The organism is Tardiphaga sp. (genome assembly GCF_025356345.1).
In the GTDB taxonomy this organism is placed as follows: Bacteria; Pseudomonadota; Alphaproteobacteria; order Rhizobiales; family Xanthobacteraceae; genus Tardiphaga.
Window position 1 is genome coordinate 1 of sequence record NZ_JANXTC010000033.1, and the last position, 52,681, is coordinate 52,681.

The window sequence follows — 52,681 nt, forward strand, 5'->3', positions numbered from 1 at the left end:
TCACGTTTGGCCCCCTCACCCGGCTGCTTCGCAGCCGACCTCTCCCCAACGGGGAGAGGTGTAACAGCGATCTTCCTTCACCTCTCCCCGGTGGGGAGAGGTCGATCGGCTGAGCGTAGCGAAGCCGGTCGGGTGAGGGGCCTTCAGTCCGGCCGTAATGTACCCAGAATCATTTCCAACACCCCTTCAAGGTTTTCATACACATCGCTGTTCGAAACGCGGACGATATGGAAGCCGCATCGCGCCAGCACCTCCGAGCGAGCCTCGTCGCGGGCGCGTTCGGCCTCAGTGTGGTGCGTGATGCCGTCGACCTCGACGATCAGCTTCCCGTCGAGCGTCACAAAATCGACGATGTATCGGTCAATTGGATGCTGGCGGCGAAATTTCCAGCGGGCCAATTGGCGCGCACGCAACGCCTGCCATAGCTTCGCCTCGGCGCTGGTTTGCGCGGCACGGAGTTGCCTGGCTCTGGCTTTGAACCTGTTCATCCCCCCAACTCTCCCTGAGCGAGAGTGTAGCATAGCGGTTGCCGCATCATGACCACCCGAATCGATACCCGCTTCGCCGAACTGAAGACCGAGGGCCGCGCGGCCTTCGTCACCTTTGTGATGGCCGGCGATCCGGATCTCGTCACCTCGCTTGCTATCATCAAGGCGCTGCCGAAGGCCGGCGCGGATATTATCGAGATCGGCATGCCGTTTACCGATCCGATGGCCGATGGTCCCGTGATCCAGGCGGCCGGGCTGCGCGCGCTGAAGGCCGGCACCACGCTGCGAAAGACGCTGGCGCTGGTCAGTGACTTCCGCAAGGACGAGGCGAGGACGCCGATCGTGCTGATGGGCTACTACAATCCGATCTACGTCTACGGCGTCGACAAATTCCTCGTCGATGCCAAGGCCGCGGGTGTCGATGGCCTGATCATCGTCGATCTGCCGCCGGAGGAAGATGCGGAACTCTGCCTGCCGGCGATGAAGGCGGGTCTGAACTTCATTCGCCTGGCGACGCCGACCACCGACGACAAGCGACTGCCGGCGGTGCTCGCGAATACTTCCGGTTTTGTTTACTACGTTTCGATCACCGGCATTACCGGTAGCGGCAGCGCCGATTCCTCCGCGGTGGGTGCCGCGGTGGCGCGGATCAAACGCCATACCGACCTGCCGGTCTGCGTCGGCTTCGGTATCCGTACCCCGGAAGCGGCGCATGATATCGCGCGGCATGCCAATGGCGCGGTGGTCGGCTCGGCGCTGATCGATGCGCTGAAGGCGTCGCTTGACGCCGACGACAGGGCTACCGCTACCACGGTTAGCGCGGTCGCCGATCTCGTCGCCTCGCTGGCGCAGGGCGTCCACGGCGCGAAGCAGGCCGCGGAATAAGCCACAATCTGGCGATAAAGCCACCAGGCGGTTGTCGGGCCCAGCCCTCGCCGCCATGTCAAGATCAGAGCGACGCCACCAGGTTGCGACGCGGAGAACAAGATGAACTGGCTTACCAACGTCGTCCGGCCGAAAATCCGCAGCATCCTGCGCCGCGAGACCCCGGAGAATCTGTGGATCAAATGCCCCGATACCGGGCAGCTGGTGTTCTACAAGGACGTCGAGCAGAACCAGTTCGTCATTCCGGGCTCGAACTACCATATGCGGATGAGCGCCACCGCGCGCTTGAAATCGATCTTCGACAACGAGACCTGGTTCGACGTGGCGCTGCCCGACGTCATCGCCGATCCGCTGAAGTTTCGCGACGAGCGCAAATATGCCGACCGGATCCGCGACGCGCGCGCCAAGACCGGCATGAATGACTCCGTCAAGGTCGGCTACGGCAAGCTGGAAGGCGCCGGCGTCGTGGTCGCGGTGCAGGATTTCGATTTCATGGGTGGGTCGCTCGGCATGGCCGCCGGCGAAGCGCTGGTGCGCGCGTTCGAACTCGCTCTGGAAAAGAAATCGCCCTGCATCGTGTTCGCGGCCTCCGGCGGCGCGCGCATGCAGGAGGGCATCCTGTCCCTGATGCAGTTGCCGCGCTCGACCGTCGGTGTGCAGATGCTGCGCGACGCCAAGCTTCCCTACATCGTGGTGCTGACCAATCCGACCACCGGCGGTGTCACGGCGTCCTATGCGATGCTGGGTGACGTGCAGATTGCCGAGCCCGGCGCGCTGATCGGCTTCGCTGGCGCCCGCGTCATCGAGCAGACGATCCGCGAAAAACTCCCTGAGGGTTTTCAGCGCGCGGAATATCTGAAAGAGCACGGCATGATCGACATGGTCGTGCACCGCCACGATCTGAAGCCGACCCTCGGTCGGCTGTGCCGGCTGCTGACGAAATCGCCGGCCGCGGAAGTCACGGCGAAGCCGGTCGCGACAGCCATCGAACTCCCCGCCAGCCCGGAGCCGGTGCCGGCCGCGCACGCGTGAGCACGGCACCATCGCCGGGCGCCCTCGGCGACATTCTGGCGCGGCTGTCGTCGCTGCATCCGGACACGATCGACCTCTCACTCGATCGGATGCAGCGGCTGCTGGCGCGGCTGGGTCATCCCGAGAACCGGTTGCCGCCGGTGATCCATGTCGCCGGCACCAATGGCAAGGGATCGACGGTCGCCTATCTGCGCGCGATCCTCGAGGCCGCGGGGCTGCGCGTCCACGTTTTCACCTCGCCGCATCTGGTCCGGATCAACGAAAGCATTCGCCTCGCCGGCGTGCTGGTCAGCGATGACGCGTTGCTGGCAGCCCTGGCGCATTGCGAGCTGGTCAATGCCGGCGCGCCAATCACGCTGTTCGAGATCGAGACGGCCGCGGCCTTCGCATTGTTCGCCAGCCATCCGGCGGATGTGGTGTTGCTCGAGGTGGGCCTGGGTGGCCGGCTCGATGCGACCAATGTCATCGAGAAACCGGTAGCCTGCGTCCTGACGCCGATCAGCATTGATCACACCGATTTCCTCGGCACGACGCTGCCGCGGATCGCCGCCGAGAAGGCTGGCATCATCAAGCGCCGGGTGCCGGTGATCACCGCCGAACAGCTGCCGGAAGTGACGACGGTGATCGAACAGCAGGCGCGCAGGTTGCATGCGCCCAGCCATTGGGCCGGACAGCAATGGCATGTCAGCGTCGAGCGCGGCCGGCTGGTGTATCAGGATGAGCGCGGGCTGATGGACCTTGCCGCGCCCAGATTGTTCGGGCGGCATCAGTTCGGCAATGCCGGCCTGGCGATTGCGACGCTGCGGGCGCTCGAACTCTTCAGGATCGATACCGCCGCCTATGAGGCCGGCGTCGCGCGCGCCGAATGGCCGGCGCGGATGCAGCGGCTCTCCAGCGGAGCACTGGTCGAGGTCGCGCCAAAAGATTCCGAGATCTGGCTCGATGGCGGCCACAATGCCGAAGGCGGTCGCGTCATTGCCGCGGCCCTTGCTGATCTGGAAGAGCGGGTGTCACGGCCGCTGGTGGTTATCGTGGGCATGATGGCCAACAAGGATGCCGTCGGCTTCCTGGCCAATTTCGCCGGCCTGACGCGGCATATCATCGCCGTCCGGATTCCCGATCGCGCCGGCGCCATGAGCACGGACGCGCTGGCTGACGCCACGCGGCAGGTCGGCATGCGCGCCGAGACCTCCGCCGGTGTCGCCGTCGCTTTGGAGTCTCTGACCCGGCTTGCCTACGAAGTGCCACCGCGTATTCTGATCACTGGCTCGCTGTACCTCGCCGGCCACGTGCTGGCTGAAAACGGCACCCCGCCGACGTAAATCCAGGAGCTTCGATGCGTTTTGCCGCGATCGCCGATGTGCATGGCAATTATCTGGCGCTGGAAGCCGTGCTCGCCGATATCCGATCACAGGGCGTGACCGAGATCGTCAATCTCGGCGACATGGCCAGCGGCCCGCTGGATGCAAAGCGCACGCTGGATATCATGATGGGCATGCAGGCCACCTGCGTCCGCGGCAATCATGATCGCTATCTCACCGACGACAGGCTGGAGGACATGTGGCCGTCCGACCGCTATTCGCATGGCCAGCTGGAGGCGAAGCATCTCGACTGGCTGCGCGCGCTGCCGTTCAGCGCCGTCTATCGCGACGCCGTCTATCTCTGTCACGCCACGCCGGCCGACGATAATACCTATTGGCTGGAGGCGGTGACGCCGGATGGCGTGGTGCACATGGCCGCGATCGAGACCATCGAGCAGCGGGCCATGGGCATTGAACAGTCGCTGATCCTGTGCGCGCACTCGCACATCCCGCGCGCGATCAAACTTCGCGATGGCCGGATGATCGTCAACCCCGGCAGCGTCGGCTGCCCCGGCTATCGCGACGTCGCGCCGTTTCCGCACGCGGTGGAAACCGGCACGCCGGATGCCTGCTACGCCATCCTCGAGCAATCCGGCGAGGCGTGGCAGGTGACCTACCGACGGGTGCCGTACAACAACGCCGCGATGGCCGATCTGGCGCGGGCGAATGGCCGGGCCGAATGGGCCAGCGCGCTGGCGACGGGCTGGATCGGGTAACGCCGCGCCCTCTGTTCAATCTGCCGGCGCTGCGTTCACCTCTCCCCAACGGGGAGAGGTGACAAAGCAAACGGCCGGCGACAAGGTCACCGGCCGTTGAAATCATTCATCGCAACGCGATCACACCGCGGCGGTGATCCACTGCTGCAGCTTCTGCTTCGGCGCGGCGCCGACCTGGCGCGAGGCCATCTCGCCGCCCTTGAAAATCATCAGGGTGGGGATCGACATCACGCCATATTTGGACGCGGTCTTCGGGTTTTCATCGACATTGAGCTTGAGGATGGTGACCTTGTCGCCCATCGAGGCGGAAATCTCGTCCAGCGCCGGTCCGATCATGCGGCAGGGGCCGCACCATTCCGCCCAGAAATCGACGACCACGGGACCGGTTGCCTTGAGCACTTCCGCTTCGAAATCGGCGTCTGAAACCTTGCCAACGGCCATATTGTCCTCGTTCTGCTGGTGGGAGAGCGCGTCACAAGAATCGCGCTTGGATGATAATCAACCTATGAACGCACCCTTGCCGGGTCAAGGCATGCTCACGCGGAGATGACGGAGGCCAGCGCTGCGTCCAGCGCAGTCGCCGAAAGCTCCATGATTTCAGGCGTTTCGGTCCAGAGCAGCGCGGCGCGCACGGCGATGCCGGGATATAATTTCGCCAGCACGGCCCGGTACAATGCCAATTGCCGGACATAGGCCTCAGGCGCCTCGGCCAGCGCGCGCGGTGGCGCGTGGTTGGTCTTGTAATCGACGATCCAGACTTCCTTTGGTGTCACGACGAGGCGGTCGATCTGCCCGGACACCAGCAAGGGCTGGCCGCGACGCCGCAGCCGGCCGACGATCGAGACCTCGGCACGGCTGCCCGGTGAAAACAGCTCGGCAAAGCGGGGATCCTCGACCAGAGCCAGCACCTGTACGGCCAATGCGGAGCGGTCGTCCCCGCTCCATTTGTCGGCATGGCGGGCGAGATAGCGCGTCGCCGCGTCCTGTCGCCGTTCGGCGGTGACATCGGGCAACGATTGCAGCAGCCGGTGCACCAGCGTGCCGCGTTGCCTGGCGCGGGTGCGATCGGCATCGGTTTCGCCAGGTCTCAGGCCGTGGTCGTCGTCGGCGGGATCGGAGGGCCGCAGAAAATTTTCGCGACGCGGCTCGGCGGCCATGGTCGTGCGAAGCCAGGACGGCAGCTCGGTCGCTGGCACGGCTTCCGGAACCGCCGCGACCCCGGTTTCCGACGCGACATCTTCCAGCCGCGAATAGCGCTTCACCACGCCGTCCGGCGGCGGCACGTTCTGCATCCGCAGGCCGGAGCCTTCGAGGCCCCTGAGAATCAGATCGTACCACGACAATGGCCGCACCTCGTTGCGGTTGCCTGGCATGCAGCCGCCGACGATCAGCCGGTCGGCGGCGCGGGTCATCGCCACATAGAGCAGCCGGCGATATTCGTCCTCGGTCTCCTGGATCTTGGCGGCACGTGCTTCGGCGACCGCCGGCGGATCGTCGCCCTTCTTGCCGGCCCACACCACCACGCCCGGCGCATAGGGCGCGGCATTGCCTTGCGGCAGGTGAATCAGGTTGAGCCGCTGGGTATCCGCGGGCGACGAAGTGGTGTCGACCAGGAACACCACCGGTGCTTCCAGCCCCTTCGAGCCGTGCACGGTCATGACACGGACTTCGTCGCGGGTGATCTCCATGTCGCGCTTCACTTCGGTGTCGGCGGCGCGCAGCCAGTTCACGAACCCCTGCAGCGAGGCGGGGGCCTTCTGCTCGTAGCCGAGTGCCAGTTCGAGGAACTCATCGAGCGCGTCATTGGCCTCGTGGCCGAGCCGGCGCAGGAATCTCGCGCGACCGCCGTCGCCGCCGAGCAGCCAGGCATAGAAGGCGAACGGCGTTTCGTGAGCGACGCGGCGCTCGCATTCATGCAGGCGTTTTCGCGCCGCATCGATTTTTTCGTTCAGCTCCGCATGTTCGTCGAGCGCGGCGCGCAGCGTATTTTCGCGCTGCCACGCCAGCTTGAACAGGTCGTCGTCGTCGAGACCGAACAGCGGGCTCTTCAGCGCCACCGCCAAAGCAAGGTCGTCCTGCGGCAGCAGCAGCGCGTCGGCCAGATGCATCAGGTCGATGATCGCGATGTGCTCGGTGAGTTTCAGGCGATCGGCGCCGGCGACCGGAATGCTGGCGTGTTTCAGCGCCTGGATGATGGCGTTGAACGCCTTGCCGCGGCGGCGCACCAGCACCAGCACGTCGCCATAGCGCAGCGCCCGTCGGCGGCCGATCGCGCCGGTCTGGGTGCCTTCCGAAATCAGCGTTTTGATCTCGGCCTGCACCCGCCGCGCCAGCTGCACTTCGGGGCTGGTCTCGGAGACGTTGTCGAACGGCGCCTGCCAGCCCTCGATCGGCTCGCGCTCGGCCTGGATCTGCAAATCCCACAGGTCGATCAGGCTGGGGCCGGCGTCGCCCAGCGATTCATGGATCGGGTAGCCGTTCTCGATGGCATGGATGCTGCGATAGATCGCCTGGTCGCGAAACACATGGTCGACCGACTGCAGGATCGCCGCGCCGGACCGGAACGAATAGGTGAAGGCGACCGGATCGAATGTGTGACCGGCGTCCTGGAAGCGACTCTGCAGCGACTTGCGGCGCAAATCGAATTCGCGCGGCGCGGCGCCCTGGAACGAGAAGATCGACTGCTTCTCGTCGCCGACCGCGAAGATGGTGCGCTTGACGCCGTCGCGGGCGCCTTCGCCGGAGGTGAATTCCGAGATCAGATGGGTGACGATATCCCATTGCCGCGGGCTGGTGTCCTGCGCCTCGTCGATCAGCACATGGTCGACGCCGCGATCGAGCTTGTAATGCACCCAGGCGGAGGAGACATTGTCCAGCATCGCCAGCGTCTTGTCGATCAGATCGTCATAGTCCAGCAGGCCGCGCTCCTGCTTCTCGCGGGCGTAATTCGCGGCGACGCCGCTGGCGATCACCAATAGCGCCTGCGTGCGGTCGCGCATCATCACGGCGCGGCGGCGCGCCAGCAGCACCGACAGACGCTCGCCTTCGTTTGTCAGCGTCGCGGCAAGATTGGGATGGCCGTCATTGGTCTTCTTGGTAGCGAATGACTTGCGCGGCTCCATGGTGCCGGTGAAGAACACTTGGAGATATTTGTCGACCTGCGCGCTGCCGTCGAGATCCAGCGCCGCCCGCAGGCGATCGGCTTGATCATTGTCGGTCTTGGTACTAGCCGCGAAGATTTCGGCCGCCGCCTCCCAGCGTCGCCGCGGCAGGTGCGGGCCATCGACCATCTCGCTCTCCACGGCTTCCGTGGAATCCTCGGGCGTCACGCCGAGCGTCTGCGACAGTTGCGTCATCGCCGCCTCGACGCTGCCGGCGCCCTCCGTCCAGGCCAGGAACTTGTCGCGGCTGAGCGAGGCTTCGCGCACCACGTCGCGAAAGGTCACGTCGGCGGCCGAGGTCATCGCGGTCGCCAGCGCGCGACCCTCGGCGCTGTCAGCATCCGCGGCGGCGCGCAGCAGCACGTCGAGCGAGGCGCGCTCCATCATCTCGTTCTGGTCGCGGTCGTCGAGCACGCTGAACCGCGCCGGCACATTGGCCTCGAACGGAAACTGTTGCAGCAGCCGCGTGCACAGCGCGTGAATGGTCTGCACCTTCAGCCCGCCCGGTGTCTCCAGCGCGCAGGCGAACAGTTCGCGCGCGCGCAGCCGCGTCGAGCGGTCCGGCGTGGCGATGCCGGCATTGCGGATCGCCTGATCCAGCGCGCTGTCGTCGAGCGACACCCAGTGCCCGAGCGTGGAGAACACGCGCTCGGCCATGTTGGCGGCCGCGGCCTTGGTGAAGGTCACGCAAAGGATCTTCTCCGGAGGCACCCCACTGAGCAGCAGCCGGATCACGCGGTTGACCAGCACGTAGGTCTTGCCGGAGCCGGCATTGGCGGAGACGAACACCGAGGCGGCGGGATCGGAGGCGCGTCCCTGCTTGGAGCGCGCATCGGCGGGGATCTCACGCAGCGCGCTCATGACTCGTCTCCGGTGCCGCCAGCGGCGGACCATTCCTTGATCCGCGCCAGATCGTCATAGCGGCCATAACGGTTCGACCACATCGACAGGCTCAATGAGGTGTAGGGGGTGGTCTCATCCTCGAATTTCAGGATCAGGGCTTCCAGCTTGTTGCGCGCCTCGTCGGCGGCCTCGTCGGGATATTGCGGCTCCTCCTTCTCCACTTTGAGGATGAGTTCGTGCGCCTTGCCTGGCGGATTGTTGCCGCTGAGCCGGATATACAGCAGCTCGCTGACCGAGGCACCGGCCGGGATGCCCTCGAAGCCCCCCTCGCGCAGGATCGCTGCTTCCAGCGTCAGCTGCGGCGACAGGCCCATGCGGACCTGCTTGCCGCTCGGCGGCTGTCCCGTCTTGTAGTCGAGAATGGCGAAGGTGCGGTTGGGGCGGCGCTCGATGCGGTCGGCGCGAGCCGACAAATAGAAGGTGCGGCCGCTGATCAGTGGAATCGAAATCTCGCCGCGCTGCTCGGCAATGATGCTGCTGACATTGTGCCGGCGCTCGACCTCCCAGTTCGCAAACCACGAAGCGATGCGCAGGAAGCGTGGCCACCACAGCGCGCGCGCTTCCGGCCGCGTCATCAGCGGCGCGAAATGCTTTTCGCCGATGCCGCGCAGCACCCGCGCCGGATCCGCGGGCAGCGATGTGTCGTGCAGCTTGGTGAAGTCGCCGAGCGAATCGTGGATCGCTGAGCCGCGGTCGGCGGCCGATAGCGGCATGTCGACCGGATCGAGCGGCGCCAGCTTCAGGATGTGTTTGGCGTAGATCGTATAAGGATCGCGCAGCCAGTCCTCGATCGCGGTGACCGAGAGCCGCAGCGGCCGGGCCTCGCGCGGCGGCCGCGGCATTGGTTGCGCGATTGGCGTGACGTGGTGCGGGCGATCGAGTTCTGCCGCATACAGAATATACTTCTCGCCGGCCGCGACCGCGGCATCCCAGCGTGATTGTCCGGCGACGGCTTCGAGCCGGTGCAGGAAACGCGAGGCGACGGCGGGGGCGCCGCCGACCTTGGCCGAGTGGCTGAGAATGACATCGTCGGCGCCCAGCAATTGTGCGAAATCATGCGCCGACAGGCCGATGCGGCGCTCCGGCAGATCGAGGCCGAGCTGGTGCCGCATCGGGCGGCTCAGCCACGGGTCGATCCGCGGCGCCGGCGGCCAGATGCCCTCGACCAGGCCGCCGATGATCACGCGCTCGCAGGGCGTCAGCCGCGCTTCCAGCGGGCCGTAGATCCGAAGCCGTGCCTGCGCGGCTTCGGGCCGGCGCACGGTCTTGTCGCCGAACGCGGTCTGAAACACATCTGCGTAGTCGCCGAGCGGCACCATCAGCCCGCTCGGTGAGATCTGGTCATCGGCGCGGTCGCCCAGCAATTCGTCGAAGGCGGATGTCAGCGCCTGGCCCTGATGGCCGTCGAACGCCACAGATCGTTCCAGGTCGTCGCGCGACAGCGCCTTGATAACGTCCTGATGTCGCTTGCCCAACTCGACAAAATCATGCGGCTTGAACCGGCCAACGCTTTCCAGCGGCAGCATCGCGTCATGCAGCTTGGCGATCAACGCCTCAGCCCCGAGCAGCCGGTGCTCGGGCAATCGGGTGCGCGGTTCGGCCGCATGCAGCGTCGAATCTTCCTGGCGATTCAGCTTCGCCAGTTCGTCGCGAAACAAGGCAAAATCCTGCGTCAGGCCGGTGCTGCCCGCGGTTGGCCGGGTGCCGCGCAGCAGTGCCAGTTCCAGCGTCTCGATGGCGCTCTTCCATCCACCCGCGGCGCGGCCGAGCCGCAGCAGCGGGTGCTTCAGCAGCGCCAGCAGCGTGGCGGGCTCCAGCCCTTCGGCGATGGCCTCCGCCGTCAGCCGCGCGAAAATGCCGGGCGGCGTATCCATCAGGGCGTCGCCGCCGGAATCGTCGAACTCGAGATTCCAGCGGCCGAGCGCGGCCATCACCCGTCGCGCCAGCGCGCGGTCCGGCGTCACCAACGCCGCCGAGATATTCTGTTCGCGCGCCTCGCGCATCGCCACCGCGATCGCCAGCGCTTCCATTTCCGGATTGGCGGCGGCGATTACGGCGAGTTTCCGCATGCCGTCAGCGATGCGTTGCGCGATGGCGGGCTGCGCCAGCCGTGTGTGCCACTGCGCGGTGGCGTTCGACGGCCGCATGGTTTCCGAGGCCAGTATCTCGCGGCCGAGCGGCGCCGGCGCGCCGAGCCGTTCGACATCCCCGCGCTTGATACCGAAACGCCGCAGCAGCCCGAACATGGCGAATTGCGGATGGTTGGAGGAAGGCGGTGCGATTATCCGACCCTGCGCATCCACCGATCCGCCGATCAGTTGCCAGGCTTCATCGTCGAGATCGGTGTCGAGCCCCGGCAGCACCACGGCGCCATTCGGCAGGCCGGCGATCGCGCGGAGAAATTTCGCGGTCGCCGGCATCGAACCGGTCGAGCCGGCGGCGATCACCGGGCCGTCCAGATGCCGTGTCAGCCGTATTGCCTCGGCCTCGATCAGGATGTCGCGTCGCGCGGCGGGCTCGATCCGGCCATAGGCCTTGAGGATGTCCGGCCAGACCTCCCTGGCGATGTTGAGAAACTGCAGCGTCAGCTGCCAGTATTTGTCGAGCGCATCGGGCACCAGGCCGTCCAGCGAGGCCCAGTCGACCTTGCGCGTCACCATGTCGTCCATCAGCCGCGCCAGATCATCGGCCAGCTTCAGGGTCGAGGCCGGGCCGCCGACCACCAGCGGCGCCTGCGCGGGATCACCGGGCGTGATGCGTTTGGCCCAGGCCGCGATCAGCTGCGCCAGCAGCAGCCGGCGCTGCAGGCCGTCGAACGCCGGCAGCGTGTCGAGGTCGGCGAAGCTGGCCTGCGAGGATTCCTGTGCGAAGTCGATCTCGTCTTCATCGATATCGTTGAAGGTGACGATTCGCGGCAGCACCACGGCGTCGGTGCCGAGCACGTCGAGAAAGATCTCCCGCGCCATGCGGCCAGCACGGCGGGTCGGCAGGTATAGCGTCGCGGTCGCCAGTCGCTCCGGCTGCGCGCGCGCGGAAAAACCATCGACGAGGTGGCCGTCGACCAGCGCGGTGATGAGCGTGCGCAGAAACGGCGCCGAGGCGGGAACACTGAATACGCGCATGGCCATCCTGATTCGCGAACAGGATGTATCATGGCATGGGCGGGAAGACGGCGGGAGTCAGGCCTCACGCCACGCTGGCGAGATAGGCGTCTTCCGCGGCACGCACCGCGTCGGGCGTCCCGACATGCATCCAGACGCCGTCCATACGCAGCCCGAACAATCTTTCCTGGGCGTTGGCACGGTCGAACAATTGGGTCAGCGGGAATTCGCCGGCGGGGGCATCCGCGAACAGCGCCGGCGACAGAATGGCGACGCCGGCATAGACGAACGGCACCACCTGGTTTTCCTTGCGACGGCGCAGCGCGCCGTCCGGCAGCATGGCGTAGTCGCCGGCGCCGGCGTAGCCGATGCTGTTGGCGGTCGGCGCCATCAACAGCAGGACGTCCATCTTCGCGGCGTCGAAAGCCTCGGCGAGCCGCGCCAGGTTCGGCCGTACGCCGTCGATCCACATCGTGTCGGCATTGAGATGGTAGAACGGCTCGCCGCCGAGCAGCGGCAGCGCCTTGACCACGGCGCCGCCGGTGCCGAGCACCTGATCGCGCTCGTCGGAAATGATGATTTTCGGCCGCGACCGCGCCGCGACATGGTCGATGATCTGGTCGGGCAGATAATGCACATTGACCACGGTCTCATCGACGCCGGCCTCGGCCAGCTTGTCGAGCACGTGGTCGAGCAACGCGGCGCCGGCCACCCGTACCAGCGGTTTAGGCAAGGTGTCGGTGATCGGACGCATTCGCAGGCCGAGACCGGCGGCGAGAACCATGGCTTTGGTGGGGGGGACGGGCATCGGGATAGGTCTCGAAAATGGCGCAGAATCGAAACCTAGCACGACCTCGACGCCTTCGCATGAATCGATCAAGCCATAAAGGGTCGCTATGACGAAGATGCGACGGGGAAGAGGCTATCCCGCGTTCAGGCGTCCGCGTCTTCGGGCCGCCGGGCCTGCTTCTTTTTCTTGTCGTTCTGCTTCAGGAAGTTGACCCCGATCTGGTCGCCATTGACCCAGCCCAGTTCGCAGCGGCGATAGGCGAGGCCGGTGGACGACAGCAGCAGGAAAAATTCTTTCAGGTTCAGGCCCTCGACCGTGCCCTCGACGGTCAGCCTGGCGCTAATTTCGGAAATATCTTCCATGATACAGGCGCGGCGCCAGGTGCCATCAATGCCCATCATGTGCGCGGGAAAGCCTCGCTCGAAAACGACCCGCTCGCCCTTCCGCCGCTCCGCAGCTATCGCCATGCCTGTTTCCAGTACCGCCGTCCCGGCCAACAGGGCGGGGATGGCGGCAAGGTAAGGCCATCCACGCTAACAGGCGGTAAAAGTCAGGTGGCCGGCGGGGGCACATGCGCCGCGTACCAGTCCCGGATCGGTGCCAGTGTCGGATGCGCCAGCGAGCGGTTCAGATAGCTCCAGATACGCGGCTGATGCCTCAGATAATGCGGCTTGCCGTCGCGGCGGTTGAGCCGGGCGAAGGTGCCGAGCAGCCGTGTATTCCGCTGTACCGACATGATCGCGTACATTTCGGCAAAGCCGCCGGCATCGAAACCGGGATCGGCCGCGCGCCGTGCCTTGGCATAGCGGGCCAGCATCGCCAGTTCGAGCGGTTCGGGCACATCGATTCGCGCGTCCTGCAGCAATGACACAAGGTCGTAGGCGGCGGGGCCGAGCACGGTGTCCTGAAAATCGATCACGCCGACCTTCCGGATTCCGTCGCGGTCGTCGAGCCAGATCAGGTTCGGGGAATGGAAATCGCGCAGCACCCAGGTCCGTGGCGCGGCTTCGGATTTTGCGAGAAGCTCGCGCCACAGGGCCAGGAACTCGGTATGCGCCTCGTGCGTCAGCGGGGTGCCGCGATCGGGCAGATACCATTCCGGCATCAGCCCGATCTCGATCAGCAGCGCCACGGTGTCGAAAGTCGGGATTTTGTAATCGGCCTGCGGCAGCAAGGGCAGGGTTTCAGGCAGCGTTTCACCATGCAGCGCGGCCAGCATGCCGGTCGCGGCCTGGTAGCGCTCGGCGATCGGCATCGCCGGATCGCCCGCGATGAAGGCGGCGGTGCCAAAATCCTCGGTGATCAGGAAGCCGGCGCCCAGATCGGCATGATGGATCGCCGGCGCCGAGATGCCATGAGCGCGCAGGCCGTTGGCGATCGCGACAAACGGCTTGACGTCTTCCGCCAGATGCACCGCCGCGCTGTAGGATTGGCCATCATAGATCGCGGCGCCATCCGGTCGGCGCGGCGCGTTCATCAGGATGACGACGCCGTCGTCTCGGATCAGCCTGGCGTAAGAGCGCGTCGAGGCGTCCCCGGCCATGCGGCGGCGGCCGGCGTCGAGATAGTTTGCTGCTTCGAGAAAGTCGCGCAGCGCTTTCAAGCGCCGTACGGTCGCCGCGGCGGTGCCGTGACCGGTGATCTCGGCGGCGCGCGCCATCGTACCCAGCGCCGGCCGATGGCTCAGCGCGATGTCGATGCGGTCTTCGGGCATCGAGGCGGCGGCGCGCTCCGGCCATTCGATCAGCACCACCACGCCTTCCGGCAATGGCGACAGACCGATCTCCTCGAGTTCGTTCGCATCGTTGATGCGGTAGAGGTCGGCATGCACCAGCGGGAACGATGGTAGTTCGTAGCTCTGCGCCAGCGTGAAGGTCGGGCTCGGCACTTCCAGTTCGTCATCGCCGGCGAGATAACGGATCATGGCGCGGGCCGCCGCGGTCTTGCCGGCGCCGAGTTCGCCCGACAGCGTGATGACATCGCCGGGGCTTATCAGCAGCGCCAGATCAGCCATCAGTTGCGCGGTGGCGGTCTCGTTCGCCAGCACCAGCGAGAATGTGGCGATGGCGCTCATTCCGCGGCGTTGCGATGCGCGGTCTGGTCGGCCGGGAAATCGCAGGTCACCGTGGTGCCCTTGCCGACCACGGAATCGACGCGGACCTTGCCGCCATGCAGTTCGACGAAGGAGCGCACCAGCGACAGGCCGAGCCCGGCGCCGCGATGCCGCGAGCCATTGGCGTGGCTCTCGAACCAGTCGAACACCTTGTCCTTGACCTCGGGCGGAATGCCCGGGCCATGGTCGGTGACCGTGAAGGTGACATTGTGTTCGCCGCGCCGCGCCGTTAGCGACACGGAGGAGTCCTGCGGCGAAAAGCCGACCGCGTTGGCGAGAAGATTGTACAGCACCTGCACGACCCGGCGTTCGTCGCCGGTGAAGTTGCCGATGCTCGGATCGACGTCGATCTTCAATGCGATACGATCGCGGGCGAGACGATCCTGGATGCCCTCGGCGGCGTCGTCAATGGTCTTGCGGATGTCGATGGGACCAAGATTCAGCGTCATCGCGCCGGCATCGATGGTGGCGAGATCGAGGATGTTGTTGATGATGGCAAGCAGCGCGCCGGTCGAGCTCGTAATGTAGTCGAGATACTCGGCCTGCTTCGGCATCAGCGGGCCGGTGACGGGATCGCTGAGCAGATGCGCGAAGCCGATGATGGTGGTCAGTGGCGAGCGCAGTTCGTAGGAGACATGGTGAACAAAGTCGACCTTCATCTGGTCGGCGGCTTCCAGCGCCTCGTTGCGCTCGCGCAGCGCGCGTTCGACATTCTCGGCGTCGGAGATATCCTGGAAGGTCAGCATGGTGGCGCCGTCGGGTAGCGGCATCGTCATGCAGTCGAGCACGCTGCCGTCCTTGCGCTCCAGTTTCAGCGGCACCGCGACGCGGTTCTCGATTCCGGTAATGGCGCCGCGCAGCGTCTGCCAGGTGATCGCGTCATCGAACAGCGGTCGGCACCAGGATTCCACCATTTCGATATGCGGATGCTGCTGCATCGCTTCGTCGGACAGTTTCCACATCTTGGCGAAGGCGGGATTGAACAACTGCGCGCGGCCGTTGCTGCCGAACACCGCGACCGCCTCGGCGAGGTTGTCGAGCGTCTCCCGCTGCACCCGGATCAGGCCGTCGAAGCGGCGCGTCAGTTCGAGGCTTTCGGTGATGTCGTCGAACAGATAGGTGACGCCGCCCTCGGGATTGGGCGTCGTCACGATGCTGAGCGCGCGACCGTCGGGCAGATACCAGACGTCCTTCGCCGGATCCACGGCGCGGTAGGCCTCGTGCAGCTTCAATTTCCATTCGCGAAAGTTCGGCTGCTCCGGCAGTTTTCGCGCAGCGCGCAGGCGGTCCAGGACGCTTGAATCGTCCGGATTGCTATCGAGGAAGGCCCGGTCGAGGTCCCACAGACGGCGGTAGGAATCGTTGTAGAAGGCGAGCCGGCGCTGGGCATCGAATACTGCGACGCCCGACGACAGCTGATCCAGCGTGCGGCGATGCGCTTCCGCCATCCGCACCAGCGCGGCCGACAGCGCGGAAGCTTCGGAAGCGTCGATGGCCATGCCGGCGCTACCGCCGGAAACGTTCAGCGCGTGGACGTCGTAGATGCGGCGTTCACCGGCGATCACGATCGGCACTCGCGCGGTGAATGGCTGGTTGTCATTCAGCGCGCGCGTCAGATTGTTGCGCGCGTCGCTGTCGAGCAGTTCGAGGTTGCGCTCGATCGCATCGGCGCCGCTGCTGGCTTCGGTCGCGCGGACATAGGCGGCATTCACGAAGGTCAGCCCGCCGCCGCTGTGCCGGGTCCAGATCGGCCAGGGAGCGGCCGCCGCGAAGCCGCGCAGCGTCTCGGTCTCTTCCGATAATTCCTTGTGGCGCAGCGTCATTTCGGCGAGCTCGCGGCGCAATCCGCTGAGTTCGCGAATCCGTACGATCGCCTGCCCGCCAATGGCGCGCCCCATCGCCTCGATGGCGCGGCCGCTGGAGGTCGTGAGGTTGAGCAGAAATCCCTCGCCGGCATCGAGCAGCGCGTCGACGGCGTGGTCGATCTGCAGCGCCGGCTCCGGCGGCAGCCAGGTACCAAACGCGAGAATGCGCTGTGGCTGATGGTTTTGCGGCTCCTGCGACATCACCAGCGAGGTGTCGCCCGATATTTCGGGCCGGGTGTCGCCGGCGGCCCAGGCGATCAGCACCTGCGGTTCGGCGAACAGCAGCGCCCGGAAGCGATCGGCTTCGACGTGCAGGCCATGCAGATCGCTGCGCAGTTTCGCCTCGGTCCTGGCGGCGCGAATCCGGTGCAGCATCAGCAGGATGGTGGCGACGACGGAAAAACCGACCACGGCCAGCGCCATGGTCAGCGCCGCCAGTTCCTGACGGTTGAGATCCGAAAAAATATCGACGAACTTCGCGGCTATGGTTTCGTCGGCGGCCTCGGCCGGGGACATTGTCCAGATGGCGGATACGCCAATGACCACGAGCCCGTCGCGCACCAGTGAGGTGCATGACAGCAAAGTCCGACGCATCGCCGCGATCACGCCTGACATTATTCGCCCCAAACCACGTCTTCCCGAACGGCCGCTCACCGCTCGCGAATCGTCCGACAATATCCTCTTCGGGAGTCGCGGGGTAAGAGTCCAGACCGTGAACGCAAAAACGCTTCAGCAAAAAAGCCGGACACGAAATCGTTGCGGACGGTTTTGGACGCGTGAGGGGCCTATCGGCCGGTGGAACCGAAGCCGCCGACGCCGCGATCGGTTTCGCTCAGCACCGTCGCGGCGATGAGTTCCGCGCGCGCGATCGGCGCGATCACCATCTGTGCGATGCGTTCGCCGCGCTGGATGGTGAAGGCCGCGGCGCCGTGATTGATCAGCAATACGCCAATCTCGCCGCGATAATCGGCGTCGATGGTGCCCGGCGAATTCAGCACCGTGATGCCGTGCCTCGCGGCGAGTCCGGAGCGCGGCCGCACCTGTGCTTCGTAGCCAGGTGGCAGCGCGATGGTCAGCGCGGTCGGCACCAGCGTGTATTGGCCAGCCTGGAGAATCATCGGCGCATCCGTCGGCACTGCGGCGAGCAGGTCCATCCCGGCCGCATGCGCGGTCTGATAGGCCGGCAGCGCGAGGCCGGCGCCATGCGCGAGCTGCCGGACGTCGATGGAGATAACGGCGCTCATGGCATTTCTTTCTCGAGATATTGAGCGATGCGCGCGACCAGCGTAGCTGCGACTTCGCCTTTGCTCATCGCGGCCCAGGCCTCGACGGCGATGTCGTTGCCCTGGCGTGTCAGCAAATGCACCGTGTTGCTATCCCCGCCCATGACACCGCTGGATGGCGAGACGTCATTGGCGACGATCCAGTCGCAGCCTTTTCGCGCGATTTTTATTTTTGCATTGGCGAGCAGGTTTTCGGTCTCGGCGGCGAAGCCGATCACCAGTGGCGGGCGGTTGTCGGCGCGTCTGGCGATCGTCGCCAGGATGTCGGGGTTTTCCGTGAGCTGCAGCGGCGGCAGCGCGGCGCCGGTCTTCTTCAGTTTCTGCGCGCCCGCGCTGACCACGCGCCAGTCGGCCACGGCCGCGGCGAAGATCGCGATATCGACCGGCGGCGCCGCTTCCACCGCGGCGAGCATGTCGCGCGCGGATTCGACATGCTGCACCGTCACGCCATCGGGATCGTCGAGATCGACCGGTCCGGAGATCAGAATCACTTCGGCGCCGGCGGCCTGTGCCGCGGCTGCGATCGCAAAACCCTGCTTGCCCGAGGAGCGGTTGGCGATGTAGCGCACCGGATCGATCGGCTCATGGGTCGGGCCGGCGGTGATCAGCACGCGCTTGCCGGCCAGCGTTTGCGCCTGCGACGGCCGCAGCAACGCTTCAGCGGCGTCCGCGATCTGCATCGGCTCGGCCATGCGGCCGACACCGGCTTCGTTCGCTTCGGCCATCTCACCGGCATTCGGGCCAATCATGACCACGCCATCGCGCGTCAACTGCGCGGTATTGCGACGCGTGGCGGCGTTATTCCACATCAGCGGATTCATCGCCGGCGCCAGCAGGATCGTTTTGTTCGAGGCGAGAAGAATCGCGGAGGCGAGATCGTCGGCATGGCCATTGGCCATCTTCGCCATCAGGTCGGCGGTGGCAGGTGCCACGACAATCAGATCGCATTCGCGCGCGAGCCGGATATGGCCGGCGTCGAACTCGCTCTGCGGGTCGAACAGATCGGTGTAGCAGCGCTCGTTGGACAGCGCGCTGGCGGCGAGCGGCGTCACGAATTGCGTCGCCGCGCGGGTCAGCACGACGCGAACTTGCAGCTGTCGCTGCTTCAGACGCCGGATCAGGTCGAGCGCCTTGTAGGCCGCGATTCCGCCCCCGATGATCAGGGTAACCCGTTGACTCGGAGAGCTTTTCGGATTTTGCCTTGTTTTTGTCGCAAGACCCGCATTTTGGTGCGGGAAAGGGCTGGAAAGCGCCCGCTCCGGCCGCGCCGCCTCGCGCAGGATGACGCGGACCTCATCCTCGACCGATCGGCCATTTCGCGCCGCGCGCAGCCGAAGCTCGTCGCGAATCGCATCGTCGAGTTTACGGATCGTCAGGCTGGCCATCTCGGTCCTCGCATCAACTGACAGCAATGCTAGCACGATGCGCTAGCATTGCAATCGACTAATGCATGGACCACAGGATGCCGAGGAAGGTGATCGCGATCACCCAGATGCCGGCGATGCGCCAGCGCGCCTGGCTGGCCTGGCTGCGGCTGATCGCCGCGATGGTCTCGGGATCGAGCCGCAGTCCGTCGCGGCTCATGGTCTCGAGCTGCTCCAGCACGGTGACGGCGCGCGAGGCGATCGCCGGCAGGCCGGAGAACACGTGGCCGAGCTCGCCGGCGCCGGACAAGGCCCCTTGGATTTTTCCAAGCGGCCCGAGATTGCATTCGATCCATTCCCGCACCACGGGATCGGCGACCTTCCAGATGTCGAGTTTCGGATCGAAGCTTCGTGCGACGCCTTCGACGACCACCATGGTCTTCTGCAGCAGGATCAATTCCGGCCGGGTTCGCATGTCGAACAGGCCGGTGACCTCGAGCAGCAGCGTCAGCAACTTGGCCATCGAGATTTCCTCGGCGGTGCGGTTGTGGATCGGCTCGCCGATCGCCCGGATCGCCTGCGCGAAATTCTCCACCGAGTGATGCGCCGGCACGTAGCCGGCCTCGAAATGCACTTCGGCGACACGGCGATAGTTTCGGGTGATGAAGCCGAGCAGGATCTCGGCGAGGAAGCGGCGTTCCTTCAGCCCGAGCCGGCCCATGATGCCGAAATCCACCGCGACGAGGCGGCCTGAATCATCCAGAAACAGATTTCCCGGATGCATGTCGGCATGGAAGAAGCCGTCGCGCAGCGCGTGGCGCAAAAAGCTCTGGATCACCTTGCGGCCGAGATCGGGCAGGTCGACCTGGGATTCGGCCAGCCGCGCATGATCGTTCAGTGCGATGCCGTCGATCCATTCCATCGTTAGCACATTGTGCGAGGTGCGGTCCCAGTCGACCGTCGGCACGCGGAAATCCGGATCGTCGGCGGTATTCTCGGCCATCTCCGACAGAGCGGCGGCCTCCAGCCGCAGATCCATTTCCATCGTCACCGAGCGCGACATGATGTCGATGATCTCGATCAGCCGCAGCCGGCGGGCTTCGGCGGAATATTGCTCGGCCTGAATCGCGACGAACATGAAGTCGCCGAGGTCGCGGCGGAACTGGGCGGAGACGTTGGGCCGCAACACCTTCACGGCGACGGCGGTGCGCACGCCGTCCTTTTCGATCTCGGCGCGATGCACCTGCGCGATCGAGGCGGCGGCGACCGGCGGGCTGAAGCTGGCATAGAGCTGCGCCACCGGGCGCTCCAGCGAGGCCGCGACCACGCCTTCCGCCTCGGTCATCGAGAATGGCGGCAGCCGGTCCTGCAGGCTTTCGAGATCGCGCGCCATCGTCACGCCGACGACGTCGGGCCGGGTAGCGAGAAACTGGCCGAGCTTGAGATAGGCCGGCCCGAGCCGCGTCAGCGCCGCCGATAATCTCGCGCCGGACTTGACGCCGGGGCGTTCGATCAGCCGCGCGACCCGCATCGCCAGCTGGCCGCCCGGCGGCACCAGCGCGGGATCGACGACGCCGAACACGCCCTCGCGCGCGAACACGAAACCGGCGCGGGCCAGCCGCGCGATATGCACCAGGGCAGAAATCACAAACGCCAGCCCGAATGCAGCGCGACGATGCCGCCCGACAGCGACTCATATTTCACACGGGAAAATCCGGCGTCGCGGATCATCTCGGCGAAGGCGGCGGGTTTCGGAAACTGCCGGATCGATTCCACCAGATACTGGTAGGATTCCGCGTCGCCGGTGACCGCCTTGCCAAGCGGCGGGATCACCTTGAACGAGAACAAATCGTAGATCGTATCGAGGCCGGGGACATCCACGGTGGAGAATTCCAGGCACAGGAACCGGCTGCCCGGTCTCAGCACGCGATAGGCCTCGGCGAGCGCGCGGTCGATGCGCGGCACGTTGCGGATGCCGAACGCGATCGTGTAGGCGTCAAAACTCTTGTTGGCGAAGTCGAGCGCCTCGGCATTGCCCTCGACGAAATCGACGCGGTGTTCGAGGTGTTTTGTCACCGCGCGTTCGCGGCCAACCTCGAGCATGCCGGTGTTGATGTCGCAGACGGTGGCGTGGAAGCCGTCGCCGGCCTGGCCGGCCGCGCGGAACGAAATATCCCCGGTGCCGCCGGCGACGTCGAGCAGCGCGAATGGCGCGTCGGAGCGCGGCGGGTTCAGGGCCTGGATCATCACGTCCTTCCAGACGCGGTGCATGCCGATCGACATCAGGTCGTTCATCAGGTCGTAGCGCTGCGCCACGCTGTGGAACACGTCGTTGACCAGATTCTGCTTGTCGTCCACCGGGACGTCGCGGAAGCCGAAATGCGTGGTTTCGCCGGCCTGATCCATCGTTGTCATCCAAAAAGCCTCGTCGCGGCGCACCATAGCGCGGCCGTCGTAATGGCGCTATCACGTCCGGGCCTCAAGGTGAATGACGTCGATCATGCCCGAACTGCCCGAAGTCGAGACCGTCCGCCGCGGCCTGCAACCGGCCATGGAGGGCGCCACCATCCTGCGCGCCGAAGCGCGCCGTCCGGACCTGCGTTTTCCGCTGCAGCCGGACTTTCTGGCCCGGCTCGACGGGCAGACCGTCACCAGCCTGTCGCGACGGGCCAAATATTTGCTGGCCGATCTCGGCTCCGGTGACGTTTTGTTGATGCATCTCGGCATGTCCGGTTCGTTCCGCGTGGTGTCCGACGGCGCCGCGACCGCGCCCGGCGCGTTCCATTATCCGCGCAGCGATGACCGTACCCATGACCATGTGGTGTTCCACATGTCGTCGGGTACCTCCGTGATCTACAACGATCCGCGCCGCTTCGGCTTCATGAAGATCTTTGCCCGCGCCGATATCGAGCGCGAGCCGTTCCTGAAGGACATCGGCCCGGAGCCGCTCGGCAACGCTTTCGATGCCGCGATGCTGGCCGCGGCCACCGCCGGCAAGAAGACCAGCCTGAAGGCCGCATTGCTCGACCAGCGCGTGGTCGCGGGGCTCGGCAATATTTATGTCTGCGAGGCGCTGTTCCGCTCGCAACTATCGCCGCGGCGCCTCGCCGCGACGCTGGCCACTCAAAGAGGCGAGCCGACCGATCGCGCGGTGCGCCTGGTCGGCGCCATCCACGACGTACTCAACCTCGCCATCAAGGCCGGCGGCTCGTCGCTGCGCGACCACCGCCAGACCTCCGGCGAACTCGGCTACTTCCAGCATTCGTTCCAGGTCTATGATCGCGAGGACGAGACCTGCAAGACCGATGGCTGCGAGGGCATCGTGAAGCGCTTCGTGCAGAACGGACGCTCGACGTTCTGGTGTCCGAAGTGCCAGAAGTGAATTTGTGTCCGTAGTCCCTCGGCCGCCATGGCAAGGAGCCGTTGCGACGAGGCAATCGAGTCTTGCCTTGCCCGCGGCGTTCTGGATTGCCGCGCCGCTTCGCTCAGGGAAAGCGAATTGGCTTTCCCTGAGCGCGCAATGACGGGGGTGGGTGGGGGACACCGACTCATCTTTAGGTCATCAGGCTCTACGGCGCACAAGTCGCTCGTGCTATCTCTTCTCTACCCGCGCCGACGGCGTGGGTTTTCTCCATCATCGATCCATCCGCTCGCTTCAAGGATGGCGTCTCAAGGATGACGTCGGCCGTGAGCGGATGATGGGGCGGCGGAGCCGTCTCGCCGCTGCTCTTCTTCTCGACTGGGTGGCGCGCGTGGTGGTGCCGGGCGGCGCGGTGTCGTGTTGTCCGTAACTCTACCGGCCATGATCTTTTCGGTTTTGCAAGCGCGGGCCGATGAAGTGTCGACTTCACGGACATCCAGCCGGAAATCTTGATGACAATCCGAACGAAGCTTTTCGCCATCACCGGCGTCCTAAGTGCGATTGTCCTCGTGCTGGTAGGACTGTATGCGAAGCTGGCTCTCGACGAGCGCTCGGGCTTGCAAACCGCCTCGCAGATCAACGCCGTCTCCGATCAATATCTCGCCGCGGCCGCGGCCTGGGCGATCGAGCGCGGCACCGCCAACACCGTCATCAATAATCCCGCGACGGCCACGGAGGCGCAGCGGCAGGCGATCGCCAGCCAGCGCGAACTCGGCGACGGGGCATTCGCCGAGGCCGGCCGGTTGCTCGCGCTGCTCGACACCGCATCAGAGGCGGCTCGGCAGTCGCACCAGCAGGCCGAAAAAGACCGCGCGGAGCTGGCGGCGCTGCGCGCCAAGGTCGATCAGGCCAGATCCGTCGAGCCCGGTCTGACCGGCATCTGGTTCGCGGCCGCGACCCAGCTGATCGCAGATGCCCAGAGCGCGCGAATGGCGGTCGAGCGGGCGTTGCCAGGCAGTCTGCCGGGCGGCGTGCGCGGGCTGTTCGAGCTGAAAGGGCTGCTGGCGGTGATGAGCGAAGCCGCGGGCCGCGAGCGCGGCGGCCTGGCCGGTGCGATCGCGGGCGGTAAGCCGCTGTCGGGATCGCAATATCTCGTTCAGGGCGGCAACCGCGGTCAGATCGATATTTCCTGGGCACGCCTGAAGGCGATGTCCGGCGGTGTGGACGCGGAAATCGGCACGGCGATGGAAAGCCTCGGGCGCGGCTATTTCGACGAGTTCGAGAAGGTCCGCGCGTCGGTCTATGCCGCGTCGCTGAATGGCGCGCTCTATCCGATGTCGGCCTCCGAATGGTTTGCGAGCGCCAGCAAGGCGATCGGCGAAATCGTCGCCACCCAGCGGTTGGCGACCGACGTCGCCAGCCGCCAGATCGCGCAGGAGAACGAAGGCGCCCGGCTGCGGCTGATCGTGGCGTCGCTGATCGCGGCGGCGGTGACCGGCGTGGCCGTGCTGTCGATGTGGCTGATCCGCGGCCAGGTGGTCCAGCCGATCATCGTGATGTCCCGATCGATGCGTGAAATCGCCGCCGGCAACCTTGAACTGGATATTGCCGGTGTGCATCGCCGCGACGAGATCGGCGATATGGCGAGCGCGGTGATGATCTTCAAGGAGATCGGCATCGAGAAACAGCATCTGGCACGGGCGCATCTGCGGTTGCAGGCAGACGCGCATGGTGAGCGCGTCGAGGCGTTGAAGGACATGGCCGACAATGTCGAGCGAGAAACCACGACCGCGGTGAACGACGTGCAGCGAGGCACCGCGCATATGGCTGACACCGCGATACATATGAACGACAGCGCCGTCATGCTGCAGAAGAACAGCACGAGCGTCGCGGCGGCCGCGGAGGAAGCGCTGGCGAATTCGGAGACAGTAGCCACCGCGTCGAGCGAATTGAGCAAGTCGATTGCCGAGATCGCCTCTCAGGTCACCGTGTCACGCGCCCTGACGGTCGATGCGGTGGCGGCATCGGGCAGGGCGCAACAGACCATCGCCAAACTGGCGGGGGCGGCCACCAAGGTCGGCGCGGTCACCGATATCATCAGCGAAATCGCAAGCCAGACCAATCTGCTGGCGCTCAACGCGACCATCGAGGCGGCGCGCGCCGGCCCTGCCGGCCGCGGCTTTGCCGTGGTCGCCGCCGAGGTCAAATCGCTGGCGGAGCAGACCGCCAGGGCCACCAGCGAGATCGCCCAGCAGATCGCCGAGATCCAGCAGGCGACCGAGGAGTCGGTGCAATCGATCAACGCCATCGGCGTGGTCATTCGCAATGTCGAGTCGGTATCGTCGATCATCTCCGCCGCGGTGGAGCAGCAGAGCGCCGTGACGGAGGAAATTGCCCGGTCGGTCGAACAGACCTCGCTCGCGGCACGGGAAGTCGCCGCCCAGATCGTCGTGGTATCGAACGAAGCGATCGAAACCGAGCGCCGCGCGGCCGAAATGCGGAACGGAGCAGCGCTCATCGCGCGACAGGTCGATGGCCTGCATACCAGCCTGGTGCGGGTGATCCGCACCTCAACGGACGACGTGAACCGCCGGATATTCGCCAGCAAGTAAGTCAATCGGCCAGGCCGCCGACGTCCGCGCGGATGCGCCATGCGGCTGAGCGGCTTTGCCGGCCATATCGACAGCAACGGCGCGATGCTGCGTCTCGCGCCGCGGAGGGAGGCATCCGCCGATCATGGGCCCTGGCGCGGACGCGCGTGGCGACGGGAAAGATGCTATCGGTAGAGACGGTCGGCCGGCCGGCGCAAGCCATGGTGAGCAGTGACATGAACGACGCATCCATTCGCTTCAATGACGGCGCCGCCTATGAGCGGATGATGGGGGCGTGGAGTCGTCTCGCCGGTGATATCTTTCTCGACTGGCTGGCGCCGCCCGCCGGGTTGGCCTGGCTCGATGTCGGCTGCGGCAATGGCGCCTTCACCGAATTGATCGCGCAACGGCTGCAGCCACGCGAGGTGCGGGGCATCGACCCGTCGCCGGGCCAGCTCAGCTTCGCGCGCGGCCGGCCAGGCACGCCGATGGCGATCTATCACCAGGGCGACGCGATGGCGTTGCCGTTTGCCGACGGCGCGTTCGATGCCGCGGTCATGGCGCTGGTGATCTTCTTCGTGCCGGAGCCGGCGCGGGGCGTCGGCGAGATGGCGCGGGTGGTGGCGCCGGGCGGTACCGTCGCGGCCTATGCCTGGGACATGGAGGGCGGTGGCTTTCCGCTCGATCCGGTGCTGCGCGAGTTGCGGGCGATGGGGTTTGCGCCATCGCCACCGCCGAACCCCGACGCGTCACGCATCGACAATTTGCAAAAGCTCTGGCGCGACGCCGGGCTGACGCGGATCGAGACCCGCCGCATCGATGTGACGCGTCACTTTATCGACTTCGCGGATTTCTGGACAGCCTCGACCTCGGGCTCGACCGTGAAGCCGGCGATCGCCGCGATGGCGCCGGACGTCGTTGCCGAGCTGCGGACGCGGGTGCGAATGCATCTCACCGAACAGCGCGATGGCGGCGTCAGCTACGATGCCTTTGCCAATGCGGTGAAGGGTCGGGTGCCGGAAAAGGTCTGATGGCCTGTGCCTGTGCCGCATCGCTCCCGGGACAAATAAAAGACCGGCCCACCCCCGGTTACCATCGCCGCTGGTAACAAGCGCATCGATGCGCGATACTTCGGGTGTGATCAGCGCGACGCCGCTCAATGAGCGTCGCCTTTCGGAGAAAACGATGACCAGCTACCCCACTCACATCCCCCAGCTTCACCACGTCACGCTGAAGACCACCCGGCTAGCCGACATGATCGCCTGGTATGGCATCGTCACCGGCATGAATGTGCATTTTCAGTTTCCGGGCGGCGCCTGGCTCAGCAATGACGCCGCCAACCACCGGCTGGCGCTGCTGACCAGCCCGGTGATCTCGGACGATCCCGCCAAGCTGGCGCATACCGGCCTGCACCACACCGCGTTCGAATTCGCCGACCTGGACGCGCTGCTCGACACCTATGGCCGGCTCAGGGAGGACGGCATCGCGCCGCACATGTCGCTCGACCACGGCATGACGCTGTCGATCTATTACGTCGATCCCGACGGCAATAGCGTCGAATTGCAATGCGACACCTTTGGCGACTGGGAGCACTCGACGCAGTGGATGAAGACGTCCGCGGAATTCGCGGTCAACCCGATCGGCATGGCGTTCGACGGTGATCGCCTGCTCGAGGCGCGCGCCGCCGGGGCGTCATCCGAGGAAATCCATCGCCGCGCCTATGCCGGCGAGTTTGCGCCCGGCGCGCCGCTGGATCTGAGGATGCCGCTGTAGGCGGCGCGTTCTTCCTTTCTTCCTTCTCCCCCTGTGGGAGAAGGTGGCGCGGCGCAGCCGCGACGGATGAGGGGGATGTCCAGGCGCGGAGTTTGTGGCTACCCCTCAGCCGTCTCGAACCGCTGCGCGGTTCGATCCACCCTCTCCCACAAGGGGGAGAGGGAAGGAAGCGCACGCGGCCCGGCTGGCGAAATCCTTACAGCCAGCCGTAATGCCGGAACCGCAGATACAGAAAGCCGCATAGCGAGGCGATGCCGCCGAGCACCGCGTAGTAGCCATATTGCCATCTCAGCTCCGGCATGTGGTCGAAGTTCATGCCATAGATGCCGGCGACCGCGGTCGGCACCGCGAGGATCGCGGCCCATGCCGCGAGCCGGCGGGTGATCTCGTTCTGCTGCGACTGGCCGGACATCAGGCTGGCCTCGAACGCAAAGGCCAGCACCTCGCGCAGCGCATCGATATCCTCCTCGGCGCGCTTGATGTGATCGAGCACGTCGCGAAACAGCGGTCGCATCTCCGGATCGATCGGCAGCACCCCGGAATGCTCGAGACGGTGGCAGACGTCGAGCAGCGGGCCGACGGCGCGGCGCAGCTTCAGCAATTCGCGGCGCAGCTTGTAGAGCCGTTCGAACTCGGACTGGTGCAGAATCCGCCGCAGCACGCGATCCTCGAGCTGCTCGACCTCGGCCTGGATCGCCTCGATCACCGGCTGGTAGTTGTCGACGATGAAATCAAGGATCGCATAGAGGATATAGTCCTCGCCGTTGGTGAGCACCGTCGGGCAGGCCTCGCAGCGCGCGCGCACCGCGGCGTAGGAAGCCGAGGCACCATGCCGCACCGACACCACATAGCCGCGGCCGACAAAAATATGCGTTTCGCCAAAACCGACGGCGCCGTCGACCATCTGGGCGGTGCGCGCGACGATGAACAGCGCCTCGCCATATTGCTCGACCTTGGGGTGCTGGTGCGCCTTCGAGGCATCCTCGATCGCGAGGGGATGCAGGTCGAATTGCGCGCGCACCCGCTCCAGCAGCGCCGCGCTCGGCTCCAGCAGCCCGATCCACACCACATGTCCGGGCCTGCGCGACCATGCCGCGGCGTCCTCGATCGCGATGTCGGCGACGCGCCGGCCACCGGCGTAGACGCTCGCGGCGACGACGCCCGCCTCATGCGCCGCGGATTCGGGTTGCTTGCTGCCGTGCACGGGCCACCTCGACGTCATTGCTCCATGCGCGAGCGCGCGCACGGGCAATAGACTCGCCGCCGGCCGAAAGGTTTCGCGCCGGCGGGGGAGGCCTCAGAAGCGACCGAGTTCGCTGGCCGCCGGCGCGGTCGCCATGGCTTCCTGTTCGGTCAGCGGAAACATCGTCGGCACCGTGTCGGGCGCGGCAGGGTCGAACACCACGCCGCGCGCATCGGCGCGCGCGACCGGGCCGAGCTTGCCGGTCACCCATTGCCACAGGCCACGGATTTCTTCCGCGGATTTGCCATGCGGCGCATATTCGGTGACCGCGAGGCCGCCGCCCAGCGCGTCCTGGTGATCGTTGCGCATGACGATGAAGGGCTGCGCGACGCCGCTGTCGGCGGCCGGCAACACGCCCTGGTCGAGCGCCGAGGAGGCGTTGTCGAGGCGTTGGCCGCGCACCGGCGTCTGGTTGAGCACGAAGCCGAACGGCGTCTTGCAGGCGCGGGCCAGCCACAGCGTCGGCGTCGCCGCCTCCAGATCGGCGAGGCTCGGCCGCACCGGGATCAGGCACAGATCGGCGGCGCGAATCGCTGCGGTGGTGACGTCGCTGATGCCGCCCGCGGTGTCGATCACCGTCAGCGTCACGCCGTTGCGCTCGAAGATCTCGAGCCGCTGCTCGATATCGTGGGCGGTCTCCACCGGTTCGACGCCAGGCTCGGCGTCCAGCCGGCGCTTCTTCCAGTTCGACAGGGTGCCCTGCGGATCGGTCTCGATCAGCCGGACAGTATGTCCCTCCTGCATCGCAGCCAGCGCGAGGCCGATGGCGAGCGTGCTCTTGCCGCTGCCACCCTTTTGGGTGGCAAGAACGATGGTCTGCATGATGGTAGTCCTTTGTCGATGACGGGATACGCTTCACGCCAGAGAGTGAGTCGAAGCCGCTTGGTGCGACGGACTGTTCTTGGCTGGACACATCGGAAGCGAAAGGCAGGACTATGCGAGATCGCAGCTACGCCGAATCAGCTATGTCATGATCATGACTTAAAAGACGGCGCAATACTATTGATAGCACGGCGCGGACTATATTTAGTCAAGCTGTCGCAATGCTTTACCGGCAAAGTGTAGTTGGTGTTGATGGGTCGTGCGATTTTGATGATGCTGTCGGATACCGGTAGGGTCGGTCCCGGGCGTGATGCGCCGTTCCGCCTCCCGGCAACGAGGCTACTTGCGCACGCAGATCACGCGCACCACGGAGGCCGCCGCTTCCGTCGAGGGCGCGTCGTTCATGCTGACCATGCTGGCGGCCAGAAACGCGCGCACAATGGCGGCTGGTACCAGCGCCGCCTGCATCGCGCTGCCGTTGGCAGGGCCAGCGACGATGACGGGTTTTAATTGAACCAGCCCGGCGAAAGCGCCTTCGCCGTCGATCGCCGCCGCGCCGGAAAAGCCGAGGCCGGGTGCCGGCGACAACGCCAGCTCACCAGTAGTTCCGACGGGCGTCACCGACACTTTGAGCCGGCTGACCGCCGCGGCGCCGCCCTGGTTCTGCGGATCGGCGATGCCGATCAGGTCGAGAGCGGGCTTCGCGGTGGCGCGGTTTCCCAGCGCCAGCGGTTTCAGGTCGCGCGCGCCAAATATCCGCAGCAGAGCGAGATCGCTGGCCTTGTCCTCGGCGAGCTTGTCGGCATGGCCATGGCCGGCAATCACGATCGACAGGCAACCGTCGATCGCCTGGCGGTCGGTGACGATCGCACCATCGTCGCTGACGATGACGCCGGAGGCGTATTCGACCTTCTTGCGCGGCGGCGGGCCGGCGGCGATCGCGCCGGCCGGAAACGCGTTGAAGGCTGACGACATCGCGATCACCACCGGCGCCATGGTGCCTTCGGTGGCCTGGTCGTAGAGGATGGTGAGGAGGCGCACCTCGCTGTCGCGGAAGGCGCCGCGGATGTAGAATTTCTTCAGCCCCTGCATGCCCGACAGCACGAAGAAATCCGGCCTGATCGCGCTGTACTCGATCTTGCGGCCGGGCTCCTTCTTCTCCTGCTCGGCCAGCGCGGCGGTGGTCGGCGCGGCTTCCTTGCGGCGCGCGAGTTGGATCTGGATCGATCCGCTGGTGGAACTCCATTTGCTGCCATTGGCATCAGAAGCCTGCTGCGGCAGCAGTTTTGTCGGCAGCCCGATGCGTGCGCCGGTCAAAGTGTCGGTGACGATCTTCCAGCCGACATTGTCCTGCAGTTTCTTCGCGGCAGCCTGCAGGATGCCGCGCTCTTGCGGGTTGAGCACGCCGGTCTGTTGGGCGCCGTTGTATTTCTGGAACGTCCGGATCGCGGCGACCATGCGCTCGGAGACCTCGCCATTGATGGCGCCATTATATTCGCCGGCCCAGGCGAGGTCGGACTGGATCGCCAGCCGCTCGGCCTGCGCCATCGCGCTCGCGGTGTCGGCGGGGCTCTGCAGCGCCGGACGGGCCGGCGCGGCGGCGGCCGGCTTCGGCTTCGCCGCCGCGGCCGGCGGTGCCGTCTGCGCGGACGCCGCTGTCGTCGCCGCGGCGATCATCCATGTTGCCGTAAGCCACGATCTCATGACATGTCCCGGGTGACGATTGACGTGGCCGAATTGAAGCACATCTGCTGGGTCTGCGACAGCGGCGCGATGGTTCAAGCGTGCCGACGCCCACAGCCGTCATTGCGAGGAGCGAAGCGACGCGGCAACCCAGAAGGCACACGCGAAGAAAGAACTGGATAGCTTCGTCGCAAGGGCTCCTCGCAATGACGGGGGAGATGGCCGTGAGAAACATGGAAGCAACCACATCATGCTGAGCGCCGACGAACTCGAACGCTATGCCCGCCACATCGTGCTGCGCGAAATCGGCGGCCAGGGCCAGGCCGCGCTGCGATCGGCAAAAGTGCTGGTGATCGGCGCCGGCGGGCTTGGCGCGCCGGTGCTGATGTATCTGGCGGCGGCCGGAATCGGCACGCTCGGCGTGGTCGATGATGATCACGTCTCGCTGTCCAATTTGCAGCGCCAGATCATCCACGCCACGCCGGACATCGGCGCCCGCAAGGTCGACAGCGCGGCGGCGAAAATCCATGCGCTTAATCCGCATGTCACATTCGTCGGCCATGACGCGCGGCTGCGGCCGTCGAATGCGATGGAATTGATCGCGGCCTATGATCTGGTGCTCGACGGCTCCGACAATTTTGCGACGCGCTATCTGGTGTCGGATGCCTGCTATCTGGCGAAGAAGCCGCTGGTCTCGGCGGCGCTCGGCACGTTCGACGGCTCGCTGACCACGCTGCGCCCGCATGAAAAAAATGCCGCGGGGGGGCTGAACCCGACCTATCGCTGCCTGTTCCCGGACGCGCCTCCCCCCGGCATGGTGCCGAGCTGCCAGGAGGCCGGCGTGATGGGCGCGCTCGCCGGGGTGCTGGGCTCGATGATGGCGCTGGAGGCGATCCGCGAGATCACCGGTTTCGGCGAGGGGCTGGTCGGCCGGTTGCTGATGATCGACGCCCGCGCGATGCGCTTCGAGACGCTGCGCTATGCGCGCGATCCGGACAATCCGCTGAACGGCGACGCGCCGACGATCATGGATCTGAGCGGGCATTGCTGACCGGAGCGCTCTTTCTCATCCCTCCCCCCGCGCGAAGCGCAGCTTCGCGAAGGTGGGGAGGGTGGCCGGGCTAGAGCATGATGACTTTATGTTAATTCAAATCACTCACCCCCGTCATTGCGAGGAGCCCTTGCGACGAAGCAATCCAGTTCTTGCGGAGCTTGTGGCTCTGGATTGCCGCGTCGCTTCGCTCCTCGCAATGACGGGGGATGGGACACCGATTCATCTTTAGGTCATCATGCTCTAGCTGTCGAAGCCGACGAACACCGTCGCTTCCGCGACCGATTTTCGTTCCGACACCACCGCATTGGCCGGGAAATTTTCATCCGGCCATCCCAGCGCGATGCTTTTCATGATCACCTGATCGTCGGCGATGCCGGCGTACTCGCGCACCACCGGGGACTGCATGATGCCCTGGCTGTTGATCACGGCGCCCAGCCCGCGTGACCAGGCGGCGTTGACCAGCGCGGTCGCCACGGCGCCGCAATCGAACGGCGTATCGTCGCTGCCGTCGAGGGCGCGGTCATAGGTCACGATCACGCAGACCGGCGCGTCGAACTGGCGGAAGCCGCGCAGCACCCAGTCCTGCCGCATCTCCTTGTCGTCGCGCGCGATCCCCATGGCGGAGAACAGTTGCTTGGCGACACCGACCTGCCGGTCGCGGTGCTGGCCTGCGAAGGGCTGACCGATGCGGAATTCACGCGATTGCGGTACGCCGGCCACCATCCGTTCGGTGTTGCCGGCGCGGATCCGGTCGAGCGGTTCGCCGGTGACGACATAGAAATTCCACGGCTGGACGTTCATCGACGACGGCGCGCGCATCGCCAGGCCGATGATTTCCTCGATCAGCGCCCTTGGCACCGGATCGGGCTTGTAGCCGCGGATGCTGCGGCGCCCGAGGATGACGTCATCAAACTGCATGGCTCTTGGATTCCCGTATGAGGCCCGAACTGGCTTCGATAGTTGCGGTTTCCCCGAGCTCGCGCAAGATTGACGTGAGGTCGCATCGTGCCCGCCGGTGCTTTAACGGTGGTCGGGACATTCGATATTTCGCGACCCGGCATGAAGTCGGCGACAGCCAGCTTCATGCCGGTCGAGGCGACGGCGTTGACCCGCTGAGGTATAGGGCGATGCTAAGCCGCCGCTCTGTGCCGCGCGATCTGGGCCCTGTAGAGTTCATACTCCTGCGCGATCGCGCTTGCCACGCTGGGCCGTGCCCGGTGCATGTCGTAATAGCGCTTGATCGCCGGCCATCGGTTGAGATCGATCGGCGGCAAGGCCGTGGTCCAGTTGAGTACCGTGACCAGATAGGCATCGGCGACGCTGAAACGGTCCAGCAGGTAGTCGCGGCCTTCGAGTTGCGCGTCGAGATAGTCCAGCAGCGGCAGACCCTTTTGCAACGCATAGGCCTTGACCTCCGCGGGCGCCGTCTCCGTAAGCAACGGGTTTAACAGACCCTTGTGCATTTCGGTGCCGATGAAGCACAGCCATTGCTGCAGCCGGCTGCGGTCGAGCCCCGAGCCCGCCGCGATGGCGGAATCCGGGAAGCGGTCGGCGACGTATTGCAGGATCGCGGCGTTCTCCGTCAGCACGACGCCGTCGTCGGTGTGCAATGTCGGCACCAGACCGAGCGGGTTGACCGCGCGGAAATCCGAACCGTCCGACAGCACGCGCTTGGTCTTCGGATCGACTTCGAGGTAGGTCGCGGTCGCGCCGGCTTCATTGAGCGCAATGCGGGTGGCCATCGAACAGGCCATCGGCAGGAAATACAGATCCATGGGTGTCTCCGTTACTCGCGGCGTTGTGCAAACGCCGCTGGTTGATTTTTGTAACGTCTCGCATAATATAACCATCGTCAAGGAATTAAATGCGAAATGGTACAAAAAAAGACATCAGCACCAAAGGCTGCGGTTTTCCTCGAGCCCAGGCGTCGTGGCCGGCCGCGGGCCTACGAGCCGGAGCAGGCGATCGGCCAGGCGCTGGCTCTGTTCCGCAAGTCCGGTCTTGCCGCGACCTCGCTGGACGATCTGAGCGCCGCTACCGGTATGAACCGGCCGAGCCTGTACGGCGCTTTCGGTGACAAGCGAGCGCTCTACATCCAAAGCTATCAGCGCTACCGCGACGACTATGCCGCGGAGCTGAAGGAAACCTTCAGCGCCGATATCGGCCTGCGCGAGCGGCTGCGCCGGATCTTTGCGATTGCGCTCGACATCTATCTGCTCGGCGAGGCGCCGCGCGGCTGCTTCACGGTCATGACGGTGGCATCCGATGCCATCGCCGATCCAGACATTCGCGCCATCGTCATGCAGGGGCTGCGGGATGTCGACAAGGCCTTCAATATTGCGTTTCGGACCGCTGTCGAGAAGGGCGAGCTGCTGACATCGACAAATATCGCCGTTCGTGCCGAGATGGCCGCCGCGACCCTGTTTTCGTTGTCGATCCGCGCCCGGGCGGGCGTGGCGCGCGGGGAACTGGAAGCGATTGTGGACGGCGCGATCGGCCTGCTGTGCCAGGATGCGGCGAGCTGATTGCCGCCAGGGCTGTGCTCCAACATAATTCCGCAACGTTGTCGGGATGGCCCTTTGTCATCCGTCTTCCAGCCAAGGAGACCAGCCATGCTTTACGCCATTCTCTGCTATCATGACGAAGCCGTCGTCGGCGCATGGTCGAAGGACGAGGACGACGCGGTGATGGCCAGGCTCGCCGTGGTGCATGGCAAGCTCGCCGCCCAGGGCCGGCTCGGCCCGGTGGCGCGGCTGCTGCCGACCACTTCGGCGGCCACCTTGCGCAAGGAAGACCCGCCGATGGTGCTGGATGGCCCGTTCGCCGAAACCAAGGAACAGCTGCTCGGCTTCTACGTCGTCGAATGCGCGGATCTCGACAGCGCGCTGGACGTGGCGCACGATCTTGGCGCGGCCAATCCCGGCGGCGCCTATGAAGTCCGCCCGATCGGGTTGTTCCATGGGGGGATGCTGCCATGACCGATCTGGCCTGGATCGAGGCCGCGCTGAGTTCGGCGCGCCCCCAGGCGCTCGGCGCGCTGTTGCGCTATTTTCGCAACCTCGATACCGCCGAGGAGGCGTTCCAGAATGCCTGCCTGCGGGCGCTCAAAATCTGGCCGCGGCACGGCCCGCCGCGCGACGCCGCGGCCTGGCTGATCATGGTCGGCCGTAACGTCGCCATCGACGATATCCGCAAGACCAGCAAGCATGCGCCACTGCCGGACGACGCCGCGGAGATCTCCGACCTCGATGACGCCGAGAGCGCGCTCGCCGAACGGCTCGACGGCTCGCAGTATCGCGATGACATCTTGCGGCTGCTGTTCATCTGCTGCCATCCGCGATTGCCGGCGACGCAGCAGATCGCGCTGGCGCTGCGCATCGTTTCCGGCCTCACCGTCAAGCAGATCGCGCGCGCCTTTCTGGTCTCCGACGCCGCGATGGAGCAGCGCATCACCCGCGCCAAATCGGCGATTGCCAAAGCCGACGTGCCGTTCGAGACGCCGGGCGCGCCGGAACGCGGCGAGCGGCTCGCGGCGGTGGCGGCGATGCTCTATCTGATCTTCAACGAGGGCTATTCCGCCTCCGGCGACAATATCGATCGGCGCGCGCCGCTGTGCGAGGAGGCGATCCGGCTGGCGCGGCTGCTGCTGAAACTGTTTCCGGCGGAGCCGGAAATCATGGGCCTCGCCGCCTTGATGCTGCTGCAGCATGCCCGCGCCGCGGCGCGCTTCGATGCCGATGCCGCTTTGGTGTTGCTCGACGATCAGGACCGCGGCCTGTGGAACGGCCAGATGATCGCCGAGGGGCTGGCGCTGATCGACAAGGCGATGCGCCACCGTCGCACCGGACCGTACCAGATCCAGGCCGCGATCGCCGCATTGCATGCCCGCGCCGTAACACCGGCGGACACCGACTGGGCGCAGATCGAGCTGCTGTACGGCTCGCTGGAAATCCTGCAGCCGTCGCCGGTGGTGACGCTGAACCGCTCGGTGGCCGTTTCAAAACTGCGCGGGCCGGAAGCGGCGCTGGCGATGATCGCGCCGCTGGCGCCGCGCTTGCAAAATTACTTTCACTTCCATGGCGCGCAGGGCGCCTATCTGATGCAACTTGGCCGCCATGACGAAGCCCGGATCGCTTTCAACCGCGCCATCGCGCTTGCCAGCACCTCGGCGGAGGCCGCGCATATCCGGCTGCATCTCGACCGGCTGGCGGATCAGAGCCAACCGCCGGGCCGTAGGATGGGTTGAGCCGTTGCGAAACCCATCGGCGGAGGCGGACCATCGTGATGTCGCCGACATTTCGATACACGACCGGGTTTCGTGACCCATCAGCAAAGGAGACGACAATGCAGGTCAATCCCTACATCCACTACAATGGCAACTGCGAAGAAGCTTTCAACTTTTACGTCCAGGCGATCGGCGCCAAGATCGACGTGCTGATGCATGTCGAGGGGTCGCCTGCCGCCGAGCACATGCCGCCGGAGATGGCGAACAAGGTGCTGCACGCGCAGCTGTCGATCGACGGCGAGGTGGTGATGGCATCCGATGCGCCGCCGGAATTCTTCAAGACGCCGCAGGGGTTTTCGATCAGCCTGAACATGGAAGATCCCGCCGAGGGCGAAAAGACCTTTCAGGCGCTCGCCGACGGTGGCGCCATCAGGATGCCGTTCGCCGCCACCTTCTGGTCAAAAGGCTTTGGCATGTGCGTCGATAAATTCGGCATTCCCTGGATGATCAATTGCGGCCAATAGGCTAAGAGCTTTCTTGCCGCGCACGCGGCGCCCTGCGTCGCGTGCGCGGCGCGGAGCCGGGGCCATTCCAAACGCCGGCGATGGATACGGTCCCGGACGCGGAGCAGCGTGACGAACGCCGCGCCACGTCCGGGACACGGTAGCTTTCGACATTCAACAAAAAGACAGCCCATGACACCCTTTACCCGCAACGCCATCGTGATTGGTCTGTTGTCCGCCGTCGGTCCGTTTGCGATCGACATGTATTTGCCGGCACTGCCGGCGATCACGGCCGATCTGCGCACCACGACCGCGGCGACGCAGATGACGCTGACGATGTTCTTCATCGCCTTCGGCCTGTGCCAGATCGCCTATGGCCCGCTGTCCGATGTCTATGGCCGCAAGGCGCCGCTCTATGCGGGGCTGCTGCTGTTCATCGCCGGCTCGATCGGCTGCACGCTGGCGCCGGGGATCGGCTGGCTGATCGCGTTTCGCGTGCTGCAGGGCGCCGGCGCCGCCGCGATGGCGGTGATTCCGCGCGCCATCATCCGCGATTTGCACACCGGCGTCGAGGCGACAAGGCTGATGGCGCTGGCGATGCTGGTGTTCTCGGTGTCGCCGATCCTGGCGCCGCTCACCGGTAGCGCGCTGATCGTGCCGTTCGGCTGGCGCGCGGTGTTCGTCGCGGTCACGATCGCGGCGCTGATCGCCTTGGTGCTGGTGGCCTGCCTGCTGCCGGAGACGCGGCCGCCGCATGCGCGGATCAGCGGCAGCGTCCGCAACGTGCTCGGCAGCTTCGCCGAGCTGTTACGCGATGCGCATTTCCTCGGGTTGACCTTCATCGGCGGCCTCGGCCTGGCCAGCTTCTTCGCGTTTCTGGCGACGTCGTCCTTTGTCTATATCGGCCATTACGGTCTGACGCCGACGCAATACAGCCTGGCGTTCTCGGTCAACGCGGTCGGTTTCATCGGCGCCTCGCAACTGGCGAGCGCGCTCGGTGGCCGTTTCGGCATGGCGCGGATGGTGCTGGCGGCGGTGTCGGCCTATGCCGCTTTCGCGCTGCTGCTGCTGGCGCTGACGCTGCTCGGCTTCGACAGCCTGCTTGTACTGATCCCGCTATTGTTCCTGTCGTTTGCCTTTCTCGGCCTGGTAATTCCCGCGACCATGGTGCTGGCGCTGGAAAATCACGGCCCGATCGCCGGCATCGCCGCCGCGCTGGGCGGCACGCTGCAGATGGTCACCGGCGGCCTGATGATCGCGGTCGCCAGCCAGTTTTCCGACGGCACCTCGCTGCCGATGGTGGCGACCATCGCCTGTACCGCGGTCGGCGCGTTCATGGTCAGCGTCGCGACGCTGCGACCGCGCGAACAGGACACGGTCGCGGCGGAATAGGGACGTGGAGGGGCCTGCGCCTTTACCCGTTGCTGCCGTCACGCCTTAACGTCGGCAGGCCGATGCCGGTGGCCTCGAAGCCGCCATCGACCGCCAGCATCTGGCCGGTAATATAGCTGGCGCGCGGGCTGCACAGGAAGAATACCGCGTCCGCCAGTTCGTCCTCGCCGCCATAGCGGTTCAGCGGAATGGTGTCGTGATAGTCGGCGCGGATCGCCGGCGTATGCACCGCCTTGGCCATCGCGGTCTCGACCGGGCCGGGCGCCACCGCGTTGACGCGAATGCCCAGGGTGGCCAGCTCCACCGCGAATTGCTTGGTCAGATGCGCCAGGCCGGCCTTGCTGGTGCCGTAGGCGGTGCGCAGCGTCGAGGCGCGCAGCGCCGAGATGGAAGTAATATTGACGATGGCGCCGCCGCCATGTTCGCGCATCAAGGGCGCGGCGGCCTGGGTGCACAGGAACGGCCCGGTCAGGTTGACGTCCATCACGCGCTGCCATTCGGCTTGCGTGGTGTCCAGCAGCGGCTTGAACACGGCGATGCCGGCATTGTTGACCAGCGCATCGAGCCGGCCGAAGCGGGCCTGCGCGGCGGCAAAGGCGGCGGCCACGGCCGCGGCGTCGGCGACATCGGCATGGAGGGCGAGCGTGTTGGCGGGATCGTTCAGCGCCGCGACGCTGGCCCGCAGCAAGTCGTTCTCGATATCGAGCAGCGCGACGTTGTAGCCCTCGGCGAGAAAGCGTTTGGCGACCGCGAGGCCAATGCCGCGCGCGGCGCCGGTAACGAGCGCGACCTTGCGCGGTGATGGAGTGGTCATGTCCTGCCCTGCCGTTTTGATTGCTTCAGGGCTGTGTAGAGAACGCCACCGGCCGCGACAAGCCCGGCCGGCGGAGGCCGTCCAACCTACCGTACGTAAAAGACAACGCCGGCGATGACGAGCATGGCCGTCACCGCCAGCGCCTGTGCGAGCACCGCCAGGGCCTGCTCGAAGCGAAAGCCTGCCTTGAATCTGGCGCTCTTCATCGTTTCTCCCCAGACACGGACCAGCCACGGACGCGCCGCATCACTGCGTGGCGAGCGCCCAAGGCATCAGACAGATTTTACGCGGAACACCCCGAAGTCGAGTCACCGCATCATGAGTACCCACTCAGCGACGATCGACGTATGGAGAATCATTCATTAATGCGGCGGGAATTTGTTGCCGCGGATGTCGGCACGAAAGGTTTTAGTCCGTCTTGCAGTCAGGCGCGGTCGACACCAACCGCGCGCGCAGCATGGGGAGGTCCGATGTCGTTGACGCTGTACTATCATCCGTTGTCGTCATTTTGCGAGATCATGCCACTCGGCGATACGCATCGCAATCTTGCCTGTTACTTGCATCGGTTGCTGGTGCGGCCGTCCTGTGCGCGGACAGTCGCGGACGCGCAGCCATATTTCCAAATGTACCCCAGGGAGAAACTCGCGTGACGGCTAGCAGCAAGGCCGATACCACCCGCGCTTTCGCAATACCGAGTTCGTCGTGTTCGACGGCGATCGCATTCGAAGCATCGACGTCTATTTCGGCGCGACCTATCAGGGCGATGAATTCGTCGCGCAGGCGACCTCGTCGTGATGGCGAATTAATCCGCACGTGATGTCGGGGCAGCCACGTCCGGACCGTCTTGTCATAGGGCATCCGTCGGGCGGATGATCCCACAGCCTTTTGAGAGAGAGCAAGCAATGCGTTTCATGGTGATCGTGAAGGCCAGCAATGACACCGAAGCCGGCGTGATGCCATCGACGGAGATGCTGACCACGATGGGCAGGTTCAACGAAGAGATGTTCAAGGCCGGCGTGATGCGGGCGGGCGAGGGACTGCATCCGACGTCGAAAGGCGCGCGCATCACATTTGCCGGTACGGAGCCCAAGGTGACCGAGGGTCCGTTCGCCGTCACGGCCGATCTGGTCGCCGGCTTCTGGCTGATCGAGGTAGCGTCGAAGGACGAGGCGATCGCCTGGATGAAGCGGGCGCCGTTCGACGGCGGCGCCGAGATCGAAATCCGTCAGATCTTTGCGCCGGAGGATTTTGGCGAGGCGCTGACGCCGGAACTGCGCGACCAGGGGGAAAGGTTGCGCGCGTCGGAGTTGGGCAGATAGCTGTCCCGGCAGGGTCGCGCGACCGGATCGACGGCGTTTGGCGCTGCCACATTGTGGCCGCAAGAATTTTTGGTGGATGCGAATTCCCGCACCAGGTTTTCAGGTCTTGCGGCCGAATTTAGGCTGCGGGAACTAGTGACCTCGCGGCCCGGCTCATGTAAAAGCCCTTCACATGAGCTGGCGCAAGGACGACCGCCGCGCCGAGCGCGGCTATCATCACGGCAATCTGAAAGAGGCGCTGCTGCAGGCGGCGCTCGGGCTGATCGCCGAAAAGGGCCCGGCGGGCTTCACTTTCGCCGATGCCGCGCGATCCGCCGGCGTCAGCGCCGCCGCGCCCTACCGGCATTTTCGCGATCGCGACGATCTGCTGGCCAGCATCGCGCAACGCGGCTTCGAGCAGTTCGAGGCGACCCTGACCGCGGCCTGGGACGATGGCCGGCCGGACACGGTCACGGCGTTCGAGCGGGTCGGAAAGGCCTATCTGGAATTTGCCCGCACCGAACCGGCGTTTTATTCGGCGATGTTCGAATCCGGAATTCCCGCCGATGCCAATCCGTTGCTGATGGCGGCCGGCGAACGCGCTTTCGGCGTGATCCGAGCCGCCGCCGAGCGGCTCGCGGCGCTGACGCCGCCCGGGGTGGCGCGACCGCCGGCGCTGATGATGGCGCTGCATATCTGGTCGCTGGCCCATGGTGTCGCGTCGTTGTTCGGCCGCGGCGACGCCGCGCGCCGCAAGCTGCCGATGCCGCCCGAGGACCTGCTCGAGGCCGGCGTACTGATCTATTTGCGCGGTTTGGGATTTCCGACCGATCGCCGGCCGCCGCCAGCGCCGGTTCCGGAGGCCGACGACAGGCCGGCCGGCCCGTGGGGCAAGGCGGCAAAATAATTCGATCATCGCCCGCCCCGGATATCTTGACAAAATCAGCCTTCGGTTTAGGTATGTAAATGTTATTTACATTCACCGACGGCATGGCGCCGTCCATGGAGAGGCAAATGGCCAACGCTGCGGACCTCAATCGCTGGGACTACCCCGACGATCGGCAGATGTCCTACCGGACGCAATCGCCCTGGCGCATTGCACTGATCGTACTGGGTTTCATCGTGTGGTGGCCGGTTGGCCTCGCACTTCTTTTCTTCACGCTTGGGAGCAGGAAAATGGGTTGCTGGGATCATGGCGATCGGTTCGCCAACAAGATGGAGCGCATGCAGCACAAGATGGAGCGGATGCGCGGCCGGATGGAGCGTCGCGGCTTCAATTTCGGCGGCTTCGGCCCGCCGAGCTCCGGCAACCGCGCCTTCGACGAATACCGCGTCGAGACGCTGCGCCGCCTCGAGGAAGAGCAGCATGAATTCAAGGACTTCCTGGATCGGCTGCGCCACGCCAAGGACAAGGAAGAGTTCGACCAGTTCATGGCCCAGCACCGGCCGCGGCCGACGCCGCCGAGCGACACCCAGCCGCAGGGCTGAGGCAACGGGGACAGGCTTCGCCGCGGGCGATTCTGATCCCTCTTGAGAGACCGCACGGACCGCCCATCTGCCTGGCAGATGGGCGGTTTCGTTTAAGGGGCACAGCGGCCCGGCCGAACAAGCGAATTCCGCTTCATTTCTCCGTGTAAAGCCCCTTTGGTAACTCTCCGTTAACCACGATTAGCGTCTGGTAAAGCCTGCAAAAGGGGGCAAGCCCTCGTTTTGACATGTTGGCAGGGGATTCAAGGCCCGGCTCGGGATGAGCCCCTCATGCGACATGACAAGGTTTGCGCTGGCGTCCACGCCGCGCCTGACGCGTGGCCGCCACCGGCATCGACAAGCCGCTGGTTTGAATGGAATTTTTGCGTTGAGAGGATACCGCCTATGAACCCGGCCGATGTGGCGCAGTCAGCCCTGCCGCTCGCTTCTTCCGACGTCTCGCTGGTTGCGCTGTTCTGGCAGGCTCACTGGATCGTCAAGGCGGTCATGATGGGCCTGCTCGGCTGTTCCGTGTGGGTGTGGGCGATCGCGATCGACAAGATCTTCCTGTTTTCGCGCACCAAGCGCGCCATGGACCGTTTCGAGCAGGCGTTCTGGTCCGGCGAGTCGATCGAGGATCTGTATCGCGCGCTGTCCACCAAGCCGACGCAGTCGATGGCGGCGTGTTTTGTCGCGGCGATGCGCGAGTGGAAGCGCTCGTTCGAGAGCCAGGCGCGCTCGTTCACCGGGCTGCAGATGCGGATCGACAAGGTGATGAACGTCTCCATCGCACGCGAGGTCGAGCGGTTGGAGCGCCGGCTGCTGGTGCTGGCCACCGTCGGTTCCGCCGGCCCCTTCGTGGGCCTGTTCGGAACCGTCTGGGGCATCATGTCGAGCTTCCAGTCGATCGCCGCGTCCAAGAACACCTCGCTCGCGGTAGTGGCGCCCGGCATCGCGGAGGCGCTGTTCGCCACCGCCATCGGCCTTATCGCCGCCATACCCGCCACTATCTTCTATAATAAGTTCACGTCCGAGGTGAACCGCCAGGCCCAGCGCCTGGAAGGTTTCGCCGACGAATTCTCGGCGATCCTGTCGCGCCAGATCGACGAGCGCGTCTGAGGACGATGACCTTGAACCTGACAGCGGGCATTCGATCATGGGCATGAATATGGGCGGAGGCGGTGGCGGCGGACGACGAGGTCGTCGTCGCGCCAACGTCATGGCCGAGATCAACGTTACCCCGATGGTCGACGTCATGCTGGTGCTGATGATCATCTTCATGGTCTCGGCGCCGATGCTGACCGTGGGCGTGCCGCTCGACCTGCCGCAAACCCAGGCCAAGAGCCTGGAGCAGGACAAGACGCCGCTGCAGCTATCCGTTGATATCAAGGGAAAGATCTTCATCAATGACACCGAGGTGGAGATGAACGATCTGATACCGAAATTGAAGGCCATCACCGACGCCCGTGGTGGAGTCGATGAGCGTATCTTCATGCGCGCGGACAAGAAGGCCGATTATGGAACCGTGGCCCGCGTGATGGGCCAGTTGTCCGGCGCCGGTTTCAAGCGGCTGGCGCTGGTAACCGAGGTGGAGCAGGGGACCTGAAGGTGAAGGTCGACAAGACACTCGCGGCATCCGTGGCCCTGCACGTGCTCGTGCTGGGCTGGGGACTCGTGTCTTTCTCGTCGAAGGCCTTCGTCTCTATTCCGGAAGACTCGCTTCCCGTCGACATCATCTCCGCCGATCAACTCGCCAAGGTCACCGCCGGCATCAAGTCCGGCAAGAAGGAAATCAAGGCGCCGCTGGTCGAGAAGGTCGCCGAGGCCAAGCCGCTCGACGACACCGTCGGCAAGATCACCGAGAAGGCGCCGGTCGTGACTGAAACCACGCCGCCGCCGCAGCCGAAAACGGAAGACAAGGCCGCCGCCGAGGCCGCCGCGCAAGCCGCCGCCGCTGCCGCCGCTGCCAAGGCGGAAGCCAAGGCCGCGGCGGACTCCAAGGCCAAGGCGGATGCTGCGACCGAGGCGAAGATAGAGGCTGAAGCGCTGGCGCAGGCCAAGGCGGTTTCCGAAGCCAAGGCCCAGGCGGACGCCAAGGCAAAGGCCGACGCGCAAGCCAAGGCCCAGGCCGATGCCAAGGCAAAGGCTGACGCGCAAGCCAGGGCGAAGGCCAAAGCCGAGGCAAAGGCCAAGTCTGACGCCGACGCAAAAGCCAAGGCCGAAGCCCAGGCGACGATGGAGGCCAAGAAGCCCGAGCGCACCTTCGACCAGTCGAAGATCGCGGCCCTGCTCGACAAGCGCGATCCGAGCCGGAACGCGGCGACCGGCGAAACGTTGAATTCAAACGCCGCCCTTGGCCTGTCGAAGGGCAAGGCCGCGGATAATTCCGCGACCTGGGGGGCGATGTTCAAGTCGCAGGTAGAGCGCTGCTGGAAGAAGCCCTATGGCGGTATCGAAGCGCAGATGACCGAAGCCATCTTCAGCGTCAAACTGAAGCAGGACGGCTCGCTGGAGACCACCCCGCAGAGCGTCAGCAGCCCGTCCACCCCGTATTTCCGCGTCTACCAGGAAAGCGCCCTGCGCGCGATTATCGAATGCCAGCCGTACAAGCTGCCGGCGGCCTATTTCGATGAATGGAAGTTTTTCGAACCCGTCTTCACCGAGCGCCGGTCATGAGCCTGTCTGCCGCATTGCCGATCGTCGATATCCAGCAAAGCCTGCAACAATGACCGACAAGAATGGATTGCCTTCAATGTTGTTTCGCCCCAGTCGCCGACAGATTATCTCCGGAATGGCATCGACGGGCCTGCTGATCGGTGCGGGTGGCCGCACGGCTCTTGGTCAGGCGCGGGTGCAAATTACCGAAGGCAATGTCGCCCCGCTGCCAATCGCGATTCCTAATTTCGTCGCCGGGACAGCCGCCGACAACGAGGTCGGCGTCGGTGTCGCCCAGGTGATTACCAACAATCTGAAGCGCAGCGGCTTGTTCGCGCCAATCGATCCCGCGGCCTTCATCGACAAGGTCACCAGCATCGATACGCCACCGCAGTTCCAGAACTGGAAGACCATCAATGCCCAGGCGCTGGTGACCGGCCGCATGACGCGTCAGCCCGACGGACGGCTGAAGGCCGAGTTCCGGCTGTGGGATGTCGCCACCGGCCAGCAGCTCACCGGCCAGCAATATTTCACCTCGCCGGAATATTGGCGCCGCATCGCCCATATCATTTCCGACCAGATCTACGAGCGCCTCACCGGCGAAAAAGGCTATTTCGATAGCCGCGTCGTGTTTGTCGACGAAACCGGCGCCAAGGAACGCCGCGTCAAGCGCCTGGCGCTAATGGACCAGGACGGCGCCAATGTGCGCTACCTCACCCGCGGTGCCGATCTGGTGCTGACGCCGCGATTCTCGCCGTCAACGCAGGAAATTACCTATATGGAGTTCGGGCAGGGCGACCCCAAGGTCTACCTGTTCAACATCGAGACCGGACAGCGCGAGATCGTCGGCAATTTTCCCGGAATGTCGTTCTCTCCGCGCTTCTCGCCGGACGGTCAGCGCGTCATCATGAGCTTGCAGCAGGGCGGCAACTCCAACCTGTTCGTGATGGATCTGCGTTCCAAATCCACCACGCGGCTGACCGACACTCCCGCGATCGATACCTCGCCGTCCTATGCGCCGGATGGCAGCAAGATCTGTTTCGAATCCGATCGCGGCGGCAAGCCGCAGATCTATACGATGGCCGCCACCGGCGGCCCGGCCCAGCGTATCTCGTTTGGCGATGGCAGCTACTCGACGCCGGTATGGTCGCCGCGCGGTGACTACATTGCCTTCACCAAGCAGGGCGGCGGCCAGTTCTCAATCGGTATCATGAAGCCGGATGGCTCCGGCGAACGTCTGTTGACCTCCGGCTACCACAATGAAGGTCCGACCTTCGCGCCGAATGGTCGTGTCATCATGTTCTTCCGTGAGCCCGGCGGCGCCGGCGGCCCGTCGCTGTTCACTGTCGATGTTTCCGGACGCAATGAATTGAAAGTACCAACGCCCGGCTTCGCGTCGGACCCGGCGTGGTCGCCATTACTGTCGTAAACAAACTATTTACGACGCCGGTTAAGGATTTCCACAGCGCGGAATAGTGCTGCGGCAAAACTTGCCTACTACCCTGAAATTACAGCAAATTCCGCACATTTTAAGCGACGTTCAATATCCGGTTAACGATGTTCCCTTAAGAAGGTTTCACGACCCGCGGGTATCTTCGAGCGTCGTACATCGAACGAACGGCGCGTGCTGATGCGATTGATTGAGCCCGAGACAGACGCTGACGAAAAGATGCTGCCGCCCAGTATCTATGCCGCGTTGGTCAACTCTCTATTCCAGAACGCCGCGCCGGCGCTGGCCGGAACGCTTTGCGCTGCCGTCGGCGCGGTCATGACCGTCTGGAAAACCGGCAACGTCCTGCTCTGGCCGTGTGCCCTGCTTATCGTCGCCGTCGGCGGCGCGCGTGCGATCCAGATGCATATCTATGAACGCGAACGGCGCGGCTCGCCGCTGACGCCGGAACGGGCCGCATGGTGGGAACCGCGCTACAAGATCGGCGCCGACCTCTATGCCGCTTCGCTCGGCATCTGGTGTTTCATCGTCCTGATGGGCAGCGATGATCCGGTGGCGCACATGGTGTGTACGGCGGTCACGATCGGTTACATCGCGGCCAGCGTCGGTCGCAATTACGGCCGCCCCGAGATCATCCAGGCGCATATCATCAATGCCACGGCGCCGATGTCGATCGCCCTCGCATTGCGTGGCGACCCTTATTACGTCGCTCTGGCCGGCCTGCTGGTGCTGTTCTTTGTCGGACTTCGGCTGATCAATCTCAATCTGCACGAAATCTTCGTCAAGGCGCTTACCGAAACCGAACGCGCCGCCGCGCTGGCGGGGCAGTTCGACACCGCGCTCAACAACATGCCGAACGGGCTCTGCATGTTTGGAGCGGACGGGCGCCTTGCCGTCATCAACAATCACTTCAACCAGATGATGGGCTGCGGCGGCAATCTGGTTCGCCGCGGCGACAGCTTGCGTGAAATGATCGCGGCGTTCGTCAAGGCGGGCTCGCTGTCGCAGACGAGTGGGACCACGATCATCGTGGAAATCGAGAGTTCGAAACCTGCTCAGATCACCACGCTCGATCGCTCGCAGGATAACGAGCGCGCCTTGTCGTGGCGATTTCAGCCGATGGTCGGCGGCGGCACCGTGGTTCTGGTCGAGGACGTCACGGAGCGGCGTAATTCCGAAGCGTTGATCAGCCATATGGCCAGGTTTGACGAACTGACGGGCCTTCCCAACCGCGTCAGCTTCCGCAAAGAAATTGGGAAAATGCTTAAAAGCGCCGAGGATTCGTCGCTCGCCGCGCTGCTGTTTGTGGATCTCGATCAGTTCAAGCAGGTCAATGACACGCTGGGTCATCCCTGCGGTGACCAGTTGCTGTGCATGGTTGCCGACCGGATGCGGGAACTGCTGCGCAAGGATGATTTCGTTGCGCGTTTCGGCGGCGACGAGTTCGTTGTGTTCCAGCGCGGCATCAAGACCAATCACGACGCCGCCGATCTGGCGCGACGGATCGTCGAGCGGCTCAGCGAACGCTACGAAGTTGACAACCATCAGGTCGAAATCGGTGCCAGCGTCGGCATCGCCATGACGCAGCCGGGCGTCGGCGCTGATGGACTGCTGAAAAACGCAGACATGGCGCTGTATCGTGCCAAAGCCTCGGGCCGCGGTACGTTTTGCTTCTTCCGCGACGAGATGGCGCAAACCGTGGAAGCGCGCCGGGTCCTGGAACTGGACCTGCGCAAGGCGCTCGCCAATGAAGAATTCGAGCTTTATTATCAGCCGCTAGTCAATTTGAGGTCGGGCCGGATATCGACCTGCGAAGCCTTGCTACGCTGGAACCATCCAGTTCGCGGCGCCGTGTCGCCCGTCGATATCATTCCGGTCGCCGAGGATATGGGGTTGATCGTCGATCTCGGTCGCTGGATCCTGCGCAAAGCCTGCATGGAATGTATGAAGTGGCCGGACGCCGTCAGCGTCGCCGTCAATTTCTCGTCGCAACAGTTTCATCAGCGCGACATTCTCAGCGAGGTACGCTACGCGCTCGAGGTGTCGGGACTGCCGGCGAACCGTCTTGAAATCGAGATCACCGAGTCGTCATTGTTGAAGAATACCAAATGGACTCATGATGCGCTGTCGCAGTTGCACGCGGCAGGTTGCCGGATTTCGCTGGATGATTTCGGCACCGGCTATTCCAGCCTCAGCTATCTTCACAACTTTCCGTTGCAGAAAGTCAAAATCGACCGTTCGTTCCTGGAGGGCATCGATACCGATCGGCCGCTGACGCTGCTGCGCGGCGTAGCCCGGCTCAGCGCCGATCTCGGCATGTCGGTGGTCGTCGAGGGAATCGAGACCAATGAACAGCTCGAGCTGATCAGCGCCGACGGGACGGTCACCGAGGCACAGGGCTTTCTGTTCAGCCGTCCGGTCCCGGCGACACGCGTCCGTCAATTGCTGAACGCCTCGCACGGCCGTCAGCCGGATGAGCTGCTTTCCAGGTCGGCACGTTCATCAGCCGGCAAAGCTTGAACCAACGACGAAGTTCTGCCTGTGGTTGCAAATTTGGGAGGGGTTAACCCTAATAGGTCGACTCCTTTGACTTACAATAGGAAACTATTAACCTTTCGTTAGGTGAGTAGATACGCGTGGAAAGGCCGGGAATGGCTGCGGTTGAAACGATAAGCGGCTTCATTGGTCACGGCAGCGAACTTCTGGATCGGGTTGACTACCGGTTAGCCGAGACCGAGGCCGAGAAGGAAGCGATCTACGAACTGCGATACCGGGCCTATCTTCACGAAGGGGCGATCGAGCCGCGGCCGGACCGCCGGCTGACCGACCGCTTCGACGAGTCATCGCATTCCTGGGTGTTCGGCATCTTCGTCGATGGCACGTTGGCCAGTTCGCTGCGCATCAGCGTGGCCTCGCCCGATCATCCCGACTCGCCGGCGGTGGACGCCTTTCCCGATATTCTGTTGCCCGAACTGGCGCGCGGCAAGACGATCGTGGATCCGAACCGTTTCGTGGCCGATCCCAATCAGCGGCTGCCGCATCTGCCTTACATGACGCTGCGTCTGGCCTATGTGGCGTGCTCTTATTTTAACGCCGATATCGGTACCGCCACCGCGCGGGCCGAGCATCAGGCATTTTACCGTCGCGTCTTCCTGCACGAACCATTATGCCCGCCGCGGCCCTATCCGACGCTGACCAAGCCGCTGGCGCTGATGGCGGTCGATTATCCGGCGCTGCGCGAAAAGGTTTTCGCCCGCTATCCGTATTTCCGTTCCAGCTATTTTGAGCGGCGCATGCTGTTCGAACGCAAAAACCTGCATGCCTCGCCGGCGCTGAGCGGGCCCGAGTTCCCGGTGGAGTCGATGGTCGCGGTGATGCCTGCCACCAGCTCGGGTCGTTGACGGATTTCACCCGCCGGTGCGCTGTCCGACGGCAGTTCGCGAGGGCAGGTGGACAAATGGCCTGGGAAACGCGTTTCCGGCGATCTGACTTCACCGTGACGCCACATTTGCAACCCATTAACCATGCGGTTGCTTTTGGGCGACCTGTGGCATTTGATCGGTTTTGGCAACACCTCATCAAGGTTGACGGAACGTTCGCTTAACCAACGCCCTGTAGACCGAAGACAGTCGGAAAAAGCGTGAGCGTTGGAGGCTCCCGAATGAAACATCAGATGCGTATCCTCCAGGGATTAAAACTGGCCGCGGTGCTTGCCGTGGCGCTGTCGATGGGCGCGTGCGCCAACAAGAATCCGCTCGGGGCTGACGGTTCGATGGCCAATGCCGCGACGCCGGGCAGCCAGCAGGACTTCGTGGTCAATGTCGGTGACCGCGTCTTCTTCGAGAGCGACCAGACCGAGCTGTCGCCGCAGGCCATCGCGACCCTGGAGAAGCAGGCGCAGTGGCTGCAGAGCTATAACCGCTATTCCTTCACCATCGAGGGCCATGCCGACGAGCGCGGCACCCGTGAATACAATATTGCCCTCGGCGCCCGTCGCGCCCAGTCGGTCAAGACCTTCCTCGCTTCCCGCGGCATCGATGGCAGCCGGATGCGGACGATCTCCTACGGCAAGGAACGCCCGGTCGCGGTGTGTAATGACATTTCGTGCTGGTCGCAGAATCGACGCGCCGTCACCGTGCTCAACGCCGGCGCCTGAGCGCTGGATTGATATCAGCGAGCCGGCGTCCGCCTTCGGGCAGGCGCCGGTTTTGTTTTGACGCGCAGGTTTGACGCTGTCGAAAGTCACATTTTTGGCGTAGTACGGTTCTCAACGTGGTGCGCTTTCGTGTGGCGCAAAAACCGTCAGGCCAACATGTCATCCCCATTGCAAAGTCTCGCGCGCGTGCTGCTGATGTCGGCGGCGCTGGCCATACCCTCTATCGCCATGGCGCAGCAGCAACTTGAAGATGTCGATCCGGAAGTGCGGGTCCAGCAGCTCGAAAGCCAGTTGCGCCAGCTCACCGGCCAGAATGAAGAGCTCCAGTTCCGCAACCGCCAGCTCGAAGACCAGCTTCGGCAGTCGCAGGCCGCCGCGCCGCCGGCCGGTCGCCCCAACGTAGCCGCCGCGCCGCCCGGACCGGCGCCACGGCAGAACGTTCAGCCGGTTCCGGTTCAGCCGCAGGTCTATGACCAGCAGGCCGCGCCCGCGCCGATCGTGCAGGACCCGGCGCCGCCGCGTGGCGGACGCCGCAACGACGCTTTCGATCCCAGCGCCAATCCGGGCGCGCCCGGGGTGCCGCGCGCACTCGGCGGCGGCCAGTTGCCGCTGGCCGCCAACGCGCCGGTCGGACGCGCGGGCGAACCGATCGACCTCAACAATGCGGCGCCTCGGGCCGCGGCGGCGCCGTTGCCGCGTGAAGCTGGTGCGACGGGCGGCCTGACCACGCTGCCCCCGGGGGCCACGCCGAAGGACGAGTTCGACCTCGGCATCGGCTACATGCAACGCCGTGACTACGCGCTGGCCGAAGAGACCATGCGCAACTTCGCGCAGAAATATCCGACCGACCCGCAGATCGCGGATTCGCAATACTGGCTTGGCGAGAGCTTCTACCAGCGCCAGAAGTATCGTGACGCCGCCGAGGCCTTCCTCGGCGTCACCACCAAGTTCGGCACGTCGGCCAAGGCGCCGGATGCGCTGTTGCGGCTCGGCAAGTCGCTGGCCGCGCTGAAGGAGAAGGAGGCCGCCTGCGCCGCGTTCGGCGAGGTGCTGCGGAAATATCCGAAGGCGTCGAATGGCGTGAAAACGGCCGTCGACCGCGAGCAAAAACGCGTTAAGTGCTAGGCGGAAGTCCCGGACCTGATCCGGGGCGGGAACCGGCTGTGCGGGCATGTCCGACGACGATAAATCACCGGTCTCGGCCCAGGACGCAAAGCAGCTGTTCGCGGACTGGAAGCAGGCCCCGGCGCTGATTTTGGCGGTGTCCGGCGGCCCCGACTCGGTAGCGCTGCTGTGGCTGGCTGCGCGCTGGCGTCGCGCGCTCCCGCGCGGACCGGAACTGATCGCCGTCACCGTCGACCATGGACTGCGGCCGGACGCCGCGCGCGAGGCGCGTGACGTCAAGAAGCTGGCCACCTCCCTCCAAGTTCCGCACCGCACGCTGCGCTGGACCGGCGACAAGCCAGCCACCGGGCTGCCGGCGGCGGCGCGCGCGGCGCGCTACCGGCTGCTGGCGAAGGCCGCGCGGGCGGCTGGCGCCAGCCATGTTCTGACGGCACATACCCGCGACGACCAGGCCGAGACGCTCTTGATGCGGATGGCGCGCGGCAGCGGCCTGGCCGGGCTGGCGGCGATGGCCCGGCACAGCGCGCGTGACGGCGTCGTGCTGGCGCGCCCCTTGCTCGACATTCCGAAAGCCCGCCTGATCGCGACGCTGGAGCGCGCCAGCATCGGTTTCGCCGTTGACCCGACCAATCACGACCCGCATTTCACCCGGCCACGGCTGCGGGCGCTGATGCCGCAATTGTCCGCCGAGGGCTTCGATTCGCGCAATCTGGCCCGGCTGGCGGCGCGGCTGGCGCGGGCCAATGCGGCGCTGGAACTACTGGCCGACGGCGCCGAGCGTTTTCTCGCCCTGCGGAGCAGCGCCTCGCCAAAGCCCGGCATCGATGCCGCCGTCTTCGCCGGCCTGGCCGAGGAAATCCGGGTCCGGCTGCTGTGGCGTAGGATCAATGCGGTCGGGCATGAAGGCCCGGCCGAACTCGGCAAGGTCGAAACGCTGCTTGCTGCGCTGGATCAGGCGATGATGGATGGTGGTAAAGGTATCCGGTTGAAGGCGACGCTGGCCGGGGCGATGATCATTCTCAGCCATGACCGCCTGCGAATCGAGCCGGCGCCGCCGCGTGGCCGGCGGCCTGGCTGAGCGGCGGGGCGCCGGCGTATCCGGCCGGGCCTTAACCACTGTGCGTAAAGCGTCAAATCAAGCCGTCACTTGCTCGGGAAGTGGGCTAGGATGCGTTAAATAGTCCAGTCCAGTTCCCTTGGCAGCGCGCCTTGTCGCACCTAGATTGTATTGAACCGACCCAAGGTGAATTCCCTTGCGGCGACCCAAGGGAATAAAGCCGCGATCCGCGCGGCGACGAAGGAAGATCGATGAACGCGAATCTGCGAAATTTCGCCCTCTGGGTGATTATCGTTTTACTACTGTTGGCGCTGTTCACGCTGTTCCAGAATCCGGGTCAACGCACGGCCTCGCAAGACATCTCGTTCTCGCAGCTTTTGACCGAGGTCGATCAGAACCACGTCCGCGACGTCGTGATCCAGGGGCCGGAGATTCACGGTACCTTCACCAACGGTTCCAGCTTCCAGACCTACGCGCCCTCCGATCCGACGCTGGTGAAGCGCCTGTATGACGGCAAGGTCACGATCACCGCCAAGCCGCCCGGCGACAATGTGCCGTGGTTCGTCTCGCTGTTGCTGTCCTGGCTGCCGTTCATCGCGCTGATCGGCGTGTGGATCTTCCTGTCCCGCCAGATGCAGGGCGGCGCCGGCAAGGCGATGGGCTTTGGCAAGTCACGCGCCAAGATGCTGACGGAGGCCCATGGCCGCGTCACGTTTGAGGACGTCGCCGGTGTCGACGAAGCCAAGCAGGACCTGCAGGAGATCGTCGAGTTCCTGCGCGACCCCGGCAAGTATCAACGGCTGGGCGGACGGATTCCGCGCGGCGTGCTGCTGGTCGGCCCTCCCGGTACTGGCAAGACGCTGATCGCCCGCGCGGTGGCCGGCGAAGCCAACGTTCCCTTCTTCACGATCTCGGGCTCGGACTTCGTCGAGATGTTCGTCGGCGTCGGC

At 65.0% G+C, this 52,681-nt stretch carries 45 protein-coding genes; 27 read left to right on the plus strand and 18 right to left on the minus strand.

Annotated features, from left to right (window positions below; genetic code table 11):
- Positions 1–143: 143 nt before the first annotated feature.
- A complete protein-coding gene (locus Q0S16_RS01505) occupies positions 144–488 on the minus strand; it encodes an endonuclease domain-containing protein (protein ID WP_295844243.1) in 345 nt (114 codons plus the stop codon).
- Between the two features lie 48 nt (positions 489–536).
- On the opposite strand from Q0S16_RS01505, the gene trpA reads away from it, so the two are divergent.
- The 4 genes from trpA (at position 537) to Q0S16_RS01525 (ending at position 4,482) form a co-directional block, all read left to right on the plus strand.
- Positions 537–1,373, plus strand: a complete 837-nt coding sequence (gene trpA / locus Q0S16_RS01510) for a tryptophan synthase subunit alpha (protein ID WP_295844244.1) — start codon at positions 537–539, stop codon at positions 1,371–1,373.
- A gap of 102 nt (positions 1,374–1,475) precedes the next feature.
- Positions 1,476–2,405, plus strand: a complete 930-nt coding sequence (gene accD / locus Q0S16_RS01515; RefSeq protein WP_295844246.1) for an acetyl-CoA carboxylase, carboxyltransferase subunit beta — start codon at positions 1,476–1,478, stop codon at positions 2,403–2,405.
- On the plus strand, positions 2,402–3,727 hold the full coding sequence (locus Q0S16_RS01520; RefSeq protein WP_295844248.1) for a folylpolyglutamate synthase/dihydrofolate synthase family protein: 1,326 nt from the start codon (positions 2,402–2,404) through the stop codon (positions 3,725–3,727). Before accD ends, Q0S16_RS01520 begins: the two co-directional genes overlap by 4 nt.
- A 14-nt stretch (positions 3,728–3,741) precedes the next feature.
- Positions 3,742–4,482 carry a metallophosphoesterase family protein gene (locus tag Q0S16_RS01525; protein ID WP_295844250.1) on the plus strand — a complete coding sequence of 247 codons (741 nt, stop codon included), beginning with the start codon at positions 3,742–3,744 and terminating at the stop codon, positions 4,480–4,482.
- 120 nt (positions 4,483–4,602) lie between these two features.
- Here Q0S16_RS01525 and trxA read toward each other — a convergent pair whose 3' ends face one another.
- The 11 genes from trxA to ubiE form a co-directional block, all read right to left on the minus strand.
- Positions 4,603–4,923: a thioredoxin gene (trxA, locus tag Q0S16_RS01530; RefSeq protein WP_295844252.1), complete on the minus strand. Its 321-nt coding sequence runs from the start codon at positions 4,921–4,923 to the stop codon at positions 4,603–4,605.
- Between the two features lie 95 nt (positions 4,924–5,018).
- The gene (gene addA / locus Q0S16_RS01535; protein ID WP_295844255.1) at positions 5,019–8,504 is read right to left on the minus strand and encodes a double-strand break repair helicase AddA; all 3,486 of its coding nucleotides are present in this window, start codon (positions 8,502–8,504) and stop codon (positions 5,019–5,021) included.
- Positions 8,501–11,668 carry a double-strand break repair protein AddB gene (gene addB, locus Q0S16_RS01540; protein WP_295844257.1) on the minus strand — a complete coding sequence of 1,056 codons (3,168 nt, stop codon included), beginning with the start codon at positions 11,666–11,668 and terminating at the stop codon, positions 8,501–8,503. Before addB ends, addA begins: the two co-directional genes overlap by 4 nt.
- 64 nt (positions 11,669–11,732) lie before the next feature.
- Entirely contained in the window at positions 11,733–12,455 is a 723-nt protein-coding gene (locus tag Q0S16_RS01545) for a nucleotidyltransferase family protein (RefSeq protein WP_295844260.1), read from the minus strand.
- A 125-nt stretch (positions 12,456–12,580) separates the two neighbouring features.
- Entirely contained in the window at positions 12,581–12,898 is a 318-nt protein-coding gene (locus Q0S16_RS01550) for a PilZ domain-containing protein (protein ID WP_295844332.1), read from the minus strand.
- An 89-nt stretch (positions 12,899–12,987) separates the two neighbouring features.
- A complete protein-coding gene (tsaE, locus tag Q0S16_RS01555; RefSeq protein ID WP_295844262.1) occupies positions 12,988–14,511 on the minus strand; it encodes a tRNA (adenosine(37)-N6)-threonylcarbamoyltransferase complex ATPase subunit type 1 TsaE in 1,524 nt (507 codons plus the stop codon).
- Positions 14,508–17,030, minus strand: a complete 2,523-nt coding sequence (locus Q0S16_RS01560; RefSeq protein WP_295844266.1) for a PAS domain-containing sensor histidine kinase — start codon at positions 17,028–17,030, stop codon at positions 14,508–14,510. Before Q0S16_RS01560 ends, tsaE begins: the two co-directional genes overlap by 4 nt.
- Before the next feature lie 170 nt (positions 17,031–17,200).
- Positions 17,201–17,659 carry a dUTP diphosphatase gene (gene dut / locus Q0S16_RS01565; protein ID WP_295844269.1) on the minus strand — a complete coding sequence of 153 codons (459 nt, stop codon included), beginning with the start codon at positions 17,657–17,659 and terminating at the stop codon, positions 17,201–17,203.
- Entirely contained in the window at positions 17,656–19,083 is a 1,428-nt protein-coding gene (gene coaBC, locus Q0S16_RS01570) for a bifunctional phosphopantothenoylcysteine decarboxylase/phosphopantothenate--cysteine ligase CoaBC (RefSeq protein ID WP_295844270.1), read from the minus strand. The genes dut and coaBC overlap by 4 nt, the downstream gene beginning before the upstream one ends.
- 58 nt (positions 19,084–19,141) lie before the next feature.
- Positions 19,142–20,710 carry a 2-polyprenylphenol 6-hydroxylase gene (ubiB, locus tag Q0S16_RS01575; RefSeq protein WP_295844272.1) on the minus strand — a complete coding sequence of 523 codons (1,569 nt, stop codon included), beginning with the start codon at positions 20,708–20,710 and terminating at the stop codon, positions 19,142–19,144.
- Positions 20,707–21,468 carry a bifunctional demethylmenaquinone methyltransferase/2-methoxy-6-polyprenyl-1,4-benzoquinol methylase UbiE gene (gene ubiE, locus Q0S16_RS01580; RefSeq protein ID WP_295844335.1) on the minus strand — a complete coding sequence of 254 codons (762 nt, stop codon included), beginning with the start codon at positions 21,466–21,468 and terminating at the stop codon, positions 20,707–20,709. The genes ubiB and ubiE overlap by 4 nt, the downstream gene beginning before the upstream one ends.
- A gap of 94 nt (positions 21,469–21,562) precedes the next feature.
- Here ubiE and mutM point away from each other — a divergent pair, with 94 nt between their 5' ends.
- The 4 genes from mutM to Q0S16_RS01600 all read left to right on the plus strand — a co-directional run bounded on the left by mutM (position 21,563) and on the right by Q0S16_RS01600 (position 26,787).
- Positions 21,563–22,444, plus strand: a complete 882-nt coding sequence (gene mutM / locus Q0S16_RS01585) for a bifunctional DNA-formamidopyrimidine glycosylase/DNA-(apurinic or apyrimidinic site) lyase (protein ID WP_295844274.1) — start codon at positions 21,563–21,565, stop codon at positions 22,442–22,444.
- A gap of 491 nt (positions 22,445–22,935) precedes the next feature.
- Positions 22,936–25,035 (plus strand): HAMP domain-containing methyl-accepting chemotaxis protein, encoded by a 2,100-nt coding sequence (locus Q0S16_RS01590; protein ID WP_295844276.1) that lies wholly within the window; start codon positions 22,936–22,938, stop codon positions 25,033–25,035.
- Positions 25,036–25,250: 215 nt separating this feature from the next.
- Positions 25,251–26,045, plus strand: coding sequence for a class I SAM-dependent methyltransferase (locus Q0S16_RS01595; RefSeq protein WP_295844278.1), 795 nt, complete (start codon positions 25,251–25,253; stop codon positions 26,043–26,045).
- A 154-nt stretch (positions 26,046–26,199) separates the two neighbouring features.
- Positions 26,200–26,787 (plus strand): VOC family protein, encoded by a 588-nt coding sequence (locus Q0S16_RS01600; protein WP_295844279.1) that lies wholly within the window; start codon positions 26,200–26,202, stop codon positions 26,785–26,787.
- 196 nt (positions 26,788–26,983) lie between these two features.
- On the opposite strand, the gene corA is transcribed toward Q0S16_RS01600, so the two are convergent.
- From corA to Q0S16_RS01615, 3 genes are all read right to left on the minus strand, one after another.
- The gene (gene corA / locus Q0S16_RS01605; protein ID WP_295844280.1) at positions 26,984–27,991 is read right to left on the minus strand and encodes a magnesium/cobalt transporter CorA; all 1,008 of its coding nucleotides are present in this window, start codon (positions 27,989–27,991) and stop codon (positions 26,984–26,986) included.
- 93 nt (positions 27,992–28,084) lie between these two features.
- Positions 28,085–28,852 (minus strand): ParA family protein, encoded by a 768-nt coding sequence (locus Q0S16_RS01610; protein WP_295844283.1) that lies wholly within the window; start codon positions 28,850–28,852, stop codon positions 28,085–28,087.
- Between the two features lie 339 nt (positions 28,853–29,191).
- Complete coding sequence (locus Q0S16_RS01615) at positions 29,192–30,556, minus strand: serine protease (protein WP_295844286.1); 1,365 nt, start codon at positions 30,554–30,556, stop codon at positions 29,192–29,194.
- Positions 30,557–30,785: 229 nt separating this feature from the next.
- Between Q0S16_RS01615 and moeB the strand changes: the two genes are divergently transcribed.
- On the plus strand, positions 30,786–31,586 hold the full coding sequence (moeB, locus tag Q0S16_RS01620; protein WP_295844288.1) for a molybdopterin-synthase adenylyltransferase MoeB: 801 nt from the start codon (positions 30,786–30,788) through the stop codon (positions 31,584–31,586).
- 243 nt (positions 31,587–31,829) lie between these two features.
- Here moeB and Q0S16_RS01625 read toward each other — a convergent pair whose 3' ends face one another.
- Both Q0S16_RS01625 and Q0S16_RS01630 read right to left on the minus strand, forming a co-directional pair.
- Positions 31,830–32,507, minus strand: coding sequence for a nitroreductase (locus Q0S16_RS01625; RefSeq protein ID WP_295844290.1), 678 nt, complete (start codon positions 32,505–32,507; stop codon positions 31,830–31,832).
- A gap of 212 nt (positions 32,508–32,719) precedes the next feature.
- Positions 32,720–33,364, minus strand: a complete 645-nt coding sequence (locus Q0S16_RS01630) for a glutathione binding-like protein (protein WP_295844291.1) — start codon at positions 33,362–33,364, stop codon at positions 32,720–32,722.
- Positions 33,365–33,460: 96 nt separating this feature from the next.
- On the opposite strand from Q0S16_RS01630, the gene Q0S16_RS01635 reads away from it, so the two are divergent.
- The 5 genes from Q0S16_RS01635 (at position 33,461) to Q0S16_RS01655 (ending at position 37,709) form a co-directional block, all read left to right on the plus strand.
- The gene (locus Q0S16_RS01635; protein ID WP_295844293.1) at positions 33,461–34,114 is read left to right on the plus strand and encodes a TetR/AcrR family transcriptional regulator; all 654 of its coding nucleotides are present in this window, start codon (positions 33,461–33,463) and stop codon (positions 34,112–34,114) included.
- 87 nt (positions 34,115–34,201) lie between these two features.
- Positions 34,202–34,567: a YciI family protein gene (locus Q0S16_RS01640; RefSeq protein ID WP_295844294.1), complete on the plus strand. Its 366-nt coding sequence runs from the start codon at positions 34,202–34,204 to the stop codon at positions 34,565–34,567.
- Positions 34,564–35,835: an RNA polymerase sigma factor gene (locus Q0S16_RS01645; RefSeq protein WP_295844296.1), complete on the plus strand. Its 1,272-nt coding sequence runs from the start codon at positions 34,564–34,566 to the stop codon at positions 35,833–35,835. The genes Q0S16_RS01640 and Q0S16_RS01645 overlap by 4 nt, the downstream gene beginning before the upstream one ends.
- Positions 35,836–35,933: 98 nt before the next feature.
- On the plus strand, positions 35,934–36,338 hold the full coding sequence (locus Q0S16_RS01650; RefSeq protein WP_295844300.1) for a VOC family protein: 405 nt from the start codon (positions 35,934–35,936) through the stop codon (positions 36,336–36,338).
- A 171-nt stretch (positions 36,339–36,509) separates the two neighbouring features.
- Complete coding sequence (locus Q0S16_RS01655; protein ID WP_295844301.1) at positions 36,510–37,709, plus strand: multidrug effflux MFS transporter; 1,200 nt, start codon at positions 36,510–36,512, stop codon at positions 37,707–37,709.
- Between the two features lie 22 nt (positions 37,710–37,731).
- On the opposite strand, the gene Q0S16_RS01660 is transcribed toward Q0S16_RS01655, so the two are convergent.
- Positions 37,732–38,523: an SDR family oxidoreductase gene (locus tag Q0S16_RS01660; protein WP_295844303.1), complete on the minus strand. Its 792-nt coding sequence runs from the start codon at positions 38,521–38,523 to the stop codon at positions 37,732–37,734.
- A gap of 902 nt (positions 38,524–39,425) precedes the next feature.
- Between Q0S16_RS01660 and Q0S16_RS01665 the strand changes: the two genes are divergently transcribed.
- The 13 genes from Q0S16_RS01665 to Q0S16_RS01725 all read left to right on the plus strand — a co-directional run.
- Complete coding sequence (locus Q0S16_RS01665) at positions 39,426–39,842, plus strand: YciI family protein (protein WP_295844304.1); 417 nt, start codon at positions 39,426–39,428, stop codon at positions 39,840–39,842.
- Positions 39,843–40,014: 172 nt separating this feature from the next.
- Positions 40,015–40,728 carry a TetR/AcrR family transcriptional regulator gene (locus Q0S16_RS01670; RefSeq protein WP_295844306.1) on the plus strand — a complete coding sequence of 238 codons (714 nt, stop codon included), beginning with the start codon at positions 40,015–40,017 and terminating at the stop codon, positions 40,726–40,728.
- A gap of 107 nt (positions 40,729–40,835) precedes the next feature.
- A complete protein-coding gene (locus Q0S16_RS01675) occupies positions 40,836–41,309 on the plus strand; it encodes a DUF2852 domain-containing protein (protein ID WP_295844308.1) in 474 nt (157 codons plus the stop codon).
- Positions 41,310–41,693: 384 nt separating this feature from the next.
- Positions 41,694–42,407 carry a protein TolQ gene (tolQ, locus tag Q0S16_RS01680; RefSeq protein ID WP_295844310.1) on the plus strand — a complete coding sequence of 238 codons (714 nt, stop codon included), beginning with the start codon at positions 41,694–41,696 and terminating at the stop codon, positions 42,405–42,407.
- Positions 42,408–42,444: 37 nt separating this feature from the next.
- Positions 42,445–42,894, plus strand: a complete 450-nt coding sequence (gene tolR, locus Q0S16_RS01685) for a protein TolR (RefSeq protein ID WP_295844313.1) — start codon at positions 42,445–42,447, stop codon at positions 42,892–42,894.
- Positions 42,891–43,964 (plus strand): cell envelope integrity protein TolA, encoded by a 1,074-nt coding sequence (gene tolA / locus Q0S16_RS01690; RefSeq protein WP_295844337.1) that lies wholly within the window; start codon positions 42,891–42,893, stop codon positions 43,962–43,964. The genes tolR and tolA overlap by 4 nt, the downstream gene beginning before the upstream one ends.
- 115 nt (positions 43,965–44,079) lie before the next feature.
- Entirely contained in the window at positions 44,080–45,372 is a 1,293-nt protein-coding gene (gene tolB / locus Q0S16_RS01695) for a Tol-Pal system beta propeller repeat protein TolB (RefSeq protein ID WP_295844315.1), read from the plus strand.
- 201 nt (positions 45,373–45,573) lie between these two features.
- Positions 45,574–47,913 carry an EAL domain-containing protein gene (locus Q0S16_RS01700; protein WP_295844318.1) on the plus strand — a complete coding sequence of 780 codons (2,340 nt, stop codon included), beginning with the start codon at positions 45,574–45,576 and terminating at the stop codon, positions 47,911–47,913.
- Positions 47,914–48,044: 131 nt separating this feature from the next.
- Positions 48,045–48,794, plus strand: a complete 750-nt coding sequence (locus Q0S16_RS01705) for a hypothetical protein (RefSeq protein ID WP_295844321.1) — start codon at positions 48,045–48,047, stop codon at positions 48,792–48,794.
- 260 nt (positions 48,795–49,054) lie between these two features.
- A complete protein-coding gene (pal, locus tag Q0S16_RS01710; protein WP_295844322.1) occupies positions 49,055–49,549 on the plus strand; it encodes a peptidoglycan-associated lipoprotein Pal in 495 nt (164 codons plus the stop codon).
- 156 nt (positions 49,550–49,705) lie between these two features.
- Positions 49,706–50,674 (plus strand): tol-pal system protein YbgF, encoded by a 969-nt coding sequence (gene ybgF / locus Q0S16_RS01715; RefSeq protein ID WP_295844325.1) that lies wholly within the window; start codon positions 49,706–49,708, stop codon positions 50,672–50,674.
- 46 nt (positions 50,675–50,720) lie between these two features.
- Positions 50,721–51,752 (plus strand): tRNA lysidine(34) synthetase TilS, encoded by a 1,032-nt coding sequence (tilS, locus tag Q0S16_RS01720; RefSeq protein ID WP_295844326.1) that lies wholly within the window; start codon positions 50,721–50,723, stop codon positions 51,750–51,752.
- Between the two features lie 230 nt (positions 51,753–51,982).
- A partial coding sequence (locus Q0S16_RS01725; protein WP_295844329.1) for an ATP-dependent metallopeptidase FtsH/Yme1/Tma family protein occupies positions 51,983–52,681 on the plus strand: 699 nt, incomplete at its 3' end.

Coding starts and splice junctions, on each gene's coding strand:
- Q0S16_RS01505 (WP_295844243.1), bottom strand. CDS start 488: ATGAACAGGTTCAAAGCCAGAGCCAGGCAACTCCGTGCCGCGCAAACC.
- trpA (WP_295844244.1), top strand. CDS start 537: ATGACCACCCGAATCGATACCCGCTTCGCCGAACTGAAGACCGAGGGC.
- accD (WP_295844246.1), top strand. CDS start 1,476: ATGAACTGGCTTACCAACGTCGTCCGGCCGAAAATCCGCAGCATCCTG.
- Q0S16_RS01525 (WP_295844250.1), top strand. CDS start 3,742: ATGCGTTTTGCCGCGATCGCCGATGTGCATGGCAATTATCTGGCGCTG.
- trxA (WP_295844252.1), bottom strand. CDS start 4,923: ATGGCCGTTGGCAAGGTTTCAGACGCCGATTTCGAAGCGGAAGTGCTC.
- addA (WP_295844255.1), bottom strand. CDS start 8,504: ATGAGCGCGCTGCGTGAGATCCCCGCCGATGCGCGCTCCAAGCAGGGA.
- addB (WP_295844257.1), bottom strand. CDS start 11,668: ATGCGCGTATTCAGTGTTCCCGCCTCGGCGCCGTTTCTGCGCACGCTC.
- Q0S16_RS01545 (WP_295844260.1), bottom strand. CDS start 12,455: ATGCCCGTCCCCCCCACCAAAGCCATGGTTCTCGCCGCCGGTCTCGGC.
- tsaE (WP_295844262.1), bottom strand. CDS start 14,511: ATGAGCGCCATCGCCACATTCTCGCTGGTGCTGGCGAACGAGACCGCC.
- Q0S16_RS01560 (WP_295844266.1), bottom strand. CDS start 17,030: ATGTCAGGCGTGATCGCGGCGATGCGTCGGACTTTGCTGTCATGCACC.
- dut (WP_295844269.1), bottom strand. CDS start 17,659: ATGAGCGCCGTTATCTCCATCGACGTCCGGCAGCTCGCGCATGGCGCC.
- coaBC (WP_295844270.1), bottom strand. CDS start 19,083: ATGGCCAGCCTGACGATCCGTAAACTCGACGATGCGATTCGCGACGAG.
- ubiE (WP_295844335.1), bottom strand. CDS start 21,468: ATGGATCAGGCCGGCGAAACCACGCATTTCGGCTTCCGCGACGTCCCG.
- mutM (WP_295844274.1), top strand. CDS start 21,563: ATGCCCGAACTGCCCGAAGTCGAGACCGTCCGCCGCGGCCTGCAACCG.
- Q0S16_RS01590 (WP_295844276.1), top strand. CDS start 22,936: ATGACAATCCGAACGAAGCTTTTCGCCATCACCGGCGTCCTAAGTGCG.
- Q0S16_RS01595 (WP_295844278.1), top strand. CDS start 25,251: ATGAACGACGCATCCATTCGCTTCAATGACGGCGCCGCCTATGAGCGG.
- Q0S16_RS01600 (WP_295844279.1), top strand. CDS start 26,200: ATGACCAGCTACCCCACTCACATCCCCCAGCTTCACCACGTCACGCTG.
- Q0S16_RS01610 (WP_295844283.1), bottom strand. CDS start 28,852: ATGCAGACCATCGTTCTTGCCACCCAAAAGGGTGGCAGCGGCAAGAGC.
- Q0S16_RS01615 (WP_295844286.1), bottom strand. CDS start 30,556: ATGAGATCGTGGCTTACGGCAACATGGATGATCGCCGCGGCGACGACA.
- moeB (WP_295844288.1), top strand. CDS start 30,786: ATGCTGAGCGCCGACGAACTCGAACGCTATGCCCGCCACATCGTGCTG.
- Q0S16_RS01625 (WP_295844290.1), bottom strand. CDS start 32,507: ATGCAGTTTGATGACGTCATCCTCGGGCGCCGCAGCATCCGCGGCTAC.
- Q0S16_RS01630 (WP_295844291.1), bottom strand. CDS start 33,364: ATGGATCTGTATTTCCTGCCGATGGCCTGTTCGATGGCCACCCGCATT.
- Q0S16_RS01635 (WP_295844293.1), top strand. CDS start 33,461: ATGGTACAAAAAAAGACATCAGCACCAAAGGCTGCGGTTTTCCTCGAG.
- Q0S16_RS01640 (WP_295844294.1), top strand. CDS start 34,202: ATGCTTTACGCCATTCTCTGCTATCATGACGAAGCCGTCGTCGGCGCA.
- Q0S16_RS01645 (WP_295844296.1), top strand. CDS start 34,564: ATGACCGATCTGGCCTGGATCGAGGCCGCGCTGAGTTCGGCGCGCCCC.
- Q0S16_RS01650 (WP_295844300.1), top strand. CDS start 35,934: ATGCAGGTCAATCCCTACATCCACTACAATGGCAACTGCGAAGAAGCT.
- Q0S16_RS01655 (WP_295844301.1), top strand. CDS start 36,510: ATGACACCCTTTACCCGCAACGCCATCGTGATTGGTCTGTTGTCCGCC.
- Q0S16_RS01660 (WP_295844303.1), bottom strand. CDS start 38,523: ATGACCACTCCATCACCGCGCAAGGTCGCGCTCGTTACCGGCGCCGCG.
- Q0S16_RS01665 (WP_295844304.1), top strand. CDS start 39,426: ATGCGTTTCATGGTGATCGTGAAGGCCAGCAATGACACCGAAGCCGGC.
- Q0S16_RS01670 (WP_295844306.1), top strand. CDS start 40,015: ATGAGCTGGCGCAAGGACGACCGCCGCGCCGAGCGCGGCTATCATCAC.
- Q0S16_RS01675 (WP_295844308.1), top strand. CDS start 40,836: ATGGCCAACGCTGCGGACCTCAATCGCTGGGACTACCCCGACGATCGG.
- tolQ (WP_295844310.1), top strand. CDS start 41,694: ATGAACCCGGCCGATGTGGCGCAGTCAGCCCTGCCGCTCGCTTCTTCC.
- tolR (WP_295844313.1), top strand. CDS start 42,445: ATGGGCATGAATATGGGCGGAGGCGGTGGCGGCGGACGACGAGGTCGT.
- tolB (WP_295844315.1), top strand. CDS start 44,080: ATGGCATCGACGGGCCTGCTGATCGGTGCGGGTGGCCGCACGGCTCTT.
- Q0S16_RS01700 (WP_295844318.1), top strand. CDS start 45,574: ATGCGATTGATTGAGCCCGAGACAGACGCTGACGAAAAGATGCTGCCG.
- Q0S16_RS01705 (WP_295844321.1), top strand. CDS start 48,045: ATGGCTGCGGTTGAAACGATAAGCGGCTTCATTGGTCACGGCAGCGAA.
- pal (WP_295844322.1), top strand. CDS start 49,055: ATGAAACATCAGATGCGTATCCTCCAGGGATTAAAACTGGCCGCGGTG.
- ybgF (WP_295844325.1), top strand. CDS start 49,706: ATGTCATCCCCATTGCAAAGTCTCGCGCGCGTGCTGCTGATGTCGGCG.
- tilS (WP_295844326.1), top strand. CDS start 50,721: ATGTCCGACGACGATAAATCACCGGTCTCGGCCCAGGACGCAAAGCAG.